At 44.4% G+C, this 56,432-nt stretch carries 65 protein-coding genes, 1 riboswitch and 3 other annotated features; of the genes, 16 read left to right on the top strand and 49 right to left on the bottom strand.

Going from position 1 to position 56,432, the window contains the following annotated elements:
• Positions 1-52: 52 nt before the first annotated feature.
• The 4 genes from AC3EBE_RS01340 to AC3EBE_RS01325 all read right to left on the bottom strand — a co-directional run bounded on the left by AC3EBE_RS01340 (position 53) and on the right by AC3EBE_RS01325 (position 3,845).
• Entirely contained in the window at positions 53-1,063 is a 1,011-nt protein-coding gene (locus AC3EBE_RS01340) for a FecCD family ABC transporter permease (protein WP_488593244.1), read from the bottom strand.
• Positions 1,060-2,067, bottom strand: a complete 1,008-nt coding sequence (locus AC3EBE_RS01335) for a FecCD family ABC transporter permease (RefSeq protein ID WP_488593243.1) — start codon at positions 2,065-2,067, stop codon at positions 1,060-1,062. Before AC3EBE_RS01335 ends, AC3EBE_RS01340 begins: the two co-directional genes overlap by 4 nt.
• A gap of 61 nt (positions 2,068-2,128) precedes the next feature.
• Positions 2,129-3,049: an iron-hydroxamate ABC transporter substrate-binding protein gene (locus AC3EBE_RS01330; protein ID WP_488593242.1), complete on the bottom strand. Its 921-nt coding sequence runs from the start codon at positions 3,047-3,049 to the stop codon at positions 2,129-2,131.
• Positions 3,000-3,845 carry an ABC transporter ATP-binding protein gene (locus AC3EBE_RS01325; RefSeq protein ID WP_488593241.1) on the bottom strand — a complete coding sequence of 282 codons (846 nt, stop codon included), beginning with the start codon at positions 3,843-3,845 and terminating at the stop codon, positions 3,000-3,002. Before AC3EBE_RS01325 ends, AC3EBE_RS01330 begins: the two co-directional genes overlap by 50 nt.
• Before the next feature lie 170 nt (positions 3,846-4,015).
• Here AC3EBE_RS01325 and AC3EBE_RS01320 point away from each other — a divergent pair, with 170 nt between their 5' ends.
• On the top strand, positions 4,016-5,062 hold the full coding sequence (locus AC3EBE_RS01320) for an NAD(P)/FAD-dependent oxidoreductase (protein WP_488593240.1): 1,047 nt from the start codon (positions 4,016-4,018) through the stop codon (positions 5,060-5,062).
• A 345-nt stretch (positions 5,063-5,407) separates the two neighbouring features.
• Here the strand turns inward: AC3EBE_RS01320 and putP are convergent, their stop codons facing one another.
• The 9 genes from putP to AC3EBE_RS01275 form a co-directional block, all read right to left on the bottom strand.
• The gene (putP, locus tag AC3EBE_RS01315) at positions 5,408-6,877 is read right to left on the bottom strand and encodes a sodium/proline symporter PutP (protein ID WP_488593239.1); all 1,470 of its coding nucleotides are present in this window, start codon (positions 6,875-6,877) and stop codon (positions 5,408-5,410) included.
• A 738-nt stretch (positions 6,878-7,615) separates the two neighbouring features.
• Entirely contained in the window at positions 7,616-8,626 is a 1,011-nt protein-coding gene (locus AC3EBE_RS01310) for a DUF3231 family protein (RefSeq protein WP_488593238.1), read from the bottom strand.
• 221 nt (positions 8,627-8,847) lie between these two features.
• Positions 8,848-9,375, bottom strand: coding sequence for a YceI family protein (locus AC3EBE_RS01305; protein WP_488593237.1), 528 nt, complete (start codon positions 9,373-9,375; stop codon positions 8,848-8,850).
• Between the two features lie 655 nt (positions 9,376-10,030).
• Entirely contained in the window at positions 10,031-10,225 is a 195-nt protein-coding gene (locus AC3EBE_RS01300) for a hypothetical protein (protein ID WP_488593236.1), read from the bottom strand.
• A gap of 40 nt (positions 10,226-10,265) precedes the next feature.
• Positions 10,266-10,412: a hypothetical protein gene (locus AC3EBE_RS01295; protein ID WP_488593235.1), complete on the bottom strand. Its 147-nt coding sequence runs from the start codon at positions 10,410-10,412 to the stop codon at positions 10,266-10,268.
• Positions 10,413-10,526: 114 nt separating this feature from the next.
• A complete protein-coding gene (locus AC3EBE_RS01290; protein ID WP_488593234.1) occupies positions 10,527-10,964 on the bottom strand; it encodes a hypothetical protein in 438 nt (145 codons plus the stop codon).
• A gap of 75 nt (positions 10,965-11,039) precedes the next feature.
• Positions 11,040-11,828: a hypothetical protein gene (locus AC3EBE_RS01285; RefSeq protein ID WP_488593233.1), complete on the bottom strand. Its 789-nt coding sequence runs from the start codon at positions 11,826-11,828 to the stop codon at positions 11,040-11,042.
• A gap of 77 nt (positions 11,829-11,905) precedes the next feature.
• Positions 11,906-12,778, bottom strand: a complete 873-nt coding sequence (locus tag AC3EBE_RS01280) for an alpha/beta fold hydrolase (RefSeq protein WP_488593232.1) — start codon at positions 12,776-12,778, stop codon at positions 11,906-11,908.
• Between the two features lie 130 nt (positions 12,779-12,908).
• The gene (locus tag AC3EBE_RS01275) at positions 12,909-13,370 is read right to left on the bottom strand and encodes a hypothetical protein (RefSeq protein ID WP_488593231.1); all 462 of its coding nucleotides are present in this window, start codon (positions 13,368-13,370) and stop codon (positions 12,909-12,911) included.
• A gap of 157 nt (positions 13,371-13,527) precedes the next feature.
• Here AC3EBE_RS01275 and AC3EBE_RS01270 point away from each other — a divergent pair, with 157 nt between their 5' ends.
• Positions 13,528-13,851 carry a hypothetical protein gene (locus tag AC3EBE_RS01270; protein WP_488593230.1) on the top strand — a complete coding sequence of 108 codons (324 nt, stop codon included), beginning with the start codon at positions 13,528-13,530 and terminating at the stop codon, positions 13,849-13,851.
• 5 nt (positions 13,852-13,856) lie between these two features.
• Here the strand turns inward: AC3EBE_RS01270 and AC3EBE_RS01265 are convergent, their stop codons facing one another.
• The 5 genes from AC3EBE_RS01265 to AC3EBE_RS01245 are packed head-to-tail and all read right to left on the bottom strand — an operon-like array spanning position 13,857 to position 16,430.
• Complete coding sequence (locus tag AC3EBE_RS01265; protein ID WP_488593229.1) at positions 13,857-14,384, bottom strand: helicase; 528 nt, start codon at positions 14,382-14,384, stop codon at positions 13,857-13,859.
• A 56-nt stretch (positions 14,385-14,440) separates the two neighbouring features.
• Positions 14,441-14,812 (bottom strand): hypothetical protein, encoded by a 372-nt coding sequence (locus AC3EBE_RS01260; protein ID WP_488593228.1) that lies wholly within the window; start codon positions 14,810-14,812, stop codon positions 14,441-14,443.
• A 5-nt stretch (positions 14,813-14,817) separates the two neighbouring features.
• Entirely contained in the window at positions 14,818-15,420 is a 603-nt protein-coding gene (locus AC3EBE_RS01255) for a hypothetical protein (protein WP_488593227.1), read from the bottom strand.
• A 20-nt stretch (positions 15,421-15,440) separates the two neighbouring features.
• Positions 15,441-15,785: a hypothetical protein gene (locus AC3EBE_RS01250; RefSeq protein WP_488593226.1), complete on the bottom strand. Its 345-nt coding sequence runs from the start codon at positions 15,783-15,785 to the stop codon at positions 15,441-15,443.
• A 27-nt stretch (positions 15,786-15,812) separates the two neighbouring features.
• Positions 15,813-16,430 carry a nucleotidyltransferase family protein gene (locus tag AC3EBE_RS01245; RefSeq protein ID WP_488593225.1) on the bottom strand — a complete coding sequence of 206 codons (618 nt, stop codon included), beginning with the start codon at positions 16,428-16,430 and terminating at the stop codon, positions 15,813-15,815.
• A gap of 175 nt (positions 16,431-16,605) precedes the next feature.
• On the opposite strand from AC3EBE_RS01245, the gene AC3EBE_RS01240 reads away from it, so the two are divergent.
• Positions 16,606-17,046: a cell wall hydrolase gene (locus tag AC3EBE_RS01240; RefSeq protein WP_488593224.1), complete on the top strand. Its 441-nt coding sequence runs from the start codon at positions 16,606-16,608 to the stop codon at positions 17,044-17,046.
• A gap of 531 nt (positions 17,047-17,577) precedes the next feature.
• Here AC3EBE_RS01240 and AC3EBE_RS01235 read toward each other — a convergent pair.
• The 4 genes from AC3EBE_RS01235 to AC3EBE_RS01220 all read right to left on the bottom strand — a co-directional run bounded on the left by AC3EBE_RS01235 (position 17,578) and on the right by AC3EBE_RS01220 (position 20,411).
• Complete coding sequence (locus tag AC3EBE_RS01235; protein ID WP_488593223.1) at positions 17,578-17,754, bottom strand: SE1832 family protein; 177 nt, start codon at positions 17,752-17,754, stop codon at positions 17,578-17,580.
• Between the two features lie 76 nt (positions 17,755-17,830).
• On the bottom strand, positions 17,831-19,141 hold the full coding sequence (locus AC3EBE_RS01230; protein WP_488593256.1) for a nucleobase:cation symporter-2 family protein: 1,311 nt from the start codon (positions 19,139-19,141) through the stop codon (positions 17,831-17,833).
• On the bottom strand, positions 19,141-19,737 hold the full coding sequence (locus AC3EBE_RS01225) for a xanthine phosphoribosyltransferase (protein ID WP_488593222.1): 597 nt from the start codon (positions 19,735-19,737) through the stop codon (positions 19,141-19,143). The genes AC3EBE_RS01230 and AC3EBE_RS01225 overlap by 1 nt, the downstream gene beginning before the upstream one ends.
• A 140-nt stretch (positions 19,738-19,877) precedes the next feature.
• Positions 19,878-19,979: riboswitch (purine riboswitch) on the bottom strand.
• A gap of 90 nt (positions 19,980-20,069) precedes the next feature.
• A complete protein-coding gene (locus AC3EBE_RS01220; protein ID WP_488593221.1) occupies positions 20,070-20,411 on the bottom strand; it encodes a rhodanese-like domain-containing protein in 342 nt (113 codons plus the stop codon).
• A gap of 521 nt (positions 20,412-20,932) precedes the next feature.
• On the opposite strand from AC3EBE_RS01220, the gene AC3EBE_RS01215 reads away from it, so the two are divergent.
• The 4 genes from AC3EBE_RS01215 (at position 20,933) to AC3EBE_RS01200 (ending at position 24,013) form a co-directional block, all read left to right on the top strand.
• Complete coding sequence (locus AC3EBE_RS01215) at positions 20,933-22,696, top strand: SulP family inorganic anion transporter (RefSeq protein ID WP_488593220.1); 1,764 nt, start codon at positions 20,933-20,935, stop codon at positions 22,694-22,696.
• Positions 22,697-22,790: 94 nt separating this feature from the next.
• The gene (locus tag AC3EBE_RS01210; RefSeq protein ID WP_488593219.1) at positions 22,791-23,123 is read left to right on the top strand and encodes an ArsR/SmtB family transcription factor; all 333 of its coding nucleotides are present in this window, start codon (positions 22,791-22,793) and stop codon (positions 23,121-23,123) included.
• 112 nt (positions 23,124-23,235) lie between these two features.
• The gene (locus AC3EBE_RS01205) at positions 23,236-23,763 is read left to right on the top strand and encodes a GNAT family N-acetyltransferase (protein ID WP_488593217.1); all 528 of its coding nucleotides are present in this window, start codon (positions 23,236-23,238) and stop codon (positions 23,761-23,763) included.
• A 34-nt stretch (positions 23,764-23,797) separates the two neighbouring features.
• The gene (locus AC3EBE_RS01200) at positions 23,798-24,013 is read left to right on the top strand and encodes a hypothetical protein (RefSeq protein ID WP_488593216.1); all 216 of its coding nucleotides are present in this window, start codon (positions 23,798-23,800) and stop codon (positions 24,011-24,013) included.
• An 89-nt stretch (positions 24,014-24,102) separates the two neighbouring features.
• On the opposite strand, the gene lepB is transcribed toward AC3EBE_RS01200, so the two are convergent.
• Positions 24,103-24,654, bottom strand: coding sequence for a signal peptidase I (lepB, locus tag AC3EBE_RS01195; RefSeq protein WP_488593215.1), 552 nt, complete (start codon positions 24,652-24,654; stop codon positions 24,103-24,105).
• Positions 24,655-24,819: 165 nt separating this feature from the next.
• Positions 24,820-25,048 (top strand) — a binding site (T-box leader).
• A gap of 39 nt (positions 25,049-25,087) precedes the next feature.
• Positions 25,088-25,318: a binding site (T-box leader), on the top strand.
• Positions 25,319-25,357: 39 nt separating this feature from the next.
• Positions 25,358-25,587, top strand: a binding site (T-box leader).
• 54 nt (positions 25,588-25,641) lie between these two features.
• Here lepB and thrS point away from each other — a divergent pair.
• Positions 25,642-26,853, top strand: coding sequence for a threonine--tRNA ligase (gene thrS, locus AC3EBE_RS01190; protein WP_488593214.1), 1,212 nt, complete (start codon positions 25,642-25,644; stop codon positions 26,851-26,853).
• A 625-nt stretch (positions 26,854-27,478) separates the two neighbouring features.
• Here thrS and AC3EBE_RS01185 read toward each other — a convergent pair.
• The 5 genes from AC3EBE_RS01185 to AC3EBE_RS01165 form a co-directional block, all read right to left on the bottom strand.
• Positions 27,479-28,252: a hypothetical protein gene (locus AC3EBE_RS01185; protein ID WP_488593213.1), complete on the bottom strand. Its 774-nt coding sequence runs from the start codon at positions 28,250-28,252 to the stop codon at positions 27,479-27,481.
• Positions 28,242-28,748, bottom strand: a complete 507-nt coding sequence (locus AC3EBE_RS01180; RefSeq protein ID WP_488593212.1) for an RNA polymerase sigma factor — start codon at positions 28,746-28,748, stop codon at positions 28,242-28,244. The genes AC3EBE_RS01185 and AC3EBE_RS01180 overlap by 11 nt, the downstream gene beginning before the upstream one ends.
• A gap of 369 nt (positions 28,749-29,117) precedes the next feature.
• Positions 29,118-30,086, bottom strand: a complete 969-nt coding sequence (locus AC3EBE_RS01175; RefSeq protein WP_488593211.1) for a hypothetical protein — start codon at positions 30,084-30,086, stop codon at positions 29,118-29,120.
• Between the two features lie 135 nt (positions 30,087-30,221).
• Entirely contained in the window at positions 30,222-31,688 is a 1,467-nt protein-coding gene (locus AC3EBE_RS01170) for a protein adenylyltransferase SelO (protein WP_488593210.1), read from the bottom strand.
• A gap of 197 nt (positions 31,689-31,885) precedes the next feature.
• A complete protein-coding gene (locus tag AC3EBE_RS01165; protein ID WP_488593209.1) occupies positions 31,886-32,722 on the bottom strand; it encodes a DMT family transporter in 837 nt (278 codons plus the stop codon).
• 181 nt (positions 32,723-32,903) lie between these two features.
• Between AC3EBE_RS01165 and AC3EBE_RS01160 the strand changes: the two genes are divergently transcribed.
• The 4 genes from AC3EBE_RS01160 to AC3EBE_RS01145 all read left to right on the top strand — a co-directional run bounded on the left by AC3EBE_RS01160 (position 32,904) and on the right by AC3EBE_RS01145 (position 36,425).
• Positions 32,904-34,628, top strand: coding sequence for a methyl-accepting chemotaxis protein (locus tag AC3EBE_RS01160; protein ID WP_488593208.1), 1,725 nt, complete (start codon positions 32,904-32,906; stop codon positions 34,626-34,628).
• Between the two features lie 92 nt (positions 34,629-34,720).
• Positions 34,721-35,248, top strand: a complete 528-nt coding sequence (locus AC3EBE_RS01155; protein WP_488593207.1) for a hypothetical protein — start codon at positions 34,721-34,723, stop codon at positions 35,246-35,248.
• Between the two features lie 93 nt (positions 35,249-35,341).
• Complete coding sequence (locus AC3EBE_RS01150; protein WP_488593206.1) at positions 35,342-36,106, top strand: class I SAM-dependent methyltransferase; 765 nt, start codon at positions 35,342-35,344, stop codon at positions 36,104-36,106.
• Positions 36,107-36,218: 112 nt separating this feature from the next.
• Positions 36,219-36,425 carry a hypothetical protein gene (locus AC3EBE_RS01145; RefSeq protein ID WP_488593205.1) on the top strand — a complete coding sequence of 69 codons (207 nt, stop codon included), beginning with the start codon at positions 36,219-36,221 and terminating at the stop codon, positions 36,423-36,425.
• Between the two features lie 465 nt (positions 36,426-36,890).
• Here AC3EBE_RS01145 and AC3EBE_RS01140 read toward each other — a convergent pair whose 3' ends face one another.
• The 3 genes from AC3EBE_RS01140 to AC3EBE_RS01130 all read right to left on the bottom strand — a co-directional run bounded on the left by AC3EBE_RS01140 (position 36,891) and on the right by AC3EBE_RS01130 (position 39,521).
• The gene (locus AC3EBE_RS01140; RefSeq protein WP_488593204.1) at positions 36,891-37,850 is read right to left on the bottom strand and encodes a PstS family phosphate ABC transporter substrate-binding protein; all 960 of its coding nucleotides are present in this window, start codon (positions 37,848-37,850) and stop codon (positions 36,891-36,893) included.
• Positions 37,851-37,970: 120 nt separating this feature from the next.
• A complete protein-coding gene (locus tag AC3EBE_RS01135; protein WP_488593203.1) occupies positions 37,971-38,855 on the bottom strand; it encodes a GNAT family N-acetyltransferase in 885 nt (294 codons plus the stop codon).
• 135 nt (positions 38,856-38,990) lie between these two features.
• A complete protein-coding gene (locus AC3EBE_RS01130) occupies positions 38,991-39,521 on the bottom strand; it encodes a CBO0543 family protein (protein WP_488593202.1) in 531 nt (176 codons plus the stop codon).
• A 158-nt stretch (positions 39,522-39,679) separates the two neighbouring features.
• Here AC3EBE_RS01130 and AC3EBE_RS01125 point away from each other — a divergent pair, with 158 nt between their 5' ends.
• A complete protein-coding gene (locus AC3EBE_RS01125) occupies positions 39,680-40,162 on the top strand; it encodes a CBO0543 family protein (RefSeq protein WP_488593201.1) in 483 nt (160 codons plus the stop codon).
• A gap of 113 nt (positions 40,163-40,275) precedes the next feature.
• On the top strand, positions 40,276-40,749 hold the full coding sequence (locus AC3EBE_RS01120; protein WP_488593200.1) for a DUF2628 domain-containing protein: 474 nt from the start codon (positions 40,276-40,278) through the stop codon (positions 40,747-40,749).
• 102 nt (positions 40,750-40,851) lie between these two features.
• Here the strand turns inward: AC3EBE_RS01120 and AC3EBE_RS01115 are convergent, their stop codons facing one another.
• From AC3EBE_RS01115 to AC3EBE_RS01090, 6 genes are all read right to left on the bottom strand, one after another.
• A complete protein-coding gene (locus tag AC3EBE_RS01115) occupies positions 40,852-41,322 on the bottom strand; it encodes a DinB family protein (protein ID WP_488593199.1) in 471 nt (156 codons plus the stop codon).
• Positions 41,319-41,852: a cysteine hydrolase family protein gene (locus AC3EBE_RS01110; RefSeq protein WP_488593198.1), complete on the bottom strand. Its 534-nt coding sequence runs from the start codon at positions 41,850-41,852 to the stop codon at positions 41,319-41,321. The genes AC3EBE_RS01115 and AC3EBE_RS01110 overlap by 4 nt, the downstream gene beginning before the upstream one ends.
• Before the next feature lie 15 nt (positions 41,853-41,867).
• Positions 41,868-42,416, bottom strand: a complete 549-nt coding sequence (locus AC3EBE_RS01105; RefSeq protein ID WP_488593197.1) for a GNAT family N-acetyltransferase — start codon at positions 42,414-42,416, stop codon at positions 41,868-41,870.
• A gap of 11 nt (positions 42,417-42,427) precedes the next feature.
• Positions 42,428-43,204, bottom strand: coding sequence for a hypothetical protein (locus AC3EBE_RS01100; protein ID WP_488593196.1), 777 nt, complete (start codon positions 43,202-43,204; stop codon positions 42,428-42,430).
• Between the two features lie 139 nt (positions 43,205-43,343).
• Complete coding sequence (locus tag AC3EBE_RS01095; RefSeq protein WP_488593195.1) at positions 43,344-43,796, bottom strand: YoqH family protein; 453 nt, start codon at positions 43,794-43,796, stop codon at positions 43,344-43,346.
• A gap of 109 nt (positions 43,797-43,905) precedes the next feature.
• Positions 43,906-44,445: a GNAT family N-acetyltransferase gene (locus AC3EBE_RS01090; RefSeq protein WP_488593194.1), complete on the bottom strand. Its 540-nt coding sequence runs from the start codon at positions 44,443-44,445 to the stop codon at positions 43,906-43,908.
• A 256-nt stretch (positions 44,446-44,701) separates the two neighbouring features.
• Here AC3EBE_RS01090 and yfkAB point away from each other — a divergent pair, with 256 nt between their 5' ends.
• A complete protein-coding gene (yfkAB, locus tag AC3EBE_RS01085) occupies positions 44,702-45,820 on the top strand; it encodes a radical SAM/CxCxxxxC motif protein YfkAB (protein WP_488593193.1) in 1,119 nt (372 codons plus the stop codon).
• Positions 45,821-45,897: 77 nt separating this feature from the next.
• Here yfkAB and galE read toward each other — a convergent pair whose 3' ends face one another.
• The 12 genes from galE to AC3EBE_RS01025 all read right to left on the bottom strand — a co-directional run bounded on the left by galE (position 45,898) and on the right by AC3EBE_RS01025 (position 55,688).
• A complete protein-coding gene (gene galE / locus AC3EBE_RS01080; protein ID WP_488593192.1) occupies positions 45,898-46,911 on the bottom strand; it encodes a UDP-glucose 4-epimerase GalE in 1,014 nt (337 codons plus the stop codon).
• Positions 46,912-47,047: 136 nt separating this feature from the next.
• A complete protein-coding gene (locus tag AC3EBE_RS01075; protein WP_488593191.1) occupies positions 47,048-47,833 on the bottom strand; it encodes a glucose 1-dehydrogenase in 786 nt (261 codons plus the stop codon).
• Between the two features lie 13 nt (positions 47,834-47,846).
• Entirely contained in the window at positions 47,847-48,698 is an 852-nt protein-coding gene (locus AC3EBE_RS01070) for a GRP family sugar transporter (protein WP_488593190.1), read from the bottom strand.
• Between the two features lie 495 nt (positions 48,699-49,193).
• Positions 49,194-49,805: an NAD(P)H:quinone oxidoreductase gene (gene wrbA / locus AC3EBE_RS01065; RefSeq protein WP_488593189.1), complete on the bottom strand. Its 612-nt coding sequence runs from the start codon at positions 49,803-49,805 to the stop codon at positions 49,194-49,196.
• 75 nt (positions 49,806-49,880) lie between these two features.
• Positions 49,881-50,483, bottom strand: coding sequence for an alpha/beta hydrolase (locus tag AC3EBE_RS01060; protein ID WP_488593188.1), 603 nt, complete (start codon positions 50,481-50,483; stop codon positions 49,881-49,883).
• Positions 50,483-51,418 carry a ring-cleaving dioxygenase gene (locus tag AC3EBE_RS01055; RefSeq protein ID WP_488593187.1) on the bottom strand — a complete coding sequence of 312 codons (936 nt, stop codon included), beginning with the start codon at positions 51,416-51,418 and terminating at the stop codon, positions 50,483-50,485. Before AC3EBE_RS01055 ends, AC3EBE_RS01060 begins: the two co-directional genes overlap by 1 nt.
• Before the next feature lie 13 nt (positions 51,419-51,431).
• Positions 51,432-52,370 carry a ring-cleaving dioxygenase gene (locus tag AC3EBE_RS01050; RefSeq protein ID WP_488593186.1) on the bottom strand — a complete coding sequence of 313 codons (939 nt, stop codon included), beginning with the start codon at positions 52,368-52,370 and terminating at the stop codon, positions 51,432-51,434.
• Between the two features lie 49 nt (positions 52,371-52,419).
• Positions 52,420-52,818, bottom strand: a complete 399-nt coding sequence (locus AC3EBE_RS01045; protein ID WP_488593185.1) for a DoxX family protein — start codon at positions 52,816-52,818, stop codon at positions 52,420-52,422.
• Positions 52,819-52,873: 55 nt separating this feature from the next.
• Entirely contained in the window at positions 52,874-53,287 is a 414-nt protein-coding gene (locus tag AC3EBE_RS01040; protein WP_488593184.1) for a MarR family winged helix-turn-helix transcriptional regulator, read from the bottom strand.
• Positions 53,288-53,348: 61 nt separating this feature from the next.
• Entirely contained in the window at positions 53,349-54,332 is a 984-nt protein-coding gene (locus AC3EBE_RS01035) for a ring-cleaving dioxygenase (RefSeq protein ID WP_488593183.1), read from the bottom strand.
• 235 nt (positions 54,333-54,567) lie between these two features.
• A complete protein-coding gene (locus AC3EBE_RS01030) occupies positions 54,568-55,068 on the bottom strand; it encodes a YehS family protein (protein WP_488593182.1) in 501 nt (166 codons plus the stop codon).
• Positions 55,069-55,409: 341 nt separating this feature from the next.
• Positions 55,410-55,688 carry a GNAT family N-acetyltransferase gene (locus AC3EBE_RS01025; protein ID WP_488593181.1) on the bottom strand — a complete coding sequence of 93 codons (279 nt, stop codon included), beginning with the start codon at positions 55,686-55,688 and terminating at the stop codon, positions 55,410-55,412.
• A gap of 452 nt (positions 55,689-56,140) precedes the next feature.
• Here AC3EBE_RS01025 and AC3EBE_RS01020 point away from each other — a divergent pair.
• A partial coding sequence (locus AC3EBE_RS01020; RefSeq protein ID WP_488593180.1) for a nuclease-related domain-containing protein occupies positions 56,141-56,432 on the top strand: 292 nt, incomplete at its 3' end.

Genomic DNA, 56,432 nt, shown 5'->3' with positions numbered 1-56,432 from the left:
GCTGCATCAAGACCAAAAAAAAGCTGTCGAGCTTCTAAACCCGACAACTTTTCTACTTATTTCGCAAAAGCAAATGCACAAAATATGGAGCACCAATCAACGCGGTCATGATGCCAGCAGGTATTCCTTCTGGTTCCAGGAGGTTACGGCCGATGGTGTCAGCGAACAGCAGGAGCCAGCCGCCGATCAGCACTGCTATTGGCAAAAACAATTGGTTCCTCGGACCAATCAGCGCTTTTGCGAGATGCGGTGCCATTAGTCCAATGAACGCGATTCCCCCTGTGACTGAAACAGCTGCAGCAGCCAGGGCAACAGCTGTCAGAAGCAGGACAACCCTTTCTTTTTCAATCGAAACTCCTACACCGATGGCAACCGGATCGCTTAGGCTTAGAAGGTTCAACCGATTTGCTTTATAGAGGGTAAATGGGATCAGGATGATCAGCCATGGCAAGAGTGACAGAATGAACGGCCAGTCTGTACCCCAGATATTGCCGGCAAGCCAGCGTGCGATGAAGTCGACTTTTTGTCTTTCCGCTGCAGAAATGATGACAATCATTGCTCCGGATAGGGCCATCGAAAATCCAATCCCGACAAGAATCAGCCTGACCGGCTGGAGTCCGATTCCTTTTTTATAGGAGAATAAATAGATCAGTACTGCAGTTAACAATGCACCAGCGAAAGCAACAAATGGCAGCATAAAGGCAAAGGAAGCGGCATCGATTGGGAAGAATAGAAAGAACACAGCAATTCCCAGTCCTGCTCCTGAGTTGATTCCTATGATTCCTGGATCAGCTAAATCATTCCGGGTCAGTCCCTGTAAAATCGCCCCTGAAATTGCCAGTGCCATTCCCGCAAGAAGCGTCACGATAATCCTCGGCAGCCTGATTTCAAACAATACAAACTCTTCTTTAAATGTGCCATTCCCGAATATCGTCGGTAAAATGCGGCCATACGAGACGGAAGAATAGCCGAGACCAAGACTCGCAATTATGGTTAATGCAATTAAAACAAACAAAGTCACAACGATGATTCTTTGTTTTTTAACAATGGACGGATGAATCATGTGAAGCTCTTCCCCCCTTTACGGACAATGAAAAGGAAGAACGGCAGTCCAAGAATAGAAATAATCGCGTAGATCGGTGTCTCATATGGAGCATTGATTGTTCTCCCTAACGTGTCTGCGATCAGCATGAACGAGGCACCGATTATGCCTGACATCGGCAAGACGAATCGAAAGTCTGTACCTACGATCATCCTGACGATATGCGGGACCATCAGTCCAATGAAGGCCATGTTCCCTACAAGCGCGACAGAGGACCCCGCAAGCAATACAATGACGATGAATAATATCAATTTAATGGAATTTGTATTCTGGCCAAGCCCAACAGCTACTTCTTCACTCAAACTTAGAATCGTCAATTGCCTCGATAAATAAAAAGAAATGACGATCCCTATCGAGATGAACGGAACAATAATTTTCAGCTGAGTCCAGGAAGTGCCCATCAGGCCGCCGGCTGTCCACATCGAAACATCTTTTGAAATTTTATAATAGAGACCGATTCCTTCAGCTGCAGCAAACAAAAATGCCGAGACCGCGGCACCTGCCAGTACAATCCGCAAAGGAGAAAATCCGCCTCTCTTTAGCGCGCCAATCCCAAAAACAAGCACAACACCTACAGCTGCTCCAATAAAACAAGCAATCGTAATGGCCAGATACCCAGCCCCCGGGCTAAGCGCCATAACGAGTGCCAGTGCTGCATTTGCCCCTGCTGTCAGTCCCAACAAACCCGGATCTGCCAGTGGGTTTCTTGTCAATCCCTGCATGATCGCGCCAGCTACTGATAAAGCAGCGCCGACAAAAATGGCCGCCACTTCCCTTGGCAGGCGAATCTCCCGGATCATGGTGATTGTATCTGTTTTAACCGTAGAAGTAAGTGCCAGCCAGATTTCCTTGATGCTTGTATCAGCTGCACCAAAAACCATGGCCGTCATGAAACTTGCGGCCATGACGAGAATTCCAGCAATGAACTTTATGAACATGGGGACAGAGCTTTTTTGGTTGATCATATACATCTCATCTTTCATATAGCAAGAAGAGGAATTCCCAAAGAATTCCTCATGCTAGTCATTATTGTCCTAAAAATGATTTTTTAAAGAATTCCAGTTGATATTCAAGTGTTAAAGGATCATTGAAATAGAACTCCTTCGCATTGACTTCGAATACACGGTTATTCTTTACGGCAGCAATATTTTTATAGGTCTCTGTTTGCTGGAAGGACGTATCTCCCTCTGCATTCTTGCTGAAGACCACATAATCACCAGCATATTCAGACAATACTTCAGGGGAAATCGCATAATAACCAGGCTCAAGTGCTGCTTTCTTTACTTTTTCAGGCATATTCAATCCCATTTCCTGATAAAGGATTTCTGTTCCCCTTGCCCAATTATCGCCAAATACATAAAGTTCCTTGTCGAAATTTTCAATAACTGAAACGGTTGCATCCGCACCAATTTTGGCTTTGATTTCTTCCCCGGCAGCTTTGGATTCTGTTTTGAAATTATCAATCCACGCTTGAGCTTCTTTTTCTTTATTTAAAACTTTGCCAATTTCCAGATGCTGCTCCAGGTAACCAAGCTTACCGTAAGTGAATGTTACCGTTGGCGCAATTTCTTTCAGCTTATCGACATTTTTAATATTGGATAAACCAATGATCAGGTCCGGATTTAATTCGATGACCTTTTCCAGGTTTTCATCTGTCACTTCCTCGACACCCTGTAATTTTTCAAAGCGCGGATTCATTTTTGACCAGGAGTCAACTCCCACGATCGGTACGTCAAGAGCCAGGACATTTCCGGCAAAAGATGAAAGAACGATGACTCTTTTCGGATTTGCCGGCACTTCTACAGGACCATTTTCAGATTCATAAGTAATGGTTTGAGGCTTATCGTCATCTTTTTTCTCGCTTGATCCATCTTTCTTTTCTTCTCCGCCGCAGGCACTAAGAACAAGCACCAGCATAAGCAGGAATGGCATAATTAATTTCTTCATTTTCCGCTTCTCCTTTTAGTAAGTTGTATGTAATGCAAATCGGTTTATTTGTACGTGGATCTTTCCCGATTTCAGCGTCAATGCTGAACACTTTTCTGAGCACTTCCTTATTGATGACTTCTTCACTTGTCCCTGTTTTCACAATACTTCCTGCTTTCAGGGCAACCAGGTGATCCGCGAATCTTGCGGCATGGTTTAAGTCATGAAGAACCATCACAACCGTCCTGCCCTGCTCTTTGTTCAGCTTTTGCAGCAGCTCAAGGATTTCAAGCTGATGTGCCATGTCTAAATAGGTGGTCGGTTCATCAAGGAAGATCATTTCTGTTTCCTGGGCAAGGGCAAGTGCGATCCAGACACGCTGCCGCTGGCCACCGGATAAAGAATCGACAGGCTCGTATTTATAACTTGCTGTTCCGGTCACTTCAAGAGCCCAATCAATCACTTCAATATCTTTTTTCGTCAGTCTCCCGAATCCCTTTTGGTATGGAAATCGCCCATATGACACCAATTCTCCTACTGTCAGTCCGGCGGCACTTTCCGGTGTCTGTGGAAGGATTGCCATTTTTCTTGCCAGGCTTTTCGTGTCTTCCTTAGAGATACTCGAACCATCCAGATAAATTGAACCAGACTGATGGGGAATGATTCGTGACATCGATTTAAGCAAAGTCGATTTTCCACAGCCATTTGGGCCGATGATAATCGTGATTTGCTGATCAGGGATTTCTAAAGTCAGATCATTCACGATTGTCCGTTCCCCATATCCAACGTTTAATTGGTCTGTGTATAAGCGGACCATTTATCATTCCTCCATAGTTGTTTAATCTTTTCATTGATAATGATTATCACTATCGGTTACAATAAATACTATAAAGCTATTACTTTTTTCAGTCAATGACAGATTTGTGAATCCTTCATTTTTCACCAGTTTTTTAACTATATATTGAAAAATCTTGAGGAGTGTTTCCATTGGAACATATTGAAACCTACGACATTACGATCATCGGCGGCGGGCCAGCTGGACTTTATTCTGCCTTTTATGCAGGCCTGCGGGAAATGAAGACCAAGATAATTGAAGCCCAGTCTGACCTGGGCGGCAAGATTCAAGTCTATCCTGAAAAAGTGATCTGGGATGTCGGCGGAATTGGCCCGATTACAGGTGCCAAGTTAATTCAGCAGTTAAAGGAACAGGCTATGACTTTCAGCCCTGAAGTAGTCCTGAATGAAAAGATTGAATCCATAAGCAAGGAAAATGGATTATTTTTACTGAAGGCAGCTTCCGGAAAAGTCCATTATTCAAGAACAGTCATCGTTTCCATCGGAAGCGGAATCCTAAAGCCGCAGAAGCTCAAGATTGAAGGTGCGGAAAAATTTGAGCTGTCAAATCTTCACTATATGGTCAATTCCCTCAAATATTTCAAAGATCGGACCATCGTGATTTCAGGCGGGGGCAACTCTGCAATCGATTGGGCGAACGCCCTCGAACCAGTCGCAAAGAAAATCTGCCTGGTTCACAGGAGAGATTGCTTTTCCGGTCATGAAGCACAGGTCACCCAGCTGATTAACAGTTCTGTGGAATGTTTGTTCCAATCTTGCATCACCAATTTAATCGCAGACAAAGGCAGGAATGCCATTGAATTTGTTGAAATAACCAATCAGGATACTGGTGAAATCACGCGGCTGCCTTGTGACGATGTTTTGGTTAATCACGGATTTGATCAGGATGCCTCGCTGCTCCAGAATAGCGTGCTGGAACCGAATATGATCGATGGTTTTTATATTGATGGAACACCAACAAGCGCAACGTCTGTACCAGGCTTATTTGCAGCTGGAGATATTCTTAAACACGAAGGAAAATTGAATTTAATAGCTGGGACATTCCAGGATGCAGCCAATGCAGTCAACCAGGCAAAGCAGTTCATCGAACCGGAAGCCTCCCATTCAGCAATGGTATCATCCCACAATAAAGTCTTTTCAGAGAGGAACAAGAAATTGATTCTTCAGTTAATGAATTGATTTCTTGAAACAACGGAGCACCAGTTCAAGTCGCCCAAAGCCCCCTGGACATGAAAAAGCTTACCACTCAAATCTATGCCTTATAAGCGCAGACTCAGATTAAGTTTTATCAGAAGTATTTTTAATCAAGAGTGCGTCCGAATATTGCGTAGTTTTTGTACACAGGCATCTGTCTGCCGTATTTTATTTGCCCAAAACAAAAGCTAAGAGCAGTAGAATTTCAGATGCGAAATCCACTGCTCTTAGCTTTTATTTTAATATTTGTTTTCCTCTGCAGGAATTTAAAAGAAGACAGTTAACCTGAGTAATATAAAGCCTCACCGAAATCAGGTCCCCATGTACAAACTATCCAGCAATAATCTCTTCCATTTCATTAAATTCCTCACGAACAGCTTTGCTTGGCCTGTTTGTCATCAGACTCACGACAATGACTGCCACAAGGCTAAGGAAGAATCCTGGAATCATTTCATACATGATGTCTGTCAGCCCAGGGATGCTGATCCAGGCGATGACGGTCAGGGCGCCCACGATGATGCCTGCAAGCGCACCCCAGCGATTCATGCGTTTCCAATAAAGGCTTAGTAGCATGACTGGTCCGAATGCGGAACCGAAGCCGGCCCAGGCATTCCCGACAAGTGAAAGAATCGTATCATTTGGCGTAAGCGACAGCACGATACCGATTACTGCAACAATCAGAACAGCCATGCGTCCAACAAAAACCAATTCCTTATCCGATGCTTTACGGCGGAAGAAGGCTTTGTAAAAGTCCTCCGTCAGCGCACTGGATGTCACCAGCAGCTGGGAAGAAATCGTACTCATGATCGCCGCCAGGATCGCCGCAAGCAGGAATCCAGTGATATATGGGTGGAACAGGATGTTCGAGAACATGATAAACACCGTTTCCGGGTTTTTAAGCGCGACGTCGTTCACAGATACATAAGCAAGCCCTACAAGGCCGACTGCCAAAGCGCCAATAATCGAAATGATCATCCAGCCCATCGCAATCCTGCGGGCAGGCTTCAGCTCTTCAACCGATTTGATCGCCATAAAGCGGACGATGATGTGCGGCTGTCCGAAATAGCCAAGGCCCCATGCCAGGAATGACATGATTCCGAGTACGGAAGTCCCTTTGAAAATATCCATCAATGTAGGATTGATTTCCGTCACCGTGTCCATAACCGGCGCAGTGCCGCCAAGATCTGTGAACGCGACGATTGGAACGAGGACAAGTGCCAGGAACATGATGCAGCCCTGTACAAAGTCCGTCAAGCTGACCGCAAGGAATCCGCCAAACAGCGTGTATACGATGACGACACCAGCTGTCAGGAATAATCCCCAGCGATAATCAAGCCCGAATGCTGATTCAAATAAAGTGCCACCCGACACTAGACCAGCCGATGTGTACAGCGTGAAAAAGACAATGATGACGATGGCTGATACGGATCGAAGGATTTTGGTTGAATCCGAAAAGCGGTTTTCAAGAAAATCGGGGATTGTGATTGAATCATTCGCCAGCTCTGTATACGTACGCAGCCGCGGCGCAAGAATGAGGTAGTTCAAATAGGCACCGATGGCCAATCCAATTGCCAGCCAGGCACTCGATAGACCTGTCGTGTACATCGCACCCGGCAGTCCCATCAGCATCCATCCGCTCATATCGGATGCTCCTGCAGACAGCGCCGTTACCGATGGCCCAAGACCGCGGCCACCCAGCATATAATCGTTCAGATTTGAGGTTTTACGATATGCATACAATCCAATCAGGATCATTGCGATAAAATAAATACCTAAAGAAATAAAAATTTCAAAACTCACCTAATCGCTCCTTTTCGTTTTCCCTAAACGAAATAATTAACATAGTGGTATCATTGGGCTCTGTAAAATTAGACTGTTGATTTTCGTTCCAGGCGCTTCGCTTTCCTCGGGGCGTGAGGTGAGCCTCCTCGTCGCTTCGCTCCTGCGGGGTCTCACCTGTCCCGCTACATCCCGAAGGAGTCTACGCGCCTTCCACTACAATCAACAGGTGCATACATCAATATTTACCATTTTATAACATTAGTAATAAATACATTGATCAAGCCAAACCACGCGAAAAATAGATATGTTAATTATGCCGTCCAAGTTTTTTGCTCCCTCAAGGGGGCTACGGTTACTTAACCTAACAAAGATTGAACATCCTTTCAAGGAAGTGGCCGGAAATACTGTCCTGGCAAAACCGCTATACCCGCCAAGCTTATAGGAATGAAAGCGTTTGCTGAAATTATTAAAGTAAATATATTCATAATAATCAGACGCTATAAATACTTAAAAAGCAAGCACCCGCAGGCGCCTGCCTTTTTTACAATGTGAAAAGTCCCTTTTGCTTATATTAAGTTCGGCATTCTTACTAATGACTCTACTCGTCTGTTGAGCAGAATCAAGTAAAATCTTGCTTTGATCAAGAAGGTGATAATCGCCTTAACTAAGCTGTAAAGAGTATTCAAAGGAAATCCCCCCACATTGATATTAGTGTTAATCCTAACACTATCATTAGTTTGTTCTCAGATTCCCTATTCAATTCCCACCTTTGATAATTGCCGCTCGGTCCTCCATTTGCGGCGGTTCCTCCAACCAGCCATTCTTGATTTTTATTTCAATGCCTTCCTGTGCATAGAAGTAAATATTCTTGGAAACCATCAGGGCCTTCATGGACAAATCATTTCTCAAGGTAAAAAATGCCCCAGCCCCGGCTCCGACCAGACCAAACCCGTTAAGGATATAAATTGTGTGCATCATAAGCTTATCGGAAAAAGGCGGAATCGTTGACGTAGTAATCGTTCCCCCCATAGTTGCCGATGGCTGCAGATCACTTTCCTGGAGGATTTCCTGCATGATCTTTATCTGTTTTTTGGCCAGTTCTTTCCCTTTGAGAAAATATTGCTTCGCCTCTTTATTTTGTGCACATTGCGCAAACCCGGTAATCAGCTGCATGCCAATGATATTAGATTCGAGATTATGATTGATGATCCCGATTTCCAGATCATTCAGCACCCGTTTGTCGCCAAATAGGTTAATGCCCTTCATATACTTTTTGCTTTCGATGATCTCTATGTTTTTCGGCATCGTCACTTTTGGCGGCTGGGAGAGAATCCCTTTTTCAAGAAGATAGAATGTGGCGAGCTTATAAATCTTCTGGGTAACCGTTGTTAATCCCTCATAAATCGTCATCACCCGATTATCATAGGCCATATTCATATTCAATGTATAAAGTCCCATGCTCACCTGCTTCAATACGCGGACGAACATGATATCAAATCCGTTATCATAAAGCTTTGGGGCCTCTAAATTAACATCTTCAGGCGTGAATCCGATTGGTTTCACGATTCCCTGCTGCTTGAAAAGCACTTCCATTTCTTTTACATAAAAATCAAGCTCCTGCCATAGGCCGCCCAAAATATTCCGGGCCTGCTGGTCATCGGCTTTCTCGATAAAATACTCCAAAATCCTTATAATCAAGGTTTTTTCCTGATATGTCTGCCACAGCGTCCCAACCTCAGATGCACTGATGGGCTTTGTTTGGACCACGCAAATGACCTCCTAACTTCACGAACAAATAGTATACTTATCTGTAAAATCCCCAATTATATGGAAAAAATTCACCATCTTAAAAAAGCGGATCGTTTTCCTGGCCTTGTAAGGAGGTTATTCGCTCAAAGTCCCTTTTCAGACGCTGCAGCCTGCAGGCTTTCTGTTAATATAAGAAAAGCACGCCCCCGGACGGAAGCGTGCTCTCCTAATGTAAGAAATTAAGCTGCTGGATTTACTTCTAATTCAACTTTGATCTTGATATCTTTTCCTACTAGTACGCCGCCTGTTTCTAGTGCTGCATTCCAAGTAAGGCCAAATTCTTCACGGTTGATTTTTGCTTCACCTTCAAAACCGTAAACTTCAACGCCCCATGGGTTCTTGCCCTGTCCGCCGAATTCAACGTCAAATGTTACTGGCTTTGTTACACCTTTAATAGTCAAATCGCCAGTTACTTTATAATCGTCTCCATCTCTTGTGATGCTTGTGGATGTAAAATCGATTGTTGGATTGTTTTCAACATCAAAAAAGTCAGCTGATTTTAAGTGATTGTCGCGGTCTTCATTGTTTGTATTGATGCTTGCTACGTCGATTTTGAATTGAATTGAAGCTGTTGTTAAATCAGCTAGATCTGCAGCTTCTACATCTGCTGTATAAGAACCGAATTGTCCCTTTACTTTTGATACCATCATGTGTTTCACTTCAAATCCTACTGCTGAGTGCGCCTGGTCAACTGTCCATTTAGCCATTCTAAAATCCCTCCGGTTTTTGTTTTTTATCTCGAATTCGAGATATTATTTTAAAATAATAAGCTCAAGGAATTACCTCGAACTTGAATATCTTTAATTCGAGATAAATTTATCATGTTTTTGGCGATAGTGTCAATACTTTTTTTCAAGACAATTCAACACTTTTTTTAACTTACGAATTGTCTTAAGGACATCAGCCAAGACAATTCATCACACTTTTTCATTAACGAATTGTCTTGAGAGCACCTGCCATGACAATTCAACTCTATTCTTCGCCCTCGAATTGTCTTGAGAGCACCTGCCATGACAATTCAACTCTATTCTTCGCCCTCGAATTGTCTTGAGAGCACCTGCCATGACAATTCAACTCTATTTTTCCCTCACGAATTGTCTTGAGAGCACCTGCCATGACAATTCAACTCTATTTTCCGCTCACGAATTGTCTTGAGAGCACCTGCCATGACAATTCAACTCTATTTTCCGCTCACGAATTGTCTTGAGAGCACCCGTGAAATATTTTTATATTCCATACCATTAAAAGCAGTGTATATTATCATCAACAGTCGGCTTCAACACTGCTTTATTAACGAACCGTCATCACTGCAGACGCTGGCTGGACTGCTTATTAATAGATTAACACGCAAAAAGAGGACTGCTACATTGAGTCCTCTTTCCCTTTTTTCCACTGATACTTCTTTGCAAGCACATCCTGTATCGCGACCACAGCGATTCCCCAAACGACCCAGCTTCCCCAATAAATCAGCCTGGAGTCAACCTCCCATAAAATCGGGCCAAGCAGGAACCAGGACACCGCCACACAAAGATAAAATACTACTCTTGAACGCTGCATGAGAAACCCCCTTTATTTTTCCATACGGAGGAGTACTGGATCAGTGAAATCCCTTAAATATAAATGCGATTAAATACATCACTGCTCCGACTATGACCATGCCGCTCAAAAAATAACCGATACTGGAGAGAATCATCTTGATAAAATCATAGATTGCACCTGCCAAATCATCTATAAACCTGATCATGTTACCCCTCCATTCTTTTTCTTATTATACCATAAAATGTAAAAATTTTCTTGAAAGTACCTCTATCAAAAATAGACTAATCCTGCTTGGATCAGCCTCGTAACAAAGATAACGCTATTTATTATTTTTATTCTGAAGCTCAAACGACTCTTCATTCCCATCCCATTTTACAGTTACCTTGATTATTTCATCCTCGCTCACCTTTGCCCCGCCTTCTGACCCACCGCCAGTAGTAAAAACAGCCTTTCCTGGTGGTTCAGCGAATGTCTCGGTGATGACCCCGCTGCTCGAGACCGTTTCATATGAATACTCTAGTTTTTCAGTTGCTGATAAATCCTTTAAAGGCCCTTTATATTTTAGCGTCAGTTCATAATGATCCTCGTTAGAATAGGTCTCGCTCCCACCCTTTTTCCTCCACTTTTCTGTCCCTTTATAAGCATACTCCGCCTCCCAATGATCACTTTCACCGACGAATTTATAATCATTGTGGGTCACCTCACTACAGGCTGTCAGGAAGATGACTGTGAGCAGCAGCGGCAGAATTTTTTGCATGCAACTACCTCCAAAAAAATTTGGGATTCCTCACTTAAATGTACGAAAAACTTACAATTAAATACCTCCTTTATTTTAACAATGCGGAAGCTTGACACCGAAACGAACAACTTTACCATCCTTCAATTCAAACCACAAAGATTCTTTCAACCCATACTGAATCAAGCCATTTCCAGAAAGCCCTTCAGCAGCTTTCATGTCTTCATACCCTGTATAGTCAATCAAATCCCCATAAAATTGGATTACATCTTCTGGTGAGGACCCTAGCGCGATTCCTTTATCACTAGCTATGTTTTCGGTAAGAATCGTGATATCACTTACATGATATTGATTGTCGGTAACATCATATGTGAACAACACTTCTGCGTCCCTGTACACAGCGGTCATTTCGTCGTTTCCAGTACACTCGTTGAAGTTTTTCTTACTGCTAAGCTGCTGGCCAAGTACATCCTCAACCTGCTCGAGGGTCATCCAGATACTAATATATTGGGAACGATCCTTAATCAAGAATTTTTCCTGATGAATTCTTTCACTCATGCTCTGCCCTAATGTAAGTACGTTCTCATCTGGCTGGAAGTCAAAAGGAACTCCCATGGAGCTGGCGATATAATTCGCCGGAACGTATACTTCGCCGTCTCTGATTATTGTATCGGCTGCTTTCCTTGGCACTCCATCAATCCAATATGTTATGTCCTTCAACACTTTTACATCGTTGTGCAGCTCCTCTTTATTCGTTTCCACTTTTCCACCCGGCTTTGGCTGTGCTGTCGCTTCCTTAGGTCCCAAATCCTTTGCATAATAACCTATATAACCTGATAAAAGAAAACCGAGAATAAATATACTGCTTAATAATTCTTTTTTCATTGCGGAGGTCATCCTTATCTTTTAATTGCTCAGATCTAAAAAAAGGCCGGAGCATTTCCCAGTCGCTTCCTTGCTACTCAGCTGACCGACTTTTTGAGGATTTCATCCCAATGAGATAAATAGAGTAAGTGCCCAGCATCGTCAATAAAGGAATAAGTGGAATCAGCATACTTTTCACGGAGGTAATTTGACGTCTCCGCAGTCCAAACAGTATCTTTCCCACCCTGCCATATATGAACCTTCATGGTTGAAATGGGATTCCTGGCTTCATTTAATTTTTGGCACAATGCAATCGCATCGTAAAATACACCAATCCCTTTGTTATGGTAGCTTTCAACTGCACCTTTTGTAATAACAGCCTGTATGATTGGGTCATTCGCAACTTTTTTGTCCTCATCAACCATTTGTTTGATTGACTCCTGTATTGCAGAATCCAGATCTTTGGTTATTTTCTTGCTCAGGCTATTAAAGAAAAACTTTGTCATGAAAGGCATATACCTGTTCATATTTCTGATCATTTTCCAATTCATGGGCAGAAGCCTCTTGGTGTGGTCGCTATTAAGGGGGATAGCACTACTGATCAAGTTGAGCGAGATAACTTTTTCCGGATATTTGTCTGTGAACACCTGGCTATATAGTCCACCAGCTGACCAGCCAACAATCGCCGCCTTTTCAATCCCCTTCGCAATGAGGAAGTCATTAAGATAATCCGCAAACTCTTCCAGAGAATACTTTGACTCAAAATCTGAATCGCCATAACCTGGACGATTTACAGCGAAGAAACGGATATTATATTTGTCCAGCACTTCTGTATCAGGATGAATGGAGCTAACAGATGAACCGAATCCATGAAGGAAAACAACAGTGTTTTCATTTTGGTCGCCGTAACCGATATACGATAATTTACGGTTATTGGGCAGAAGAATAAAGGAGTTATAGTAATTTTTCATTTTTTCGACCTCACATTCTCTCTTCCCCAAAATATTCCACAACAGAGCCCGAATTCCTTTTTTTGCTATTCTGCTTGTTTTTTTTCCACAAAAAAGTGCGTTACTTTTTTAGAAGCAACGCACCCTTGAATCAAGGACGAACCTTATGGTAAGAGTTGATTAATTTAAATTCCTTTTCAGTTTTCCCACTATCGGGACAAAGCGAAAGCAGGCGTGCATGGACTGCATAAATATAGGTATCGGCCGTTTGAATTTCCTTCTTTTCATTAATTTTCACATGATCCAAAGGCAAATAAACTCTTATGACATGGGTATAGGCTGGATTTCCGAATCCCGCCTTTACTTCCTTTATCCAGATCCGAATGTTTTCTGGTTTGGGACCTTCCCAACCGATTGAGTTCGCATTGTATTTCTTAAGATAAAAATCTGAGACATCCTGGCTGATCCAGGTTTCCAACGATTCGTATATGTACATTTTCACTGCCTGATCTTTTACTTCAGTTTCTGCCCCTGTCTCGATAATGTCCTCAGCAGACACATTCCCGCCTGTTAAGAAGCTGATCATAATCAGTATGAACATTGTTTTTTTCATTAAATTCACCCCGCATTGTTAATACGGTTAGCGTTCGCTAATGCATCGGTTTTTATCACATTGCATGCTTTCTGTTCCAATTAGCATCCAATTGGTATAAACACAAATGGACAGGCATAAGGTGAAAATGTACCTTCAAATAAAGGAGTAAATAATCGTGAAACAATTAATTGGATTTTTAGGACTCATGTTCCTCTGTATTTATTTGGTTTATATCAATATCTCAAGTCCACCCACAGCCACCAGCATTGACTCTTTAGAAACAGGTGCCAGTATCCAAGTTGATCCTGAAACAACTGAGGAGTTAACCGAAGTGATCCTCCCTGAATTAGAGTATATACACGAGGAATCGGAAGATGAGGAAGTGGATGGATATATCGTTGAAACGTACAGGGAGTATGAAATTTACAAGGACCAGGAAGGCAATATTATCAAGCAAGTACCCACTTCAAACTATGATTATATTCGCTATCGGAAATAATTTTACTAAAGGCCTTTTTTCACAAAAACAAAACGATCAGCTGGATTCCAGACATGCAGATGATCAGCACGGTATCCCCGCAGCCACAGCACGCCGTCCATTTTTCTAAGATAAAAACCTTTCGGGAAATCATCGTCTTCCGACAGGATTTCCGACGCTATCGTAATGGAGCCAGATGGAGCTTGATGCTGTCGAGAGTCCTCTTCACAAACCTCAGCCTGGTCAAGATACATCAATCTTAAATGGGGTCCCAGCTCAAACGGACATAAATCCAAACCAAGTTCGCCCGCTCTTTTAAAAATCCGGGCAGTATCGGCCCCATCAGGAAAGCCAAGGCCCATCACAGTCAGTTCAACGGTCTCCAGGCTGTACTTGGCAGCAGAAGTCGTAAATTGATCAGCCGCAAACAGCCTTTCTCCATACGCATTCAGCATTACTGAGGCTTGCTGAAGCTTCTGGAGCAGCTGCGATTTCGTCAGTCCGCCGACTTCTACCGTTCTCGAAATGATTGGACAATCAGGATAAATCAACATTTGTGGTCACTCCCAAAAAAGCGATAATGTAGTGCGGCTTCAGCGGTTCGTCTTTTTCAATCCGTCGTAATCTCAAAATCCTTAACTCTATCTCCCTCATCAAACCAAATAACCAGCCACTCGCTGTCAACGCTCGGAAATCCACGCTCGGCACCCAAATAGTAGACGAGGTTATTTTCCTTTTGGAAATAGGCATCTTTCTCTTGCTCTCCCAGAAGGTCTGTAATTTCTGCTTTGGTCATCCCTTTTAAATCCGCTTCCGAAAGCAGATAGCCTGCCATTTCGCCTCGCTCTTCAGGTTCAGCAAACCACCTGTCCTGGTCAAAGTGGTCAGGCTTTAGTAAAGAATAGGCTAAATACATCCCACAGCCTATTAACAATCCCAGTGATAACAACGTTGCCAAAACCACACTTAACGCTTTTACCATTTCATCTATTCTCCATTTAAATCAATTATCTGGCCATAATAATAGAGCGTTACTTTCATCAGCGTTTCTTCAATCGAAGCTTCCCTGTTTTGTTCCAGCTTTCTTTTGAATTCCTCCACAGGAATCATGATACTATTACTCCCGACCATCACAAACCCGAAATTAGGAGCATAGACGAACTCTACGACTTTAATGGAGTCCTTCAGCTTCCTCTGATTCAAAAAATACAGCATATTGACCGCTTCCCTGACCATCACTTCTTTAGGCATCAGATTGAGGTCATTAACTGTATTCTCATCTGAAAAAGAAATTTGTATCATCTCTTGTTCCCCTGAGCCGGCGTATGGCTCTACGATCTTTTGTTCTTCCTCAAACAATAAACTTTCCATATAGTCTTGATCTATCGTAAAAGATTCAACCGTTTCAATGTCATACCTTCCCTCATAGACCACATTGAGGTCATCTTTTATTTGCTGCAGGCTTTCGTATTTTGAATCAGCCGGAGAGACGGAGTGAAACCATAATCTTATATTTTCATAGTGAGCCAATATGTAAAATAAGATAATGGATACGATCAACAATTTGTAATAGCGTTTAATAAAAGTCATATTCCCACCTAACTTTGGAGCTAGTCACTCTTCTCCAAATTTTCTATTTGCAGGAGGCTGGTTTCCTTACCGCTGATTTCAGCAGTCATGCTGTAATCCACCCATTCCACTAAAATAAAATATTTTTGGTCTTTGTTAATCAGATTCCAAACCCTCTCATCATCAATGACAATGGAAAAGTCCTGATGAGGTTCATATAGATTTTGAGCTGTGACAGTGTATACATTTTTATCTTTTGTCTTATTTTTTACAACAATATTCATTGTTGAGGAATGACTGATTTCCTCTTCTTTTTTAAAAAGCGAGCATGTAGTTATGGATATAATAACAGCAATTATGATAATGGCAGGCAGAACTTTCCTCACCTTGCTCCCCCTTCCGCACACCGAATTCTAAAGCCTATCAAGAAACTCAAGCAGCTGTTCAATAGCTTCCGGTCCAGCATCTTTTTTATAAACTTCCTTAAAGAGATGATACGCGGCTCCATCATGTTGGCTGAGCCATGCGAATGCTTTTTTGGGTCCCGGGTACCATTCGCCTTTGAACTCAAAATAAATCTCCAGGCTGTCTTTAAGCATCCAGTGAAGCCTGTAATTGCCCTCAAGGTCGTTCTTTTGCGAACGGCGGTACATTTTCCTAAGCCAGCTTTTCAAGAAATCCTTTTGCGAGCTGGACAGTTTTTCGGGGCCTTTATCAACGATATTTTGAATCTCCAGCAAAAGCTTTTGGGCCAAGCCCTTTTCATCCAGCAAGATCGTCCCTTTGTTGATGCGCAAAAATTGTTCCGGTTCAGCCATCTTGCTCGTATTATAAATCCACAAATCCAGCTGCTTTCCTTCGACATACTCCACGTGATTTGTTTCTTCTGCGTCATCTGTAAAACCAACAATGTCGATATCACTTTCCTCCGTATAATCGCCCGAACTATAAGATCCATATAATATGAATGTATGACAATTATATTTTTCCAGATGTGCCTGGATTTTTTTCAAAAGCAATTCTTTGTCCATCGATGTTCTCCTTCATTAAAAAAATAGACAACTCACACATTTAGTATGTTCAACATAAACTGTGTTTCTCCTGCCCTTCGGTTTCGTACCATGATCTCTAATGTTTTCACGCTATTCTGAAGCCGATAACATTTTGACAGGCTGTTCTTAATACAATTCATAAGAGGTGATAAAAATGCCAAGAGCAAAATATACCGATAGTGACGTTGCTTTGTTAGCAAGGATGATGAGGGCAGAAGCAGAAGGTGAAGGACGGATAGGCATGCTTTCGGTTGGCAATGTAGTTGTAAATCGCCTAAACGCGAATTGCCTGGATTTTAAAAACTTAAGGACGATCCCTCATGTGATTTATCAAATTCAAGGCGGGAATTATTCTTTTGAAGCCGTACAGAAGGGGAATGTTTTTTATAACCGAGCAAGAAGTGTAGAGAAAAGATTGGCCAAACAAACACTGGACTATTGGCGGGAACATCCTTCGAAGTATGCGCTTTGGTACTTCAATCCGTATGCCCCATGTCCGCCTACATGGTTTGGCCAGCCATTTGCAGGACAATTCAAACAGCATTGCTTTTATGAACCAGTGGCTAATACTTGTGAAGGTGTTTATACAGGGTAACGCACTCTCACTCAATGAAGGCCACTGAAACCAACTAATCAGCATTTCCCAGGTTGACTACAAGGCAACGAGATTTCTCTCGCTGCCTTTGTTTTTTGGAAAAATCGTTGCCACCCAGGAATCCATATGCAAAGATGTTCCGGTTACCGTGTTAAGTGTGGTGCTCATGAGGCCAAACTAAGCGGAGAAATTCCGCCTATCGTTTATAAAAAATCTCAAGAGGCTGAAATAAGCGGAAGAATTCCGGTTAACGCCACTAAAAGTGCCTGAAGCAAAAGGTTTTATCCATATAAGCGGAGAAACTCCCCTTATTTCGCTTGAAATAACGATGTTTTCCAAAATAAACGGAATTTGTCCGTCTATTTTTCAAATCTGGTAAATACCAAAGCCTATAATTAAAAAGAAAGGCTAGAAGCAAACTTGAAACAGCGAGTCCTTTCCTAAATTTGGTAAACCGCATGGGCAGCATCTAGAATTCTTACAAATAAAGAAAAAACCAATCCCCATAAAAGGAATTGGCTTATCATCACCCTACATTTCCCGCAGCATCTGGTTCAGCTGGCTCAGTTCCCCTTCGATCTCCGCCAGGCGTTTCTCGAGCGGATGAAGGTTCCCTTTTACCAGCTCCACTTTTTCAAGATTATGCTGGAGCTGTAAGTATTCATCTTTCAATTCTACAATCTTATATTCTAATTCTTTTTTATTCATAGCCTCTGCACACTCCCATAAGCCTCTTTCTTTAGGATAGAGCTATAGGGGCGGGTGTTCAACTATTTTTGCACAATCAGGATGCTTTTTGCTCTGCGAACGAAGCTTGCGGCACCACTTTTTTACCTTTAAAAACATTGAATACTAGATTTAACGCAATCGCCGTTAAGCTGCCGGCCACGATTCCGTTATCTGTCAGGATACGGATGCTTGATGGCATCTGCGCGAACAGTTCCGGAACAGCTGTTACGCCCAGCCCCATCCCAACTGAACATGCAATGATCAATAGATTTTCCTGTGAAGCGAACTCTACCTTGCTCAGCATTTTGATTCCATAGGCAACGACCATGCCGAACATGGCAACCATTGCTCCGCCAAGCACCGGCGTTGGGATGATCGTCGTCAACGCGCCAATCTTCGGTACCAGGCCAAGCAGCACAAGGAACGCGCCTGCTGTGTAGATGACATTCTTTGTCTTGACCCCGGACAGCTGAAGGAGTCCGACGTTTTGAGAATAGGTTGTATAAGGAAATGCGTTAAAAACGGCCCCAAGGATAATCGCTAGTCCTTCTGCACGGTAACCATTTGAAAGGTCTTTTTCTTCAAGCTTTTCTTCACAAATATCTCCGAGCGCAAAATAGACGCCAGTTGATTCTACTAAACTAACCATCGCTACGAGGATCATCGTCAGAATCGCTGTTACCTCAAAGGTCGGCATTCCAAAATAGAACGGTGAAGGCATATGGAACCATGAAGCCTCCGCTACTGCTGCGAAATTTACTTTTCCCATAAAATAAGAAACGATTGTTCCGGCAGCGAGTCCCAATAGAATCGCAATCGCGCGGATGAATCCTTTAAAAAAGCGGAACAGCACGATAATGAACAGCAATGTGCCGAATGCCAGGCCAATGTTTGAAAGCGAACCAAAGTCAGGGCTTCCCTGTCCCCCTGCCATATTGTTCATCGCAACAGGAATTAAGGTAATTCCGATAATCGTTACGACAGATCCAGTCACAACCGGCGGGAAAAACTTAACCAGCTTTCCAAAGAACTTTGAAATCACTACGACGAAAATACCCGAGACAAGGATCGAACCATAGATGGCGGAAATCCCGTATTGCCCGCCGATCGCAATCATCGGTCCAACAGCAGTGAAGGTACAGCCCAATACGACAGGGAGGCCGATTCCAAAGAATTTATTGCGCCATACTTGTAAAAGCGTCGCAATCCCGCACATAAAAATATCGATTGAAACTAAATACGTTAGCTGTTCTCCCGTCAATCCCAGCGCCCCGCCAACAATCAGCGGAACAATAACCGCTCCCGCGTACATAGCAAGCACATGCTGGATTCCCAGCGAAGCAATTTTGAATGGATTCTGTTTCATCATACTTCCACCTTTCCCTCTGCTGAATGTTCAAAGCTGATTGTTCCGTTTTCAAGCGAATTTATAATGGCCAATGATTCAACGCGATAGCCTTGATTACGGAGCAGGCTGCCGCCTTCCTGGAACCCTTTTTCAATGACAATCCCGATACCCGCAATAGCGGCGTTCGCCTTATGGGCTATTTCTGCAAGGCCCAGCGCAGCCTGGCCGTTGGCAAGGAAATCATCAATGATCATTACTGTATCGTTTTCGGATAGGTATTTTTCCGACACAGAAATCTCATTCGTTTCTCCCTTGGTAAAAGAGTGGACAGACGCTGTGATCAAGTCATTTACGAGAGTCAGAGATTTTCTTTTTCGTGCAAAAACAACTGGCACGTTTAACTGGAGGCCCGCCATCACTGCAGGAGCGATTCCGGAAGACTCAATCGTTAAAATCTTCGTGATCCCGCACCCGGCGAAGCGCCCGGCAAACTCCTTGCCGATTTCAAGCATGAGCTGCGGATCGATCTGGTGATTCAGGAACGAATCGACCTTCAGCACCGATGATGACAGGACGCTACCTTCGTTCTTTATTTTTTCAATAAGCAGTTCCATCGTAATTCCTCCTCTGTAGATGAAGGCTTCGGGAACACAAAAAGCCCAAAAGCCATGCATTCACATCATAAACTGAGTGAAGCAATGGCCCTTGGGCTGTATAAAACAAGCTGCAGGCAATCAGAGACTGGAAAAAACCGGTCCCTGCATTGCTCACTCATAGTCGGATCATTTACGGTAATCCGGTAGAAACTTGCAGGCCATATCCCTGCGATTATATGAGTGAATCTATTAAGTTATAGTCATTATAACACCAAATTTAGAATCTTCAAGCTAAAAATACAGATTAAAAACGAACGAATACTATGAATTAAACTAAAATTATTCGCCTTTTACTTATTTTTCGTTTCCAGATAATCTTTCCACGCAGTCACTCCGCCATCAAGCACAACGACATTATAGTCCTTTTCCGCCAGGATGCCTGCGCACTTCGCTGCTGAATTTCCGGTCGTGCAGGTCACGATGATTTCCCTATCTTTTGGCAGCTCCCCAAGCGCTTCTTCATTGCCTTCAAAAATATAATTCTTTGGAATGTTAAAATTCTCAATCGCTGCCTCTTCAATATGATAATCCCTGTATTTTTCCTCAGCTCTAACATCTAAAAGCATTACCTGATCCTGTTTCTGCACTTTTTCAAATAATTCTTCAGCGGAAATCCTCTTTAACTCCATCATCCGGCCCCTTTTCTTGTCAAATACCTATACAAATCATATATCCGGGATTACTATCGGGCAAGAAAAATAGATTCCCGCCTTTATCCTGAAGCAGCCTCCTCTGCGACTTTTATAGTTTCTCTCCTTTTTGTAAGACTGTTTTCGCAAAGCTTGTTACCTTCACCGATGTTCACCGATGTTGAATTAGGATCCTGTTGCTCTTCGTTCCAGGCGCGCAGACTCCTTCGGGATGCAGCGGGACAGCTGAGACCCCGCAGGAGCGCAGCGACGAGGAGGCTCACCGCACGCCCCGAGGAAAGCGAAGCGCCTGGAACGGAAATCAACAGCCTTTTTTAATAAACCTTTTAGAAAATGGGAGATTTTTTTCAAAAAGTATTTAGAATAGCCACAAAGTACAAAGTATTAGATTAGATCCTTTTGCAAAATATCCCTTTGACATCATCAGCAAGCGGGTGTAAATTCAATTCATGTATATTCAAATAATCAGAGATACAAATATTTAAAAATAAGAAGGGATACAAATGCAAAGCAAAAAGTTTAGCAGCGGAAGGTATAAAAATTATTCTTTTCAGTCCTTTCAAAAGGATCTTATTTCCGGGATTGTGGTTGGTGTGATTGCGATTCCATTGGGGATGGCGTTTGCGATTGCCTCAGGAGTGAAACCTGAACACGGAATCTACACGACGATTATTGCCGGGATCCTGATTTCTTTGCTTGGAGGCTCAAAGTATCAGATTGGCGGTCCAACAGGTGCATTTATTCCCATCTTGTTCGGAATTGTCATGACCTATGGCTTTGAAAATTTGCTGATCGCCGGTTTCATGGCGGGAATCATTTTGGTATTGATGGGCCTATTGAAGATGGGTTCGCTCATAAAATTCATTCCAAGGCCCGTGACGATCGGGTTCACCTCGGGAATCGCGGTGATTATTTTCACCGGTCAAATCGCCAATTTCCTCGGTCTGACCGGAGTCAAAAAGCATGAATACTTTCTTGATAACATGAAGGAAATATTCAGCCATCTCGATACAATCAATCTTTATAGTGTTCTTACAGCTGGGATTTGTCTGGCCACGGTACTGATGACACCAAAACTTTTCCCGAAGGTTCCCGGCCCTTTGATCGGCCTGATTGCTTCAACACTGGTTGCAAGCTGGCTTTTCCCGCAGCATGTGGCGACGATTGGATCGACCTTTGGGGACATTCCAAGCGAGCTGCCAAAATTTTCGATACCACATATTTCAATGGACCGGATTGAAATGCTTTTGGGACCGGCATTTGTGATTGCCATGCTTGGCGCGATTGAGTCGCTGCTATCAGCGGTCGTGGCCGATGGGATGACAAATAGCAGGCACAACAGCAACAGAGAATTAGTCGGCCAGGGAATTGCCAATATGATCACCCCTCTTTTTGGCGGCATCCCCGCAACAGGGGCAATCGCCAGGACGGCTACCAATATTAAAAACGGCGCAGCCTCTCCTCTTTCCGGTGTGATTCACGGGATTGTGGTCCTTTTAGTGTTAATGCTTTTTGCGCCATACGCTTCAAAAATCCCGCTGGCCAGCATGGCGCCGATATTAATGATCGTTGCCTGGAATATGAGTGAACGGCATGTTTTTTTCCATATGCTAAAAACAAGAACCGAGGATACACTGGTCCTCTTGATCACCTTTTTGTTGACTGTGTTTTTCAACCTGACACTGGCTGTCGAGGCAGGACTCGTTTTAGCGGTGATGATTTTCATTAAACGGATGAGTGATATAATGGTAACGGCGAAGGCATTGCCGAATCCAAACAGCCGGCAGGAAAAAGTCCAGCCCGAAGTTGTTTCGGATTCCCACGATTGCCCGCAAATCAGCATCTATAATGTGGAAGGCCCATTATTTTTCGGTGCGGCCCAGACCTTTGAACAGACCATCATGGAAACGATCCATTACAAACCCAGAATCCTTCTGTTAAGGATGGGAAGGGTTCCGTTCATGGATACAACAGGTGAAGCCCATTTATCAAGTATCGTCCGCCACTTTTCCAAGCAGGGAATTGTGCTGATATCCGGCATGAAACCACAGCCTAAGAAGGTTTTAGAAAAAACAGGCCTATATCAAAAAATTGGCCACAACCACTTCTTTGACCACACAGGAGATGCCATCAATTATGGCTTAAAGCAGCTAGACCAAAATAAATGCCTCGGCTGCAAACACTTCGCCTTCAAAGAATGCACCTCCCTGTCGATGGAACAAGGGGACGGTTCTCATGTTCCAAATAGTGAAGCATGGGGAAGTTGATACTGTGGAACATAGGGACGGTTCTTGTGTTCCAAAAATAGTGAAGCATGGGGAAAGTTAATAACGTTCTAGTAATGTAGAGGAGGAAATCCGATTGAATCTGGAGATGCAGCAATTCAAAGCAGAATTTTTCAAAGCCCTGGCTCATCCTCTCAGAATAAAAATTCTCGAGCTATTGGCCGAAGGAGATAAAAGCGTCAACGAAATCCAGAGCCTTGCTGGCAGTGAAGGGTCTGCGGTTTCCCAGCAGCTGACGATTCTGCGCGGAAAAAACATCGTCACCGGGACAAAAGAAGGTAACCGGGTGATTTATACTCTTCGTGACCCGATGATCGTCGACCTGCTGGCGGTTGCCAGACAGATTTTCAACAACCATTTGGTCGAAACGATCAATATGCTGGATAAGTTTAATGACGACAAAGAATGATATTGATAAGTGAAAAAGCACCCCTTCCCTGAAGGCGTGCTTTTTGCACTTGTGCACGTATTCGAAAGTCCACTATAATTCTATCAAACAAGCTTTGGAGAGGACGCTGAAAATGAGTATCCAATACGAATTGATTCCCGCGGAAAAAATCAGCTGCATCAAGGACCTTGTGAATGAGCTGATGGCATATCAGAAATCGCTTGCCCACTTTCGCCCCGAGCTGTTCGACAGCATGAACTTTGAGACCAGGCTCGTTCCTTCAGTAAAAAATGCGAAGGAAAATTTTATCCTTGTCGCTAAGGATGCTGATGAAATTGTCGCCTATGTGTACAGCAATATATCACCGAAGGAAGTCTATTCAAATGAATTCGCTACCTTTTTTGATATGGATTCAGTTGAAAAAGATGACGTTGGCTGCCTGTCGCAATTTTACATAAAAGAAGGCTATCGCAGCATGGGCATCGGCTCCGAGCTGTTTAACCGTTCGATGGAATGGCTGAACACTTTCGAAGATATTGATGATCTCTTCATCTACGTCTCAAATGGCAATGATGCGGCACTGCAATTTTACCAGGGCAAGGGCTTTAAGGTGAGCCATCAGATTTTGGATGGGTTTATAACGGTTATGAGGAATAGGTAATACACAAATAGAGGAGATTTTTGGAGGCATTTCGATGATTAAAAAATTCAGGCTATTGCCGCTTTCCATCACTTTATTGCTTATCTGTTTCATAACATGGCATCTAGGCAATTACTTTGCTGCGCCAGATGAGATGGACAGAGGAACTTCTTTTGCCATTATGGGTTTCCTGGGAACCGTCTTTTTCCTGATCACAACGATCATATTCGCCCTGTTAACTCTAATCTCGAGGAAAGCCAAAACACGTTAAAGAGAGCGGAAACGCTGAAAACCCTGGGTCATAAAAAAGGGCAGTGGATCCCACTGCCCTTTTTCGTTCACGCCCGTCCAATCTGGACTTTATTCCCAGCTGTTGATCATTTTCATCTCCGCCAAAGGATAAAACACAAACTCAGCTTTCCCGACTACCTTTTCTATCGGAACTGCACCAATATGGCGGCTGTCCATGCTTTTTCTCCGATTATCGCCTAAGACAAACAGATGACCTTCAGGAACGACTTCACTTTGTAATGGAGTATCCTTTAATGTGAATGAGTTGGTAAGCGGTCCATCGATGACCTGTTTCTTATATTCATCCAGATATGGCTCTGGATAGGCCTTGCCATTTATGTACAAGGTGTCATCCTTATATTCCACCGTATCGCCTGGCAATCCGATCACACGCTTGACGTAATCCTTTTCCTCTGTTGCATGAAAAACAACCACATCAAACCGTTTAGGCTCGCCAATTTTGGTAACAATCAGCCGCTCCTCGTTCTGCAAAGTAGGGTTCATCGATGCACCCTTCACCTCTATTGGTGTAAAGAAAAAGGTACGGACAATCACGGTCAGCAGAATCGCAATAAAAATCGCCTTCGCCCACTCCCACATTTCACTTTTAAGCATGGTCATTATTTTCTCCCCCTCATTGATTTATAGAAAAGACCTTTATTCCATTGTAACACTCAGGCATAAATTCCCAAAAACTATATACACTTCTCCTCTAAAAATTTCAAAACGCTCTTGACCCTTGCCAAATTATGTATTAGAATCATAAAAAACAAATTGCAATTCTATATAAAAGCGACGATAAGGACATGAATCATTCAGCAATTTTCTTTTTCAGAGATCAGGGCCACCGGCTGAAAGCCCTGAAGAAAAGCGGATGATTTACCACCTTGGAGCTATTGAGGGGAAATCATAGTATCCTTAATCGGTTAAAACCGTTATTTTACTTGAGCATAAAACACGCCTTACGCATGTTTTATGGAATTAGGGTGGCACCACGACCGCACTCGTCCCTATTACAGGGAAGGGTGCGTTTTTTATTTGGATAAAATTATATAGGCAAGCGTTGATAAGGACATGAATCATCCAGCAATTTTCTTTCCAGAGATCAGGGCCACCGGCTGAAAGCCCTGAAGAAAAGCGGACGATTTACCACCTTGGAGCTATTGAGGGGAAATCATAGTATCCTTAATCGGTTAAAACCGTTATTTTACTTGAGCATAAAGCATGCGCATTTCGCCGTGTTTTATGGAATTAGGGTGGCACCACGACCGCACTCGTCCCTATCACAGGGATGGGTGCGTTTTTTATTTGGATAAAATTATATAGGCAAGCGTTGATAAGGACATGAATCATCCTGCAATTTTCTTTTTCAGAGATCAGGGCCACCGGCTGAAAGCCCTGAAGAAAAGCGGACGATTTACCACCTTGGAGCTATTAAGGGGAATCATAGTATCCTTAATCGGTTAAAACCGTTATTTTACTTGAGCATAAAGCATGCGTCTTCCGCGTGTTTTATGGAATTAGGGTGGCACCACGACCACATTCGTCCCTATGTCAGGGATGGGTGTGGTCTTTTTTTATATCAATAAATATCAGGAGGAAAAAAAGATGGCTAATCAATTAGAAGCTGAAAAAATCAATCATAGAAAATTAGGTCAGGAGCTTGAGCTCTTCATATCAATGGAGGAAGCGCCAGGGATGCCTTTTTTCCTGCCCAATGGCATGGTGGTCCGGAATGAACTTGAAAATTTCTGGAGAAAAAAGCACCAAAGGGCAGGCTATCAGGAAATCAAAACTCCGATCATGATGAAACAGGAACTTTGGGAGCAGTCAGGCCATTGGGATCATTATCATGAAAATATGTATTTCTCGAATGTAGATAACCAAAATTATGCGATAAAGCCAATGAGCTGCCCGGGTGCGATTTTAATTTTCAACAGCAAGCGGAGAAGCTACCGCGAATTGCCGATCCGTTTTGCGGAACTTGGATTGGTGCACAGGCACGAGCTATCCGGTTCACTGAATGGACTGCTGAGGGTCCGCTCCTTCACTCAGGATGATGCCCATCTATTTGTGCGGCCCGACCAGATTGAGTCAGAGATTGAAAAAATCCTTGTGCTGATTCATGAATTCTATTCCCACTTCGGTTTTGACTATAAGATTGAATTATCTACACGGCCAGATGAATTCATGGGGTCAAAGGAAATCTGGGATCAGGCGGAAGGAGCACTGGAATCTGTCCTGAAAAAGACAGGCGCGGACTTCCAGATCAATCCTGGTGACGGTGCATTTTACGGTCCGAAAATCGACTTTCATATTCTCGATTCACTCGGAAGAAGCTGGCAGTGCGGGACTGTTCAATTGGATTTCCAAATGCCGCAGAAGTTCAACTGCGCTTATGTAGGCGAAGATAATAAGCTTCATCAGCCGATCATGATTCACAGAGCGATCTATGGATCAGTCGAACGCTTCATGGCAATTTTGATTGAACATTTCGCCGGCGGCTTCCCTCTATGGCTGTCGCCTGTCCAGGCAAAAATCATCCCGATTTCAGATGCCCATGCACTGTATGCTGAACACGTGAAATCTCAATTAGAAGCAGCCGGGATCCGCGTGGAAGTCGATTACAGGATTGAAAAAATGGGACTCAAAATCCGCGAGGCTGAAAAACATAAAATCCCTTATATGCTCGTAATCGGTGATAAAGAAGTCGAGAACCAATCCATCGCCGTCCGGAAACGGAAAGATGGAAACCTTGGTGTGCTGGGCATTGAGGAAGTTATTGAACTTTTTCAAAAAGAACTGAATGGCAGCATATAAAGCTGAAAAAGCCCAAAAGGATCCGAGTCCTTTTGGGCTTCAAGATTTAATAAAATGATCCGATTGCTAAAAAAATGCAGACAGCAGCTAAAATAAAGAAAACGCCAGATACTTTGCGGTTCCTCCTCATGTTAAAACCGAAGGCACAAAAGAATATTGCCGCAGATAGTTTAGAGGCACCTTGAAAATAAGCCTGATCCGAAAGGGCTGAACTGCTAAATATAATCGAGATGAACAGAGTGGCAAGAATGAGGATTTTAAACCACAAAGGCTCTCTTAAGAAAAGCTGGACCATCCATTTTATCCGCTGCATAACCATTCCATCCCCTTCAGGATCTGTTTCTTTAATCATATGGCTGTTTTTTAAAAGAATCCCTGTTCTCAGCTTTTTTATTGAGTAGGGTTTGTAATAAAGCTGTTGATTTTCGTTCCAGGCGCTTCGCTTTCCTCGGGGCGTGCGGTGAGCCTCCTCGTCGCTTTGCTCCTGCGGGGTCTCACCTGCCCGCTTCATCCCGAAGGAGTCTGCGCGCCTTCCACTACAATCAACAGGAGGTGGCAAACAACATTGGGATATAATAGAGCCTATTAAAAGTTAATCCATATTAGAATCGGCATCGTATGCGTATTATTCTCGGTTTACATCTTTCGGCTGCAGCGGCTTGCCTTCTAAAATTTTCTCAACTTCTTCATATCCGTCTGGAAAGGCAAAGTTATATCTTGCTGGAAGCGCGAAAACATATTGATCATTTTGTCCGAGCATTGTCGGGCCAACAGGTGCGGCACCAATATGAAATTCGTCTTTTTCAAGAGAGGACCATTGATCAAGGGTAAAGATCATGATCGGGATATCCTGTTTTGGTTTTTCCTCACTCCATTCAGGATGCCTGATTGACAGGATTGGACCGTTTTCAACCTGTTGTTGCTCAGGAGTGACTCCTTCCCACGAATCCGTTACGATCTGGTAATCTTCCCAACTTGTTGGCAGTGCAAAGGTGAAGCCGTATTCTGCATTTTCATAAACAATCGTTTCTGGTAAGTTATCATCTTTTTCGTTTTGATCCAAAGGCTTTTTATCATCATCCACTTTGTTATCATCTTTTACAGGAGGATGCTCGGTCTGTTGTCCTTGTTGGTTTGAACCTGGAGCTAAGGGACGGTCATCCTTCATTGAAATAGCAAGTACGGCAAAAAGCACAATTGCAGCAAAGCTCATAACACCTACAGAAATCTTCTTCATCAGAGCAGTTCTTCCCTTCTTTTTTTCATAAGATCTCGCAAATTGCAGGATGTTCTTATGAATGAGATCCTGGGTCTCTTTAGGAAACTTCTGTCCATAATCTGGTTTTGGCAATGAACGAATTTCTCTCTCCAAATCACTGAATTTCTCATTATTTTTCATTGAGAAAATCCTCCCTTACATTCTGCAGTGATTTTAACGCCCGATGATAGGTGGTTCGGACTTTGTTTTCATTCCAATTTAAAACCGATGCTGTTTCAGCTACGGAAAGTTCTTTAATTCCTCTAAGGATGACCACATCACGATAATTTGTTTTTAAAGATTGGATCGCTTGATATAGGAGCCTGTTATTTTCATTCAGCTGAAGGATATCCTCAGGGGTTTCCGTATCCTTTTGTTCAGCCTGGAACAAAGTCGCTGTCTTCACACTTAGCCGCTTCCTTTTTCTTATCTCATCTATCCCTACATTTCGCGCAATCGATAAAAGCCAGGTTTTCGGGCTCGATTTTTCTTGAAAGGTATCAATGCCTTTAATGGCACGGATAAAAACCTCCTGCACCAGATCTTCTACATCGCCTGACCCGATGTAATAAACTAAGAAATGATATATATCCTTGTTGTACAAATAAAACCATTCAGAAATGATGCTGCTAGTCATCAGCAGGTCAACTCCATTTCCCCTCCGATTTTTCACTCATGAATTAGTCGAATCAAGTGCTGTATTTATTACACTTTTTATAAGGGTTTTAAAAAATAAGCTCTGTTAAGCTAGGCTGTTGATTTTCGTTCCAGGCGCTTCGCTTTCCTCGGGGCGTGCGATGAGCCTCCTCGTCGCTTTGCTCCTGCGGGGTCTCACCTGCCCGCTTCATCCCGAAGGAGTCTGCGCGCCTTCCTCTACAATCAACAGGGTTTAAAGATCAACATTCGGCATTAACAGAGCCAAAAAATATAATAAGGAGCTTGAGATGATTCCAAGCTCCGATTCTAAAGTTTCATTTGGCATACGATTTTGCCACCTAGCAAACCGCTACCTTTTCATAGCATTTTTCTGCCTGAGGCGTGCGATCCAGCTCCAAACCAGAGTAATTGGCACCGAGACAATCACGCTGAACCAGAAGACGATCGGCATTGTTTCCGACAATGGCAGCTCCTGCCTGCCTATCGCCATTCCGATAAGCGTGTAGATGAACATTCCTCCAAGCACTGTCAGGGCACTGATGGCGTATCGGCTTAAAACGTGATTCTCCACCTTAGGCTTAGTATTGTTGGTGTTCTGTCTGTCCCTTTTTTCAGGCTCGATGATGAAGCCAGGAAATCTAAACTTGCAGTACATCAGCAGAAAAAATTCCGGGTAACCCACTCCGATACCGAATTGGACGATGGCCATCAATACAGTTCCATACAGATACGGGCCGTAGCCGATGAGATGCGCAGCAATCGGGCCGCCAAGGATGAACACAGCGAGAACTGCGGCGATGACTTTTGAAAGGGGCTTATTTTGAAAGTCGTACAGGAGCTTCCCGCCAGACCGGAGCTCCCCATTTTTCGCCCGGCGTATTCCCCTCAATGTCATTAAAATGAAAAAGATGAATCCTGCTCCAATGATGGAAAGTACATAATAAATGGTCTCAATCGGTACCTGGCCATCAATGTACATCAATAGCAGCGTGGCATAAAAGTCGACCGATACCTTGATGGCAACGAAGTTCAGCCAGACCGCCTGCAGCCGCTGAAAGTGATACATCACATAAGGGATCAGGAATATTAAGGCCATGAACAGCTGGATCAGGAAAAGCGTGACCAAAACATCCTTCAGCAAAATCCAGTTCTCTCCCATGGCAGTGCCCATTTCGTTATACACTAATTTATATTGAAGGGCCGGTATGCCGCTCATCACCAGCGTCACCAAAAACCAGACTGATATTGCACCAGGATGCAAACGGTCATTTGCGATCCAGTATAACTCTTTAAAATCCTCTTCCTTTAAGTGTTTCAACATCATCATCCTTTTTGAAAAAGCGTCCTGTTACCAGTATATAAAAGAATGCGATTTTTATAGAAATAAAAAGGTTGTTTTTTCCAAATTAAAAACACGCTGCCTCTTAAATGAGACAGCGTGCTTGAATTCTGATTATGTTCCGCAAAAAGTTCGATACGGAAGTTTTGTCGGAGCCGGCGGTGCGCAGAACTCCGTTTGTTCTTCCGAATGAGCAAACGGATCGGCAAGAACCTGCAGCAGTTTTTCCATCACGCTGAGGTCGCCGTTCTGGACAGCGGCATCCAGCGCTTCTTCTACCCGGTGGTTGCGCGGGATGATCGCCGGATTGCTGGAGCGCATCAGCTGCTGTGAGGCTTCCTTCGATTCCTCCTGCCTTCCGAGCCTTGCTTCCCAGCGTTCGTTCCATTGCGAAAACCCTTCTGAAGCAAACAAGTCCTGCCCTTCCAGCTTGCCAGCGGTTAACGAGCGGAAGGTGTTCGTATAGTCCGCCTTATGCTTATGCATCAGGTTCAGAAGTTCGGAAATGAGCTTCTTGTCTTCTTTTTCCTCATTAAAAATACCAAGTTTCGCACGCATGCCTGAGAGCCAGTATCCCTCAAACAGTTCAGGGAACTCAGAAAGGACATTCTCGGCAAGTTCGATTGCCTTCTCTTCCTCTTCATGGATCAGCGGCAATAGCGTTTCCGCGAACCTGGTCAGGTTCCAGCCGGCGATATATGGCTGATTGCCGAAAGCATAGCGGCCTTCAGTGTCAATCGAGCTGAAGACCGTCGCCGGGTCGAATGTATCCATGAATGCGCACGGACCATAGTCGATCGATTCGCCGCTGATCGTCATGTTATCCGTGTTCATGACACCATGGATAAAGCCGACAAGCTGCCACTTGGTGATCAAGGAGACCTGGCGCTTCACGACTTCTCTCAGGAATTGCAGATAGCGGTTATCTTCATTTTTCAGCTCCGGGTAATGGCGCTCGATCGCATAGTCAGCCAGTGCTTTGAGGTCCTCAATCTTTCCCCAGTTCGCCGCGTATTGGAAGGTCCCGACGCGCAGATGGCTGGCTGCCACACGGGTCAGGATCGCCCCCGGCAGCATCGTTTCCCGGATGATTTGCTCGCCAGTCGTGACTACGGCAAGACTGCGAGTCGTCGGGATGCCCAGCCCATGCATCGCCTCGCTGATGATGTATTCACGCAGCATCGGCCCGAGTCCTGCACGGCCATCTCCGCCTCGTGAATACTTCGTCCTGCCCGGCCCCTTCAGCTGGATATCGTATCTTTCATTAGCTGAAGTGATCTGCTCGCCAAGCAAAATCGCCCGCCCGTCACCGAGCATATTGAAATGGCCGAATTGATGTCCGGCATATGCCTGGGCAAGCGGCTCGGCGCCATCAGGAATTTGGTTCCCTGCAAATGCTGCTGCGCCCTCTGTGGTGTTCAGCGCTTCTGGATTAAGTCCCAGCTCATTTGCCAAAGTGCTATTAAAAATGACCAGTTTCGGTTCGCGGACCGGAGTAGGATTTTGCTTTGTAAAAAATATACCCGGCAATCGCGCATAACTGTTGTCAAAATTCCAGCCAGCATTGCTTTGCTCTGTCATAGGATAACCTCCTTTATAATTCAACGTTCTATGTCACTAGGTACCATATTCATAATCATTAATGTAATCTTCTTCCTAATAAGTATACCCGTTCAAAAGCAGATGACGCCCATAAAAATCTTGAGCTCCACCCCCATTTTAGCACTTTAAAGCGCCGGGGGTCAGACCCCCGACGCTTTAAAGTGCTAAATTCTTGCTTATATCTTTGTAATAATAATCCCGAGCACGGCCGAAATGATGCCAATGAATTGATATAGCCGCAGTTTCTCCTTGAAAATCCAGCAGCCCGCGAGGACTACCACGAGGCAGTTCAGGCTGACAATCGGGAAAATAATACTGGCTGTCCCCACCTGCAGGGCATAAAAGTAACAGCTGTACCCGATTACGCTTACCAGACCAACAAGTGAGCCGATATTTGCTTCGGACCGCTGCCAGTTCTCTTTTTCCCGGATAGAAGTGATCCCCAGATATATGCTTCCTCCCCCATACATGCAAATTAATGTATTAAGCGAGCTGATATGTAAGTAAGAAGTTGTTTTCATTAATATTCCTAGCGTACCAAAGGACAATATAGCCAAAATCACACGGAATAACCATGGACCGTACTCCTCTGTACGCGTGGACCCTGGAGTATATTGAATCATAATGGCCGACCCAAGGATAAATACAATTCCAAGCCACTGCAGCAGACTGATATGTTCATTGAAAATCACAGCTGCCCCAAGGATTGGAAAGATGGCATTCGCCCCAACCAGCGGCGACGTTAAACTTGCTGGCCCCTTTTCAAACGCCCTCGACATTTGTATATTGCCATTGGCATTCAATACCCCGATCAATCCCCCAAGGACGATTGCGAGCATACTGAATTGGATTGAATCCGTTGAAATTCCATAAGTCAATGTAAGCAGAAAAGCAATCAAGTAAAAAAAGAATTGAATATGTACCTTCGACAATCCGCGCCCCGTACTCCACTTGAAAATCGTATTATTCATTCCAAAGCTTAAGGTCGTTACCAATGCTGCTGCCACCCACATGCTTAATCCTTCTCTCTATCATTCTATTACCATATTTTAAAACTCTGCCAGCATGACAGCAATCATTTTTTTCGTAATGCTAAATAATTTGATAGTTTTACGAAACCTTAACATCTACTTTACACACGATTAGTATAATTTTCCTATAGGAAGATAGTTTTAGATATTGGAGGTCTTGGTTTTGAAGGATAAGATATCGAGCAGTATCCAGTCACAGATCACTCAGGAAAGTTCATCAGGAAGTTTCAGTCTCGGCTCCCGATTGTTTATTCTATTTTTCCCTTTATTGATTGCTTCAGTTGTATCGGCAGGGGCCAGTTCCTACATAAAAGCGAAAAACATGGCAATCGATACTATCGAAAGCCGTCTGGGACGCGAAGCAGAAATCATGGGCTATATAGCGGAGAATTTGAAGTTTGTCTATGTGAGTGATGAGGATTATTTCAGGCAGCAGCTTGAGGCGAATGTCCGCTCACAGCAAAAGAAACTCAAGAATGACGGGATTTCCTCTGATTTTTACTATATTGCGGATGGCAAAGCAACTCCTTTTAAGGTGAGCCAGAAATCCAGCAACACTTTTTCCGAGGAAACGATCGATACCATTCAAAAAGCTAAAACTGGGGTCATTCACGCAAAAGTGAACGGCTCGGACCATACAATTGCTTTTCAGGAAATGAAAGAAATCAATGGAATCTATGTCCTGCTGATTCCAACTAATACATACATGCAGCCGGTGCACTCGATGCTTTATTTTACGATCGCAGTCATTGTCATCAGCATGGCCGCGGCAACGGTCCTCCTCACCTTATTTGTAAGGAAAATCACGAAACCGCTGAATCAGCTCAGAGGCACGATGCGGACTGCCCGGGAAGGAAGTCTGCAAATATCCCCTGCGATTGAAACAACCATTCCGGAAATCGTTTCGCTGCAAAAAAGCTACAATAGCATGATTGAGCAAATGATGCGAATGGTTCGGGAGCTGACTTCAACGACAAATGAGCTTGGAAGTACCGGTGATGAGCTGAAGGATTCCTCGCAAAATACCCTGGCCAGCAGCCAGCAGCTTGTTTCCGCTATTAATCTAGTGAAACTAGGTGCAGAACAGACCGCCGCCAGCTCAGAGTCAAGTGTAAAAAGCTTTAAGGATATGACCGAAATGATTGAAGCGATTTTATCCAATATGAATAGTGTGTCCAGCAGTTCAGCCGCGATGAATGATTCAGCTGTCACTGGTGACCGGAACATCGGGCAGCTCATCACTACCACACACACGTTCGAAGCCGATTTCAAGCAGCTAAACAATACTATCCATCAGGTAAAAGCATACGCCAAATCCATTACCAATCTGGTTGGCATGGTACAAGCAGTCGCAGACCAGACAAGGCTCCTGTCACTGAATGCCTCAATCGAAGCAGCGCGGGCAGGTGACGCAGGAAAAGGCTTCGCGGTGGTGGCAAATGAAGTCCGGAACCTTGCAGAGCAGTCAGCAAAAACGACGGAAGAAATTTCACAGGCAATCACCAATATGGAAAAAATAACAGCCGGCGCCACCGAAGAATTCGATTTGATGCATACGAAAATCAAAAAGAATTTAACGATGGCAAGCAGTGCCCGCCACTCGTTCGACGAGCTGATGAAGGAGATCTCCGGCGTCAGCCAAAAGCTCCACTCGATGCAGGATGAGCTTGAAAACCTAGAGGAAACATTGCCACACCTGGCGCAAGAAGCTGACAGCTTTTTAGCCGTGTCGCAGGAAACATTGGCCAGCGCAGAAGAAATGCTTTCAGCAAGCGAAATCCAGATTCAGCAGATGGAGAATACCGACCAGATTGGATTAAAACTCAACACACTTGCTAAGTCCCTTTCTGAAATAACCCAGCACTTTAGCGTAAACCAAAAGGCCTGATTCCACACAGGCCTTTTGTCTTTATTTTACAAAATATGAAACCTCCTTCCATTCCTACCCGTATAAAAGTAAAAAGGAAACGGAGGCAGAGAATGAAAAAAATCATATTTACCGCCCTCATATTTGGATTGTTTTTAACCGGCTGTCAGGAAAAAGCCAGCGGGACGCTTGATACGACCCATCTTGTCTTAACCGAATCGGAATTAGAAAGTGTCCCTCTGGTTTACGAAGCACCTTCGCTGGAGGAAGGCCTGGATGCACTCCCGTTTAAAGTTAACCTCCCTGAAAACCTGCCCTTTGACGCCATGCCGCTAAAAATGATGTCAATTGAAGACTTCAAGCACGACGGCAAGGAATTGCGCGTTGACTTTATGTCCGTGTCAAAAAAGGAAGAAGATAAAATCGCCCTCACAATCTCCGTCCACAATTTCAAAGTTGAGTACAGCGAACCAGCTGGTGACGAGGTAAAATTAGCAGACGGCATAATCGGCAGCCATATTGGAAACTCCCTCATCTTCGAAAAAGACGACATCTACTATTCCATAGCCTATAACAATGAAAACATTTCCGATGAGGAACACCAAAAGCAGATGATCGAAATCGCCAATCAAATGCTGTAGGAGGACGCTTGTGATAAGCGTTCTTTTTTTTCAGAAAAGGAAATCTCCGGGCTTAACGAACAGTTATGAAGCGAGAGGAGGAATGGATGAATAATGAGCACCAGTGAAGCAAGTGTACAGAACAAAAAAGCCTGGGAACATCGGGCTTATGAATTTTGGGTAAAAAGCTTTGGTCAACCTAATGACTTGGCCTGCCGGATCCTTAAAGACCCCGAAGCCCAGTTAAAAAAGCACTCTAATTTTTTCAAAAATATTACCGGCAAAAAAATTGCAAACCTTTGTGGATCAAATGGAAGAAAGGCTGTGCCTCTTGCCTTATTGGGGGCTGAAGTAACGGTCTTTGATATTTCAGAGGAAAACAGGCAATACGCCCTTGAACTGGCCAAATGCGCCAGAACCAACATCGACTATGTGGTCACAGATATTTACGACATTAATCAAGAACAATATGGCGGACAGTTTGACATCCTTTACCTTGAAGGCGGCATCCTACACTACTTTCATGACCTAGATCGCTTTATAAGCCTTCTTTATTCATTACTAAAAACAGACGGCTTGTTAATTTTAAGTGATTTCCACCCGATAAAAAGATGCATCGTCGAAGGGGCAAATGGCCAATACTTGCTTCATCCAGCCTATTTTGATGAAGAGATTCGTAGTGGAGATATAGCTTTTAAGCAAGCTTTTTCCAGGCAAGAACAAGCCAATTTCCCTGATGTATCTGTCCGTTATTACACCCTCAGTGAAATAATCAATTCTGTCATTGCACCAGGCTTTAAGCTGAAAAAATTTGAAGAGCACCGCGGGTGGGATAACGAGAATATCCCCTGGGAATTCACCATTTCAGCTGTAAAATAAAGCCTCTTAATGAAAGATTAATAAAACTCCTTATAATTTTTAATATTCTCTCGTTAATATTAAAGTTAGGCAAGTTTACCAGTTTTCAGCCTTTGAAAAGGAGGAATAACGGATGACTTACAGCAAAAGCAGCCTTACACCAGAAGAGAATATGAAATTAGTAAATTTAAAGCTCCAGCTATTAAACACCGATTGCGACCAAGCACGATCCTCATTGCTCCAGGAAATCGAACAGCTCCTCAATAAAGCCAAGCAGCGCTATAAATTCCTCACGACACTGGAAGACGAAAAAAATGTTGAAAAGCAGGATCCGCGATAGCGAGGGTCCTGCTTTATTTTTGCCAGTCGACAATACTTCCGAACGATTAATCTTGGATACTCTTTTTGAAGGTATTTGAGACATCACTCATGACAATTCATCAATGATTTTTCCGTTTGAATTGTCTTGGAGGTCCCGCTTAGAACAATTCACTCATCGCTTTTCTGTTTGAATTGTCTTGGGAATCCTCTTTAGAACAATTCACTCCCCGCTTTTCCGTTTGAATTGTCTTGGTGACCCCGCTCAGAACAATTCATCTCCGCTTTTTCCTTACGAATTGTCTTGGAGAACCGGACCTAAGACAATTCACTCCCCCATTTTCCTTTTGAATTGTCTTGGAGACCCACCTCAGAACAATTCACCCTCAATTTTCCCACTCGAATTGTCATAGAAACCACCAACCACAAAAAAAGAAGACCTCAGCCCGCCACCAAAAGCGAACCTCGGTCTTCCCCAAACCCACCATTATTTCAATCCGTTCAATTCTTCCAGCACCGCTTCGATATCTTCATCCGCTAGTGGTGCGAAGCCTGTTTCCTTCGCTACATCCTGTGCGTTTTTCATTGTGTAGATTGCGTAGTCCAGCACCTGCGGCTTTTCTTTTGCATTGTTCACGTTCAGGTATGTGAACACCGGGCGTGTGAATGGAGCGTAATCGCCGTCTTCCTTGATTGTGTCAAGGGATGGCTCTACTGGGCCGTTGCCGAAATCAACGTGTACTGCGCCAAGCTTATCTTTGTTGTTTGCATAGTAACCGTAACCGAAGAAACCGATTGCGTTCTTGTCTTTCGCAACTAGGTCAACAAGTGTTGAGTAGTCCTGCTGCAGGTTGATTCCCTCTGCAAGATCTTTTTCTTCAAGAATGTTTTCAAACATGAATTCGTACGTACCGTGGTTTTCATTTGGACCATAAGTTTTGATTTCTTCATCCGGGAAATCAGGGCGTACATCAGACCATTTCTTTTTGCCGGATTCAGCAAGGAAGATATCGATGACTTCTTCCTTTGTCAGTTCCTTTGCCCAATCGTTATCTTTATTAATGACAATCGTGATGCCATCCAATGCGACTTTCATTTCCTTAACTTCGATGCCAAGCTCTTCTGCTTTTGCCTTCTCTTCATCCTTGATCTGGCGGGAAGCATCATTGTAATCTGTTCCATCTTTAGCGAGGAATTTCTTAAAACCAGCAGATGTACCTGCGCGGCTGACTTCAACCGAAACATCTTCCTGCTCGTTGGACATATAGTTCTCAGCCATTTTTGCCATGAAAGGATAAACCGTACCAGAGCCGTCAATAGCAATACTGCCTTCAAGAGCTTCACTCTTTTTAGCTTCTGCATTCGTTTCGCCATCAGAGCAAGCTGCTCCAAAAACCATAACCGAGGCAAGCATCGTGAACATACCCAATTTCTTAAGTTTCTTCATTTCCTTAATCCCCCTAATCGTTATCTGCCTTGCTACAAGTACAAGATTACTAGACTCGTATTAATAGGGTTTTAAGGAGTTGTAAATAATTTGAAAAAGAATGTAAATAATTATTAAGACCTATTCGTCATTCATATCCTTCACCATCCAGACCTGCTCCTCCCACTGCTTGAATCCGCAATCCTCCAAAACTCGAAGCAGCTGTTCATGGTCTTCCGCTGTGTTCACCGTTGTCCGCTGGAAAGCGCGGTCCAGTGGCGCAAATGAATGATTCAGCAGGGCTTTTATAACATCTTCCGTATCCGTTCTTCCTCCTGCCGCTTCCAGCTGGAGCAGTCCCACACTGGCAATCTCACCGTTTTTGTACATCCTTTTCGATAAAGAATAGCCTGCAATCCGATCTTGTTCATCGCGAAGTATAATGGCAGTCGCATCATGCAGGTTCTGATTCTGCCACGGTGCCTGATGCTGGTAAAAATCGATCCCCGTTAGCTCCTGCGGCGATACATGTACAAGTCGGCAGCCCGAATCCTTTACAGCAAATACATCTTCCGCAATCGCCTCGTTCAACTGCAGGAACTTCAGCCGCTTTTTCAACACATAGCCAAATCCCTGATAAAGCTTAATCGCCGCTTCATTCCTCGAAATCGCCTCAAGCGTCGCGAACCTGACGCCGTTCTCCTTGTAAATCTCAAACGCTGCTTCCATCAGCTGTTTCCCTACTCCTTTGCCCCGCAGCTCCTTAGCAACCCCGGTCCCGCCGTTCCATGCCACGATTTCCCCATTGACTTCTTTCATCCCGCTGAGCACAATCCCCGCAGGCCTTCCCTCATGATAAGCAAGAACTGAATGTTCAGGAGAAAGTCCATCCAGGCCAAAGCGCTTCGAAAACGACTCAATATCCTTCGACTGATTGTAAAAATAGCCCTCGAACCCCCGGTTATAAGCCTCTACTCCGTCCTTTAAAGGACAATCACTTAATCTCTTTATTTCGATTCCCATCATTGATTCCCCCTGCCTCTTTTAAAAAATAAACCGACCGTTTGGTTTATTATATTTTCCACTTCTGTAAAATTTCAATTATTTTGAAAATAAATCATTCGACATAAAAAAACAGCTGCCGCAATAGGACAACTGCTTTTACCGAAAAACACTTGATGGAACATCAAACGTGTTCCATAGAAATACCACAAAAACGGCTGACAGCAGCCACGCAAAAATCGGTTTCTCATAATGGACCTTCAAGATGATAAACATCATAGCGTTAAAAACCGCAGACCACCAGAGGCTCCAGCCATTGAAGTACTCAATCAGTCCAAAATAGCCATCAATCATCTCGTTTATCACATATAATCCGACCCACCCGAAGTAATACAACAGTTTCTTTTTCAGGCCGGCCTTCGGAAAATTGGCCAAATAAGCCAGCACTGTTGCCGGATATTTTATCAGCATGATCGAAAAAGAAATATGTGTATTCGTCAGGCCGATTTCCTTGTCGCCAGCAGGCGGTGAATAATGCCACATAGGATAACGATCAGATAATAAATACATATAAAGAAAATCACCAAGCGTGAAAAAAAGAATCGTTGGGTAGTACTTTTTCCAATTTCGCCAATCGCCCCAAATAAACAGAACCGTCAGCCATAATAAACCATATAATCCATTCACCATGTTTGCGAGACACAACCCTTGTTTTACAAATAAAGGAAATAATATCCGTATTATATCCAACAATGCAATCTTGTATGAAATTAAATCTGAATAATATCCATTGTTGTAGGAAAAATACATTCATGCAGGAACATAGTCATATTAAAGGGGGGGTTGATTTGAAGAGGAATTTCGAGAAGAATACATTAAGGGTGCTTTTTATCTTCGGGATTCTGGCTTTTTTTCAATTAATAAGAAAACCTCCCTTGAAAGATTGGCTTCTCATCTTTTTGCTGAAGGGATACATAGCGTCCATCCTTGATAATGTTCTTGTGAAGAAAGGTTATCTAAAGTATCCCGTTTCATTGTTTAAAGCCTTCGATATCAGTTTACTGTTCAGTTATATTATCTTTCCTGTGACCTGCATTTATTTTAACCAGGTCACTACTAACTCCAGGCCGCTTGGGATTTTTTTGAAAAGTTTGCTATTCAGTATCCCTTCCGCCGCTGCGGAACACTGGATCGAAAAAAATACAGATTTAATACGCTACAAAAGGAATTGGACCTCCTTCCACAGCTTTGCATCCATCGCCTCCACCTTTCTGGCAGTCCGGATCGTGATGGGAGGCATCAGGAAATTATCAAAAAAAGAAGAAATGTAAAAGGAATGCTGCCAAAATCAAATGGCAGCATTTTTTGTTGTTTTGAGAAAGGTCATGCACAAAAAATAAGTATCTGGTAAATTAAAGGTGATTAGCTTTAAGGAGGAGAACAGATGGATTTTGATAGACCGCAACTAACCGTTAAGGATCAGATAAAAGCCTTTGTCGGCAAGAAGTCCGATGTCTATTTTAGAAAATGGGGATTTGTGAACACAGAAGCTTCCTTGACCAACCCTGATTCAAGGCTTTCCTGGAACTGGGCCTCCTGCCTATTCGGCGCCTTCTGGATGGGCTACCGGAAGATGTATGCTGAAGCCATCATTTACACCGTCATATTAATGACAATAAGCTCATTGCTCGGAGTAGCCGATAAATTCACACTGCTGGATGTATCAGCCGCAATCGTCTCAGGCCTGATCGGCAATCAGCTTTATTCTTATAAAATGAAAAGAGACATTGCCAAACTTGATAACTATGACACCGAAGCCATAACAAAAGCAGGCGGCACCACCAAGCTCGGCGCCTTCGCCATGCTCATGTTCAGCGGCTTCCTCGGAATGATCTTCGGCGACATCTTCAACTGGTAATGGAACATGGGGACGGTTCTCGTGTTCCAGCTGGAACACAGGAACCGTCCCCATGTTCCACCTTTTCTCATCGAATAACGCCCCCTTCGTGCAGAAAAAAGCTCAATCCCAAATATTTGCTCTAGGGACCCCGGCCGTTCTCAAATAATCCAGCAGCTGTCCCGTATGGATTGCATCGTGATAAGCAATTCGCATCAGGAAGTCTCCCAATCCCCTGATATAACCAGCTTTTGAACGGTCAATCATAACGCTGGACAATTCCTCGTCAGTGAAGGTGGCGATTGTTTCCAAGAATTCCTTCCTGAATGGGGCAGCAAACGCTAATTCTTTTTCGACAGACTGAAGGGGTACCTTCTCGAAAGGAGATTCATATTGAGGTACATCTCCTCTGTTCTTGATGGCCAAATGGTAATAATGCTCGCTTTCCAATACGTGACGGACCATCTCAAGACAAGTCATCGCTTCACCGTCAGGCTTCCAATGCAAAAAGTCTTCCGGAATCTCCGACCAAACCTTAATACTCCTTCTTCTAGTTTCCTCAAAATTTAAAATGGTTAATTCAACTGCATTCATCTAACTGCTCCTCCTTCCAAAATAATCTCACTGCCTGGCACAACATCGGCAAACCAGCGCAGCACTCCATTGTGGTGATCGATAATCTGCCGGGCCGAAAGCTCCCCTGAACTCCAGGTACTGTGCGCATCCGACACCAGCGTCACCTTATAGCCCATGCTGAACGCCCTCCTGCAGGTGGTATCGACACACAGATCTGTCTGGATTCCAGCCAGATAAAGTTCTGTAACCCCCAGCCTTTCCAGCTCTTCTTTTAACGTCGTATTGTAAAAGGAATCCGGCGTTGTCTTGTGGATGATCACATCATCCTGCTCAGGGGCAATGGCGGGGTGGATTTTCCAAGTTTTTGTTCCATATTCCAACGGCTGTCCAGCAGATTCATTGTGCTGGACATAAAAAACCGGTACGTTTGCTCGACGCGCTTTTGCAATTAAACCCTTGATCGTTCCGAGGAGCCTCTCCCCTTCGAACACTGGGTCCTCTTCCAAAAACATTCCGTTCTGAACGTCAATCACGATGAGTGCCTTCATCCCCAGGTTCCCCCTCTACTTTTTCTCGTTCCATTCTTCCGCCAAAATTCCGTACACGACATGATCAACAAAATGGTCATAAAGCCATTCCGCCTGCCTGATCGTGCCTTCCTCCACAAACCCCAAGCGCTCAGGAATGCTCCTGCTCTTCTTATTCTCGACCGCTGCCCTGATTTCCACTTTGTTTAGCTCGAGGTGCTCAAACGCGTAGTCAGTCAGCGCTTTCGCAACCCTCGTCATGAGGCCATTTCCCTGGTATTCATGCCCGAGCCAATATCCGATGTAGGCAGTTTTATTAGACCAATTGAGGCTGTTGAAGCCGGCCGTGCCGACAATTTCACCCTTATATATAATCAGGGTCGTCATGCTTCTATTTTCCGCATAACCTTTCATAGTTCCTTCAATGAACTCCCTCGTATCCTCAACCTTCGTCGTAAAGTCTAGCCAGGGCAGCCATTCCTTCAAATGCTTCCTTGAACGGTCGGTCAACTCAAAAACTCTTTCAGCATCCTTTGCCTCGGTTAATTTCAAAGATAATTCATCATCGATTTTATGTAAAAACAAACTCGCTCCCCCTACTTTTTTCGCATTGGTTTTACAAAAGTATAAACTTCATTGTTTGTATAAATCCTGTATGTAATCCGGTCGGAGACTTCCTCATCCAGCCGGACAATATCCTTGTCCTGAAGCCAAATTCCGTTTACCTGCTCCGTGAATTTATTGACCCAAACGATCAGCAAAATCCCCTTCTCGAAAGTGACTTCCGTGCAGAAAACCTCTTCCTGAAAAAGTTCATTTCCATCCGCTGTCTCGGCTTTGACAACATTCACGCCGCCATAAAAGAAGTCCTTGCCTAGCTCGCTTTTAATCGCCGCGGTTTTAGGGTACGCTTTTTCATCAGTCCTGCGGAAAACGTCTACAAATCCTCTCACTTCCTGCAGCAGGGACCTTTTTTCAGCCTCCGCTACTTTATTCCGCAGAATGAACCAATCCTTGCTTTTTCCCCGGAGCCAGAAAGCTGTTTTCTCGCCAGAAGGAATCGGCCTCCGGTTCACTTTTTCAATATCGTTTTCTCTTAAGAAAATCCCCGAAACCTTCCCGTCATCACCAATCCAGGCCAGCGTAAGTTTCGGATCACCGTCTATCGGATGAAAGGACTGGAAAAACCGCCCCTCCGCCTTCCGCGAATAATCAAACTTATGGGTTTTCGTATCGTAATGCCCCTCAAGGACCGTCACATTTTCATATCGATAATAATGGTGGAGCAGCTGGTGATGAATCGCCTTGCATTTATCCGTCCCGCCAACATCCACGATCTCCTCTAAAAAATCACGCAAGTCAAATCCGAACAAGTGAGTTTCCCCCTATCCCAGGAACATGGGGACGGTTCTCCTGTTCCAAACTAGAACGCGAGAACCGTGCCCCGTTTTAACAAATTCAACAAAAAATGGGTTATTCCTTCTTAAAGGAGTAACCCACCAGGTTAATAGCCTATTTACAAGAATTAATAGTATTCTCTAAAATACTAGGCCCAAGCTTTTCTGTCTTTGAATTCGAAAGCCGAACTTGAACTTTTGCAGTTTCCAATTCCGCTGTGATCAGATCAAACCTTCCCGCCCAGCTCGGGCTATTCTGTTCCGGTGTCGGATATAGCTTAAAGCGCCAGCTGATTTCATTTGGTTTAAAAGCAAAGCCTTCATATTGGTCATAATCCCCATAAGAGGCCGGTTCCGGAAGATGTACAGCAAGTATACTGACATTTGTTCGCGCAAAACTCGGCGGGTTCAGGTTTACTTTGTAAACCAGGGCGGTTCCCATTGCATTTCTCAGGCTGCTGTCTGTCGGTTTCAGCACCATGCTGCAGGGCATTGTGATCGCATTTGCTCCGGAAGGAAAGATGGAAGAAAGCAAGATCATTGCACCAGCCAAAAGAAACTGTTTCATATAGCACCTCTTATCATTCTTTTGATTAGTATGCTTCCTGCCTTATTGATTCATTAGTGCAAAAAGAAAGAGAAGCCAATGGGGTCCGAGGTGAAAAATCCAGGCACGGTTAAATCCAATCGCTGACTCTGAGTTTCCAAATCATATGGTCATATCCTTTGTCCCAGTAATCCTTTAACCAGAAATCAGGGTCTCCAAATTTCTTTTTCCATATTTTTTGAGCGTTTCTATATCCACTATCTAAATAAACTTCTACTAACCCTTTGTACTGTAAAATAATAAACATCTTATTCAATAATAAGTTTCCTACGCCCATTCGCTGGCAGTCAGGATGAACAAATACTGTGCCTACCTCAATTGCCTCGTTGAGATCACCTATAACTTCAATAATAAGATCACTAGCTGGGCCGTATTCAATTGAACCAATAATTTTACCAGCAGTGAGAGCAATCAAAAAATACCTTTTATCACCATTGCTTTCTAGATCAGCTGCTAAGTATTTTTCTTTAATTTTAATTTCATTCGTCATATCATCCAGCATATGCCCAATACCTTCCTTGGCGAAGGTATCAAAAATCACGATCCTAAAAAATTCGTTTAACTGTTTAATGTCTTCAAATTTTGGTCTTCTTACTTCTGCATCTATCACCCAAATCACCACCCGACTCCTATTCAATTCAACGCTGTATTTTATAATCCTTCTTGAGCATTCTGTTTGTTCAGTTCACCTCATTCTTTCTGATGCAGCACAAAGAAACCTCCCTTCCCCCTTTACCCCTTTAAAGCACCGGGGGTCAGACCCCCGGTGCTTTAAAGCGCTAAATAACCCCGCACCCTATACTAGAATCTCAATTTATAAACTAAAATAGAATAGCAAATTTATTGTTTTACATAAGGAGACGATTATGTCAGTTATTACGAAAATCACCCCTCAATATGACCCCTGGGAGGCCTACCTCGATATTGAGCAGTATGGCCGGCCCGAGCTTACGAATATTGAATTCACTACCACCACCCTTTGCAATATGCGCTGCGAGCATTGCGCAGTCGGATATACACTGCAAACAAAGGACCCGGACGCACTCCCGCTGGAGCTGCTTTTACACAGGCTCGAGGAAATCCCGAAGCTCCGCTCACTGAGCATCACAGGCGGAGAACCGATGCTATCGCTTTCATCTGTCAAAAATTATGTCGTGCCGATTTTAAAATACGCTCACGAACGCGGCGTCCGCACACAAATCAACTCCAATTTAACAATGGATCTTTCCCGTTATGAGATGATCATCCCTTACCTGGATGTCCTTCATATTTCCCATAACTGGGGAACGGTGGACGACTTCGTCGAGGGCGGTTTCGCGATGATGGAGCGGAAGCCGGACTACCAGCAGCGGGAAAAATATTTTACCAGAATGATTGAAAACAGCAGAGAACTTGTAAAAGCTGGCGTCATGGTATCTGCTGAGACAATGTTAAACAAGCGTACCTTGCCTCACCTTGAAAAAATCCATAAGCAGATCGTGGATGAAATGCTTTGCCAGCGGCACGAGGTTCACCCTATGTATCCAAGCGACTATGCAAGCAGCCTGGAATCGCTGACTCTTGATGAAATCAGGCAAGCCATCCATCATTTATTGGATATCCGCGATGAAAACGTCTGGATGCTGTTCGGCACGCTGCCTTTCTATGCCTGCAGTCATCAAGAAGAGGATTTGAGTTTACTAAAACGCCTTTACAGCAGTAAGAACGTAACGGTCCGGAATGACCCCGATGGCCGTTCCCGCCTGAATGTGAATATCTTCAACGGCGATATCATCGTCACTGATTTCGGCGATACCCCGGCACTTGGCAATATACAGACGACCAAACTTCAGGATGCCTATCAAAACTGGCAGAACTCAAACATTGCCAAGGAGCTAAGCTGCCACTGCCCAGCTGTGTCGTGTCTGGGACCCAATATTTTGGTTAAAAACAGTTACTATAGGGATTACGATTTCAGTTCGCTTCGAAATAACATAAGCAAGTAATTGAAAGGCTGCCTAATTTAAACGAGGCAGCCTTTTCACACATCACCGCATCACCGCGCCGGGGGTCAGACCCCCAGTCAGTTGCCGCGTTGCTGTGCTAAACTTTTTGATTGATATCCGTGTGGATTTTTCTGATGCCAGGTCCACGCTGTCTGGAGGATGGTTTTTATATCACTGTACTTTGGCTCCCAGCCGAGCATGGTTCGTGCCTTTTCGGATGAAGCGATCAATATCGCTGGGTCACCGGAACGACGATTTTCCATTACTTCAGGAATGGGATGGCCTGTTACTTCCCTTGCTGCTTCAATCACCTGCTTTACGGAGAACCCGGTGCCATTCCCAAGATTGAAAACGTCACTTCTATCATGCTTCCGCAAATGCTCGAGAGCGAGCCAGTGGGCATTTGCAAGGTCCATAACATGGATATAATCCCGGATGCACGTACCGTCATCTGTTGGATAGTCCCCTCCAAAGACATGCACTGCCTCCCTCTGTCCCAGAGCAACCTGAAGAATGATTGGAATCAAGTGGCTCTCTGGCGTGTGATCCTCCCCAATCACCCCATCCGGATGTGCACCAGCCGCATTGAAGTAACGGAGCGAAATAGATTTCAGCTCATATGCCTCGTCACACCAGCGAAACATCTTTTCCATCGCCAGCTTCGTTTCCCCGTATGGATTCGAAGGACATGTCTCGCTCGATTCTAAAATCGGGATCTCCTTCGGCTCACCGTATACAGCCGCGGTCGATGAAAAAACAATCTTCCTGACACCATGGTCTACCATCGCTGATACTAGAGTATGAGACGCAAGCATGTTATTTTCATAGTACTTCAAAGGGTTCGCAACACTTTCACCAACAAGTGAGCTTGCGGCAAAATGGATAACCGCCTCAATCTCATGATTGCCGAAAACCGTATCAAGCAGCTGGCGATCCTTCAAATCCCCTTTGTAAAAAATACCGCCGAGCACTGCCTCCCGGTGCCCAGTTTGCAGATTATCGAGCACAACAACCTCTTCCCCGTGAGCAAGCAGCTCCGCAACCGTATGGCTTCCGATGTAACCTGCGCCGCCAGTCACCAAAATGGTCATCCCCAATTCCCCCTCGCCACATTTTTCTAATGTATATTCCTGCAGCAGGGGAAAAATCAGCACAAAAAAAGAAGAACACGGGGACGGTTCTCCTGTTCCAAACTGGAACGCGAGAACCGTCCCCATGTTCCACCACTCAGCCCTTTCCTGCCTGGAACCCTGGATACTGGGTCATTCCGCCGTCTGCAAAGAGGGTCAGTCCGGTGACGTAGCTTGCTTCACTGGATGCCAGCCAGGCTGCACATGCGGCAATTTCCTCCGGCTTGCCGATATACCCCATCGGAATCAGCTCGATTACTCCCTTCTTCAATTCGGGATCATCGAATTTCTCCGCATTGATGGGCGTATCGATCGCCCCCGGCGCGATGCAGTTCACCCGGATGCCATGCGGCGCGAACTCAAGCGCGAGCGTTTCTGTCATCAGTTTTACCCCGCCTTTACTGGCAGCATAATGGACAAAATGCGGCCACGGGATTTTCTGGTGGACCGATGACATATTAATGATCGACCCCTTGATTTTATTCTCAAGCATATAGTCGAGCGCTTCCCGGCATCCGAGAAACTGTCCCGTCAGATTGGTGGAGATGACCTTGTTCCAGTCCTCCAGCGTCAGGTCTTCAGACGGGACCTCATTTTCGATGCCAGCGTTGTTGACCATGACATCCAATGAACCGAACGTGTTCACCGCATGAGCAATCAACCTTTTGACATCCTCTTCCTTCCTTACATCCCCCTGGATGGCGCTTGCGCTGCCGCCGGCTTTTTCAATTGTCTCAATAATGCTTTGCACATCTTCTTCCTCTGAAAAATAATTGATGACAACCTTCGCCTTTTCAGCGCCAAACCTTTCTGCCATCGCTTTTCCAAGGCCTGTCCCCGCACCGGTAATGGCCACAACTTTCCCTTCAAGATCTGGATACATTCCATTCGCTCCCTTATCGTTTTGTGACGCCCAATAACACTCCGCCCGCAATGATCAGCAGACATCCAAGCAGGACCATCCATACCTGCTTTTTGCTTTTTCGCTCATTTAAAAAGAACAGCCCGCCAATCGTCGAAATGACAATGCCTGTTTGCGACAGCGAAAAACTCGTTGCCACTCCGATTTTTGGAAGGGCAAGCAGCAGCCCCAGATTCCCTGTACTCCACATCAAACCTGTCAAAATATTGCGGACTGCATATTTGTTGTACGGCTTGTCCCGCAAGGTCATCAGGAATGCACCCGTTACCATCCCGATCGCCTGAGGCAGGATCGCGGCCCAGCCATCAATATTGAACCAGCGAATCAACACGACGTACCCAACAAAGCCCGCCGTCGACAGAAGCAGCACGAGAAAACCCTTTTTCAGGCTCTTCGACTTATCTTTTTCCTCTCGATTGATCGAGGTTAAAACAGCCCCCGCAATGATCAGCACTAGTGCGGCGACTCCAATCACAACACTGCTTTTCGTTTCCCATTCTTTAAAAATAAACACGCCGAAAAAGGTTGTTCCTATCAGCTGCAGGCCGGTCGACATCGGTGCCGTCTTGGCAACACCAAGATAACGGACGGCACCAAACTGATTTTTTTGCCCAAGAGACCAAAACAATCCTGAAATAAAGCCCACCGTCCAGATGAGCGTCGATAGCTCCGGCCTTTTATAAATGAACACCGCAATCGCAAAAATCAACGCTCCAATTGTCGTCCCCAGCGTCTGGCTGTCCTCATCCCCGCCCAGCTTGTTGCTCACAAACACAATGCTGCCCCACGTAACCGCCGCCAGCAGCGCCAATAAAATTCCCGTCATAGATGTATACTCCATTCTCAATTCATGGTGATATTGTTAGATTGTGGAGAAGCTTTGTTGCTTATGCGATGTGAATTCCCTTTTTTATACACAAAAAAACAAACCAAAGAGTTTGTTGGTCTGTTTTTGCAGGGGAATTTCAATATTTTATAGCATTTGGGATAGATTATTTATCGTTAAAAAATTTTTTTACCAGTAGGGTTTGTTTTTTCACCAGTAAGTCCTGTTTTTTCACCAGTAACTTTCGTTTTTTCACCAGTAAGTTCAATTTTTTCACCAGTAACTATCAATTTATCTACATTTGCCTAAAAGCAGCGGCCTCAACTTAAATTTCAGCATTGGTAAAAAAATTTAATACCAGTTGGATCAAACATAATTCCGGTTGAACCCGTTTTAATTCCAGTAAAACTCAATTCCTATACAAGTCACCAAAGTAAACACAAAAATTACATGAAAAAGGGAGCGGTACTACTCCCCGCTCCCTAACCCTGCAATTTACTGATTCCCCTTCTTAACCCACTCCGCCACAGTCACGGTGCGCTTCGCCTGATATTTTACAGCGGCCTGCACGTCCTCGATCATATTGCCGTCCTGGTCAACCGTGACACTTGTGCCATAAGGGTTTCCGCCTGCCGCGAACGTCACCTGGTCGGAATAGCCCGGCGCCGCAACAATCGCACCCCAGTGGTACATTGAGGTATAAAGTGATAGAATGGTTGCTTCCTGGCCGCCATGCGGGTTCTGTGCTGAAGACATCGCACTGACCACTTTGTTTACCAGCTTGCCTTTTGCCCAAAGGCCGCCAGTTGTATCAAGGAATTGCTTCATCTGTGAAGGCATATTGCCGAAGCGCGTCGGGACGCTGAAAATGATTGCGTCTGCCCATTCCAGATCGTCAGGCGTCACTTCCGGAATATCCTTCGTGGCCTCCACGGTCTTCTTCCATGCCGGGTTGCCCTCAATTGCAGATTCCGGAGCAAGCTCTTTAACCTTGAAAAGCTTCACTTCCGCGCCAGCTTCCTCGGCACCTTCCTTCGCCCATTTTGACAGCTGGACATTCGTTCCGCCCATGCTGTAAAAAATCACTGCTAAGTTCACATTCGCCATCCTGATCCAACTCCTTTAAATAGATTCGATTCCATTTTTTCTATCACACATAGGTTATATACCTGATTGAGATTTTTATAAACTTTTGTACCACTGTGCAGCAGCTTCCACTTCCTGCAGCGTTAATTGGTGGCCTCTGTTCTCCCAGTGCATTTCGACCTTTGCATTTGCTTTTTCCAGCAAGGTTTGCAGCTCTTCCGATTCTGCCGGCGGGCAAATTGGATCGTTCGTGCCTGCTGCAATAAATACGGGAGTTCCCGCTAGATCCGGCAGTTCGATGCCTCTTCTCGGAACCATCGGATGGTGCAGAATCGCGCCCTTCAATGCATTTTGGTAATGGAACATCAGGCTGGCCGCGATATTCGCGCCATTTGAATAGCCAACCGCAATCACATTATTCCGGTCGAACCCATACTTTTCAGCAGCCTCATCTAAAAAATCATTCAATTCCTTCGTCCGGAAAATCAAATCCTCGATATCAAATACCCCTTCCGCAAGGCGGCGGAAAAAGCGGGGCATGCCATTTTCGAGGACATTCCCCCTGACACTTAAGACGGATGCTTCATCATCGATCCTTCCTGCTAGCGGCAGCAGGTCCAATTCATTCCCCCCTGTGCCATGCAGCAGCAGCAAAGTCGGCTTTTTATCATTCTTGCCTTTATTGAATACGTGTTTCACTAGAATTCCTCCTCCATTTTGCGAACCTCAACCGGCGGCAGAACAGCCTCCAGCTGATCTCTTTTCTCCTCAAGCCAGGATGGCAGCATCAAGCTTTGCCCCAGCTCCTCGATTGGTTCATCGACGGTAAAACCGGGCAGGTCAGTCGCGATCTCAAATAAAATGCCTCCGCCTTCGTGAAAATAAATCGCTTGAAAGTACTGGCGATCGCGAACTTCAGTTGGATAGAAGCCTTTTTCCTGGAGCAAATCCCGCCACCTTAAAAGTTCAGCTTCATTTTCCGCCCGCCAGGCAATGTGATGGACCGTCCCCGCTCCCATCAATCCGCGCACCGATGGCATCAGCTTAATATCGATCGTGTTTTCGCCAGATTTGAAGCGAAGGAAACCCTCCTCCTGCCCCACCAGTTCAAGCCCCAACACATCTTCAAGAACTTCCGCAGTTTTATGAGGCTGTGACGAAATAAGAGTTGCACCGCTGAAGCCTCTAATCGCTACCTCATGGCTCACTCCTCCAAAAGCCCATCCAAGTTGAGGCCCATCACCACGCTCTGCCAGCTCGATTTCCAAGCCATCAGGGTCCAGAAGCTTCAGGTATTTCTCACCAAACCGCAGCTCAAGTGTAAACTCAATCCCGAATTGCTTCAGCCTGTTTTCCCAGAATTCAAAAGAACCCACCGGAATGGCATATCCTGTCACACCTACCTGCCCGATTCCAATCCGGCCCTTCAGCTGCTTCGGCCAGGGGAAAAATGTGATGACCGTACCCGGCTGGCCGGACTCATTCCCGAAGTACAGATGGTATACCTCCGGGCGGTCGAAGTTGATGGTCTTTTTCACCAGCCTCAACCCAAGCACACCCGCATAAAAATCAATCGTCCTTTGTGCATCATTCACCATCGCGGTGATGTGATGGATCCCTGCTGTCTTCATCATTTCCCCCCTCCTTTTAAAAATTATTGAGTTCCCTCACTGTAATCGGCAGCAAAATATTCTCAATCGTCTCCCGATGCGGCTCATATTGCTTCGGCAGCTTCAGTTCCTGCCCCATTGTTTCCGGAGACTCATCATGTGCGAAGCCCGGCGGATCGGTAGCAATCTCAAACAGGATCTCACCATGCTCCCTGAAGTAAATTGCGTTAAAATAGTTCCGGTCTTTGACTGGCGTGACGCCATAGCCATGCGCCGATATATGGTTCCTCCAATCCAGCTGATCCTCATCGTCCTTCGCCCGCCACGCAATGTGATGCACTGTGCCCGCACCCATTTCCCCGCGGCCGATCGATGTCTTTTTTAGATCAATCACATTTCCGATTTCTGCAGTAGATCGGAATCGGATGAAATCTCCTTCTTCTGCCACTTTTTCCAGTCCCATTACGTTTTCCAGCAAATCAGCTGTTTTTTCAGGTTGAGATGACAACAGCGTCGCACCGCCAAAGCCTTTAATCGCAAATTCAGGCGTAATGCCGCCGAATGTCCACGTGTTGGCGTCTCCCTCTGCTCGCTCCACGATTTCAAGATGCAGTCCATGCGGATCATCAAATTCCAAATGGTCCTCGCCAAATCGCTCCATTTTTGTAAAAGCAATATTGAATTTTTCCAGTCTCTCTTCCCAAAATCCCAGCGCTCCCACAGGTACCACATAGGATGTCACACCAACCTGGCCATCACCAATAACGCCCCGCTGTGCACCTGGCCAAGGGAAGAAAGTGATGATCGTACCCGGCTCCCCGCCTTCATTTCCGAAATACAAATGATAAGTGGCAGGATCATCGAAGTTGACAGTCCTTTTCACCAGGCGCAATCCTAAAACACCTGCATAAAAATCAACATTTTCCTGAGGATGGCCGACAATAGCCGTTATATGGTGGATCCCCATCGTTTTCATCCGGGACACTCCTTTTTAGTTTATCTAAACTTTACTGTTTCCGAAAATCTTAAAATAAAATCGCATCAAGGCTATACAGACCAGGACCAATCAGCGCAAGTCCGATAGCTGTTGCCAGCAGGGTCAGATTATACTCGTATCCATTCGAAGTTGACCATAAACCATTGTTTCCGTGCACCTTCACAATTGCCATCACCATCGTGCCCGCAATGATCACCGCAGCCAGCGGTGTCAACAATCCGAGCGCAAGCAGCAATCCGCCGATTAATTCAGCAAGACCTGCAAACAGCGCCATTGTCACGCCAGGCTTCATGCCAATCGATTCAAACCAGCCGCCGGTCCCTTTCAAGCCGTAGCCGCCGAACCAGCCAAATAACTTCTGCGCACCATGCCCCACAAACAATACTCCAATAACCAAACGTATAATTAATAAACCAAAATCCATCATTATAAAAACGCTCCGTTAAAATTATCTTTAATTCGAGATATTACCACAAAAAAATTTATACATTTATTTTTTTCAAAAGCTCTGCTAATCCTTCTGCTTCATCCTGAGTCAGTGACTCAAACATACTATCGACCATTTCATGATGCACAGGCATAATCTGTTCCATCAGCTCTGTCCCGCTATCTGTCAAGGTCACATGGATCACCCGGCGATCGCTCGGGCATGGGCTGCGCTTGATCAGCCCCCGCTGTTCAAGCTTATCGATCACATACGTCATCGAGCTGCTTGAAACAAGAATGCTGCTGCCAATCTGCTGGATTGTTTGCTGTCCCTTATGATACAGGACCTCCAAAACGGAAAACTCCGTGATGTTCAGACTGCTTTTATTAATATCGTCCCTTATCTTTTCCTGGATCTTTTTCGAGGTATGCATCAGGAGCAGGAACGGCTTATTGCTGCACTTTTTCAAGGCCAAACACCTTCTTTTTTAAAAAAGGGCAACGCCAGTTGGTGCTGCCCTATAGATTTTTTTACAGATACTCTTTTTCGATATTGCGCGTGCTGCGCACTGTATCAATCGGGCGGACAAAGCTTTCAATCTGCTCGCGCTTTGATTCGAGAAATGGCGGCAATGATAGTTTTTCACCAAGCGTTTCGTACGGCTCGTCGCCCATGAAACCTGGCCCGTCGGTTGCCCATTCGAACAGGATTCCCGGTGCAACTCGTGCATACAAAGACTCGAAGAAGAATCTGTCCACATAACCGGAAACGCCGAAACCTGCACCCTTCATATGGTCGATCCATTGATACAGAACTTCAGTGTCCTCAACTCGGAATGCTGTGTGGTGCACCGTGCCAAAGCCCTGGCGCCCAGCCGGCAATACTGAGTTATGTTCGACGATGACCTGCGCGCCGTTTCCGCCCTCGCCCATTTCAAACAGGTGAAGCGAGCCTTCATGCGCAATCTCCCGCATGAACATCACTTTTTCCAGCACTTCTTTAAAATAATCGAAGCGCGAAATCCGGATATGGATTGGACCAAGGCCCGTAATCGCAAACTCAAGCGGCACCGGTCCGTTTTGCCATGGTGTCCCTGAAACGATCCCCTCATTGAACTCATCCGAAACCAGCATATACTGCTGGTCGTCAAAATCAACGAAGGAAATCGTCTTCTTGCCGAACAGCTCTTTAATGCCGGTATGCTTCACATCGTACTTATCAAATCGCTTAACCCAGTACTCAAGCGCCGCATCAGTCGGCACGCGGAATGATGTCTTATAAATTTCATCCGTTCCATGAGTCCCCTGCGGAATTCCCGGAAAATCGAAGAATGTCATATCCGTACCCGCAGACCCTTTATCATCCGCGAAAAATAAATGATACGTGCGAATATCATCCTGGTTCACCGTCTTCTTCACCAGGCGCATCCCAAGTACATATGTGAAAAACTCATAGTTCTTTTCCGCGCTGCTCGTAATCGCCGTAACATGGTGAATTCCTTTTAAATGGTTCATGTCCATCTCTCCTTTTATAAAATTATCTCGAAATCGAGATATATAATTAAAAAAATATCTATCCTTACTATATCCAATTTTCGCTCACGAAAACATATTACAAATTTTAATATCTTGAATTCGAGATAATAATATCACGTAATTTTCACCATGTCAAGAAGGGCTGGAACATGGGGACGGTTCTCATGTTCCAGTATTCAATTCAATTCTTCTGCTTAAGATTGCCGGACAGCGGTTAGCCGCGATTTTTAATCGCCAGCCCCTTCAAGAAATTCCTCGCATAACGGTCGCCACACATCTTGTAATTCTTATGCCCTTCTTTTCGCAGCAGAGCACTCAATTCACCCTTTGAAATATTGACCCCAGCCAATTTCAAGATCTCAATGATATCCTCACTCGTGAGCGACAGGGCAATCTTCACCTTTTTCAGCATCACGTTATTGGCATGCCCGCCATTCTGCAATGACAGATCCGGTCCGGAAGGCTGGCCTGCCTTAGGCTCCTGCTTTCCTCTTTTAAAAACAATCAGTCCGTTCAGGAACGATTCCAACATATAGTCCGTGCAAAGAAAGTCCTCGAAACCATCGCTGTCCTCCTGAGGTTTCGTCAGCAGCATCAGCACCTCATCACGTGTGATTTCAACGCCGCCCAGCTTAAAAATCTCCACCATATCCGAATCCTTTATATCCAAAGCATATCTCAATCGAATCAAGATATCATTGTTTGTCATGTTCATAATTAACCCTCCAACAGCCCATCGTTTTGCATAGTATCCCCAAAGTGTATCATTATTTTGACACGTTTTGAACATAAAGAAGCTCCAGGATTCTGCAAAAAAAACGCCGATCAGCTTAAGTATGCATGATCAGCGTTCTTCTTTATTATTCTCTTCAGATGCTTTTTCGAAAAGCTGTGAAAGATAACCCTTCAACTCAAAGCCTTCTTCATTGATAAATTCCTTAATCTGTTTCATTTTTTTCATCCTCCGTTTAGTAGCTTGTTAGTTATAATATTCCCAATCTAGCAGCCTTTTAATCATCCCAATTTATAGAAAAACCTCCGGGGATGGCCCGAAGGTTATTTTTGCACAAGGACTTCCTGGTATTTCTCTTCAAACTCTTTTTTTGCATACGAGCATACCGGATCGACTTTCAGCCCTTCTTTTTTCGCCTTATCGTACACATGGCGCACAAGCTTCTCCGCCAGCCCTTGCCCGCGCTGGGCCGGATCCACTCCCGTATGATCGATGACAAGAACATCATCTCCATCCCGGGTAAAAGTAACCTCGCCAACCTCTAAACCATCCGAATCCTTCGCAACAAAACGGCCATCTTCCTCAGCAAATTGAAAAGCCATAAAGCACCTCCGAAAATAATGATATTAATACAATTCCCTTTATGAAAAGAATATAATCCTGGGGAGAGAAAATGGAGGAATCAAGGGGATTTTTTTGCAAAACAAAAGCTGATCAGCAAAATGGGATCAGCCTTCTTGTTTATCTTCATTATCAGAAACTTTTTCGAAAAGCTGTGAAATGTAACCATTCAGCTCAAAGCCATCTTCTTTCATAAATTCGATAATATGATCCATTTTAACCGACCTCCTAAAGTGTTGTTTGTTGGTTCTATTATTCCCGCACTATCAATCTTTTAATCAACCAATTTCTGGTTTCATAACATTAGACGCAGACAAGCTATAAAATGTTGCAGATTTCTTGAAATTTTTTGACAAAAAAGATTCACACACTTTTAGATTCTTCTATGCTTCAATAAAAGTGTATGCATTTTGAGAGAATAGGAAGGTGAAATATGATTATAAAAGAGCGTGAAATGAGTAAAGAACTGAGGATCCTGATGGCACTGGACAACCGCATGGAGCTGCCTGAAAAGGAAAAACAGCATTATTGGACCATGAAGAAGGGCTATGAAGGCGAACTGGAATACGACCGCTGGATGACCGCACTCGAGCCCGAAAACCTGATGCTGAATGAATTGCTGCTCGAAGTGAACGGTTCATTGTTTCAGATCGATTCCCTGGTTATTTTTCAAGACATGATTTACTTGATCGACGTAAAAAACCACGAAGGCGATTATTACTACG

It is taken from the genome of Mesobacillus sp. (assembly GCF_057785455.1).
This window is presented reverse-complemented; position numbering and strand designations above follow the sequence as displayed.

Coding starts and splice junctions, on each gene's coding strand:
- AC3EBE_RS01285 (WP_488593233.1), bottom strand. CDS start 11,828: ATGAAAAAAGAATTATTAAGCAGTATATTTATTCTCGGTTTTCTTTTA.
- AC3EBE_RS01170 (WP_488593210.1), bottom strand. CDS start 31,688: ATGACAGAGCAAAGCAATGCTGGCTGGAATTTTGACAACAGTTATGCG.
- AC3EBE_RS01295 (WP_488593235.1), bottom strand. CDS start 10,412: ATGATCAGGTTTATAGATGATTTGGCAGGTGCAATCTATGATTTTATC.
- AC3EBE_RS01035 (WP_488593183.1), bottom strand. CDS start 54,332: ATGAACCATTTAAAAGGAATTCACCATGTTACGGCGATTACGAGCAGC.
- AC3EBE_RS01255 (WP_488593227.1), bottom strand. CDS start 15,420: ATGACTTTTATTAAACGCTATTACAAATTGTTGATCGTATCCATTATC.
- AC3EBE_RS01215 (WP_488593220.1), top strand. CDS start 20,933: ATGCAAAGCAAAAAGTTTAGCAGCGGAAGGTATAAAAATTATTCTTTT.
- AC3EBE_RS01335 (WP_488593243.1), bottom strand. CDS start 2,067: ATGATCAACCAAAAAAGCTCTGTCCCCATGTTCATAAAGTTCATTGCT.
- AC3EBE_RS01165 (WP_488593209.1), bottom strand. CDS start 32,722: ATGTGGGTGGCAGCAGCATTGGTAACGACCTTAAGCTTTGGAATGAAT.
- AC3EBE_RS01240 (WP_488593224.1), top strand. CDS start 16,606: ATGCCAAGAGCAAAATATACCGATAGTGACGTTGCTTTGTTAGCAAGG.
- AC3EBE_RS01130 (WP_488593202.1), bottom strand. CDS start 39,521: ATGGTGAATGGATTATATGGTTTATTATGGCTGACGGTTCTGTTTATT.
- AC3EBE_RS01235 (WP_488593223.1), bottom strand. CDS start 17,754: ATGAATAAAAAAGAATTAGAATATAAGATTGTAGAATTGAAAGATGAA.
- AC3EBE_RS01245 (WP_488593225.1), bottom strand. CDS start 16,430: ATGGACAAAGAATTGCTTTTGAAAAAAATCCAGGCACATCTGGAAAAA.
- AC3EBE_RS01075 (WP_488593191.1), bottom strand. CDS start 47,833: ATGTATCCAGATCTTGAAGGGAAAGTTGTGGCCATTACCGGTGCGGGG.
- AC3EBE_RS01095 (WP_488593195.1), bottom strand. CDS start 43,796: ATGAAACAGTTTCTTTTGGCTGGTGCAATGATCTTGCTTTCTTCCATC.
- AC3EBE_RS01030 (WP_488593182.1), bottom strand. CDS start 55,068: ATGAACATGACAAACAATGATATCTTGATTCGATTGAGATATGCTTTG.
- AC3EBE_RS01120 (WP_488593200.1), top strand. CDS start 40,276: ATGGATTTTGATAGACCGCAACTAACCGTTAAGGATCAGATAAAAGCC.
- AC3EBE_RS01325 (WP_488593241.1), bottom strand. CDS start 3,845: ATGGTCCGCTTATACACAGACCAATTAAACGTTGGATATGGGGAACGG.
- AC3EBE_RS01180 (WP_488593212.1), bottom strand. CDS start 28,748: ATGACTAGCAGCATCATTTCTGAATGGTTTTATTTGTACAACAAGGAT.
- AC3EBE_RS01275 (WP_488593231.1), bottom strand. CDS start 13,370: ATGAAAAAAACAATGTTCATACTGATTATGATCAGCTTCTTAACAGGC.
- AC3EBE_RS01025 (WP_488593181.1), bottom strand. CDS start 55,688: ATGGCTTTTCAATTTGCTGAGGAAGATGGCCGTTTTGTTGCGAAGGAT.
- AC3EBE_RS01115 (WP_488593199.1), bottom strand. CDS start 41,322: ATGAATGCAGTTGAATTAACCATTTTAAATTTTGAGGAAACTAGAAGA.
- AC3EBE_RS01330 (WP_488593242.1), bottom strand. CDS start 3,049: ATGAAGAAATTAATTATGCCATTCCTGCTTATGCTGGTGCTTGTTCTT.
- AC3EBE_RS01050 (WP_488593186.1), bottom strand. CDS start 52,370: ATGAAAACGATGGGGATCCACCATATAACGGCTATTGTCGGCCATCCT.
- AC3EBE_RS01045 (WP_488593185.1), bottom strand. CDS start 52,818: ATGATGGATTTTGGTTTATTAATTATACGTTTGGTTATTGGAGTATTG.
- AC3EBE_RS01300 (WP_488593236.1), bottom strand. CDS start 10,225: ATGCAGCGTTCAAGAGTAGTATTTTATCTTTGTGTGGCGGTGTCCTGG.
- AC3EBE_RS01055 (WP_488593187.1), bottom strand. CDS start 51,418: ATGATGAAGACAGCAGGGATCCATCACATCACCGCGATGGTGAATGAT.
- galE (WP_488593192.1), bottom strand. CDS start 46,911: ATGACCATTTTGGTGACTGGCGGCGCAGGTTACATCGGAAGCCATACG.
- AC3EBE_RS01135 (WP_488593203.1), bottom strand. CDS start 38,855: ATGATGGGAATCGAAATAAAGAGATTAAGTGATTGTCCTTTAAAGGAC.
- AC3EBE_RS01220 (WP_488593221.1), bottom strand. CDS start 20,411: ATGATGGAGTTAAAGAGGATTTCCGCTGAAGAATTATTTGAAAAAGTG.
- AC3EBE_RS01260 (WP_488593228.1), bottom strand. CDS start 14,812: ATGGTAAAAGCGTTAAGTGTGGTTTTGGCAACGTTGTTATCACTGGGA.
- AC3EBE_RS01225 (WP_488593222.1), bottom strand. CDS start 19,737: ATGGAACTGCTTATTGAAAAAATAAAGAACGAAGGTAGCGTCCTGTCA.
- AC3EBE_RS01070 (WP_488593190.1), bottom strand. CDS start 48,698: ATGACGGGAATTTTATTGGCGCTGCTGGCGGCGGTTACGTGGGGCAGC.
- AC3EBE_RS01155 (WP_488593207.1), top strand. CDS start 34,721: ATGAAAAAAATCATATTTACCGCCCTCATATTTGGATTGTTTTTAACC.
- AC3EBE_RS01145 (WP_488593205.1), top strand. CDS start 36,219: ATGACTTACAGCAAAAGCAGCCTTACACCAGAAGAGAATATGAAATTA.
- AC3EBE_RS01150 (WP_488593206.1), top strand. CDS start 35,342: ATGAGCACCAGTGAAGCAAGTGTACAGAACAAAAAAGCCTGGGAACAT.
- AC3EBE_RS01290 (WP_488593234.1), bottom strand. CDS start 10,964: ATGCAAAAAATTCTGCCGCTGCTGCTCACAGTCATCTTCCTGACAGCC.
- AC3EBE_RS01205 (WP_488593217.1), top strand. CDS start 23,236: ATGAGTATCCAATACGAATTGATTCCCGCGGAAAAAATCAGCTGCATC.
- AC3EBE_RS01140 (WP_488593204.1), bottom strand. CDS start 37,850: ATGAAGAAACTTAAGAAATTGGGTATGTTCACGATGCTTGCCTCGGTT.
- AC3EBE_RS01200 (WP_488593216.1), top strand. CDS start 23,798: ATGATTAAAAAATTCAGGCTATTGCCGCTTTCCATCACTTTATTGCTT.
- AC3EBE_RS01305 (WP_488593237.1), bottom strand. CDS start 9,375: ATGGCTAAATGGACAGTTGACCAGGCGCACTCAGCAGTAGGATTTGAA.
- AC3EBE_RS01230 (WP_488593256.1), bottom strand. CDS start 19,141: ATGAAACAGAATCCATTCAAAATTGCTTCGCTGGGAATCCAGCATGTG.
- thrS (WP_488593214.1), top strand. CDS start 25,642: ATGGCTAATCAATTAGAAGCTGAAAAAATCAATCATAGAAAATTAGGT.
- AC3EBE_RS01110 (WP_488593198.1), bottom strand. CDS start 41,852: ATGAAGGCACTCATCGTGATTGACGTTCAGAACGGAATGTTTTTGGAA.
- AC3EBE_RS01340 (WP_488593244.1), bottom strand. CDS start 1,063: ATGATTCATCCGTCCATTGTTAAAAAACAAAGAATCATCGTTGTGACT.
- wrbA (WP_488593189.1), bottom strand. CDS start 49,805: ATGGCGAATGTGAACTTAGCAGTGATTTTTTACAGCATGGGCGGAACG.
- AC3EBE_RS01185 (WP_488593213.1), bottom strand. CDS start 28,252: ATGAAAAATAATGAGAAATTCAGTGATTTGGAGAGAGAAATTCGTTCA.
- AC3EBE_RS01280 (WP_488593232.1), bottom strand. CDS start 12,778: ATGAAAAATTACTATAACTCCTTTATTCTTCTGCCCAATAACCGTAAA.
- lepB (WP_488593215.1), bottom strand. CDS start 24,654: ATGACCATGCTTAAAAGTGAAATGTGGGAGTGGGCGAAGGCGATTTTT.
- yfkAB (WP_488593193.1), top strand. CDS start 44,702: ATGTCAGTTATTACGAAAATCACCCCTCAATATGACCCCTGGGAGGCC.
- AC3EBE_RS01265 (WP_488593229.1), bottom strand. CDS start 14,384: ATGTTGATTTATCCTGATTGTCCAATCATTTCGAGAACGGTAGAAGTC.